This is a genomic window from Pseudomonas sp. KUIN-1, assembly GCF_009176725.1.
In the GTDB taxonomy this organism is placed as follows: domain Bacteria; phylum Pseudomonadota; class Gammaproteobacteria; order Pseudomonadales; family Pseudomonadaceae; genus Aquipseudomonas; species Aquipseudomonas fragariae.
In genome coordinates, this window is record NZ_AP020337.1 from 1,143,011 (window position 1) to 1,198,626 (window position 55,616).

General features: G+C 60.5%; 53 protein-coding genes and 1 pseudogene (2 of these 54 running past the window's edge). 18 read left to right on the plus strand and 36 right to left on the minus strand.

Going from position 1 to position 55,616, the window contains the following annotated elements; all coding sequences use genetic code 11:
• Positions 1-501 carry the 3' end of a LuxR C-terminal-related transcriptional regulator gene (locus tag KUIN1_RS05490; protein WP_162886019.1) on the plus strand. 2,229 nt of this gene lie to the left of the window's left edge, so the window shows 501 of its 2,730 coding nt (coding positions 2,230-2,730); its start codon lies off the left edge, out of view; the stop codon is at positions 499-501.
• 24 nt (positions 502-525) lie between these two features.
• Here KUIN1_RS05490 and KUIN1_RS05495 read toward each other — a convergent pair whose 3' ends face one another.
• The 6 genes from KUIN1_RS05495 to rutA all read right to left on the minus strand — a co-directional run bounded on the left by KUIN1_RS05495 (position 526) and on the right by rutA (position 5,561).
• Positions 526-1,707 carry an HD-GYP domain-containing protein gene (locus KUIN1_RS05495; protein WP_116886575.1) on the minus strand — a complete coding sequence of 394 codons (1,182 nt, stop codon included), beginning with the start codon at positions 1,705-1,707 and terminating at the stop codon, positions 526-528.
• A gap of 256 nt (positions 1,708-1,963) precedes the next feature.
• Entirely contained in the window at positions 1,964-2,500 is a 537-nt protein-coding gene (gene rutF, locus KUIN1_RS05500; RefSeq protein ID WP_024652678.1) for an NADH-dependent FMN reductase RutF, read from the minus strand.
• Between the two features lie 26 nt (positions 2,501-2,526).
• Positions 2,527-3,306, minus strand: coding sequence for a pyrimidine utilization protein D (gene rutD / locus KUIN1_RS05505; RefSeq protein WP_024660936.1), 780 nt, complete (start codon positions 3,304-3,306; stop codon positions 2,527-2,529).
• Positions 3,307-3,347: 41 nt separating this feature from the next.
• Entirely contained in the window at positions 3,348-3,731 is a 384-nt protein-coding gene (rutC, locus tag KUIN1_RS05510) for a pyrimidine utilization protein C (protein WP_116886574.1), read from the minus strand.
• Between the two features lie 10 nt (positions 3,732-3,741).
• Complete coding sequence (gene rutB, locus KUIN1_RS05515; protein ID WP_004406882.1) at positions 3,742-4,479, minus strand: pyrimidine utilization protein B; 738 nt, start codon at positions 4,477-4,479, stop codon at positions 3,742-3,744.
• Positions 4,479-5,561 carry a pyrimidine utilization protein A gene (gene rutA / locus KUIN1_RS05520; RefSeq protein WP_054092400.1) on the minus strand — a complete coding sequence of 361 codons (1,083 nt, stop codon included), beginning with the start codon at positions 5,559-5,561 and terminating at the stop codon, positions 4,479-4,481. The genes rutB and rutA overlap by 1 nt, the downstream gene beginning before the upstream one ends.
• 293 nt (positions 5,562-5,854) lie before the next feature.
• On the opposite strand from rutA, the gene rutR reads away from it, so the two are divergent.
• The 6 genes from rutR to KUIN1_RS05550 all read left to right on the plus strand — a co-directional run bounded on the left by rutR (position 5,855) and on the right by KUIN1_RS05550 (position 12,220).
• Entirely contained in the window at positions 5,855-6,583 is a 729-nt protein-coding gene (gene rutR / locus KUIN1_RS05525) for a pyrimidine utilization regulatory protein R (RefSeq protein WP_024640133.1), read from the plus strand.
• A gap of 213 nt (positions 6,584-6,796) precedes the next feature.
• Entirely contained in the window at positions 6,797-7,888 is a 1,092-nt protein-coding gene (locus tag KUIN1_RS05530) for a BMP family ABC transporter substrate-binding protein (RefSeq protein WP_004406878.1), read from the plus strand.
• The gene (locus KUIN1_RS05535; RefSeq protein ID WP_011266762.1) at positions 7,885-9,396 is read left to right on the plus strand and encodes an ABC transporter ATP-binding protein; all 1,512 of its coding nucleotides are present in this window, start codon (positions 7,885-7,887) and stop codon (positions 9,394-9,396) included. Before KUIN1_RS05530 ends, KUIN1_RS05535 begins: the two co-directional genes overlap by 4 nt.
• The gene (locus KUIN1_RS05540) at positions 9,389-10,498 is read left to right on the plus strand and encodes an ABC transporter permease (protein ID WP_024652674.1); all 1,110 of its coding nucleotides are present in this window, start codon (positions 9,389-9,391) and stop codon (positions 10,496-10,498) included. The genes KUIN1_RS05535 and KUIN1_RS05540 overlap by 8 nt, the downstream gene beginning before the upstream one ends.
• Positions 10,498-11,424, plus strand: coding sequence for an ABC transporter permease (locus tag KUIN1_RS05545; RefSeq protein ID WP_003316999.1), 927 nt, complete (start codon positions 10,498-10,500; stop codon positions 11,422-11,424). Before KUIN1_RS05540 ends, KUIN1_RS05545 begins: the two co-directional genes overlap by 1 nt.
• Before the next feature lie 106 nt (positions 11,425-11,530).
• Positions 11,531-12,220 (plus strand): OmpA family protein, encoded by a 690-nt coding sequence (locus tag KUIN1_RS05550; protein ID WP_003319364.1) that lies wholly within the window; start codon positions 11,531-11,533, stop codon positions 12,218-12,220.
• Between the two features lie 246 nt (positions 12,221-12,466).
• Here the strand turns inward: KUIN1_RS05550 and KUIN1_RS05560 are convergent, their stop codons facing one another.
• The 3 genes from KUIN1_RS05560 to KUIN1_RS28330 all read right to left on the minus strand — a co-directional run bounded on the left by KUIN1_RS05560 (position 12,467) and on the right by KUIN1_RS28330 (position 15,831).
• Positions 12,467-13,372, minus strand: coding sequence for an acyltransferase (locus tag KUIN1_RS05560; RefSeq protein WP_024640129.1), 906 nt, complete (start codon positions 13,370-13,372; stop codon positions 12,467-12,469).
• Positions 13,373-13,435: 63 nt separating this feature from the next.
• A complete protein-coding gene (pta, locus tag KUIN1_RS05565) occupies positions 13,436-15,526 on the minus strand; it encodes a phosphate acetyltransferase (RefSeq protein WP_003408730.1) in 2,091 nt (696 codons plus the stop codon).
• 77 nt (positions 15,527-15,603) lie between these two features.
• On the minus strand, positions 15,604-15,831 hold the full coding sequence (locus KUIN1_RS28330) for a DUF3565 domain-containing protein (protein WP_080397950.1): 228 nt from the start codon (positions 15,829-15,831) through the stop codon (positions 15,604-15,606).
• 92 nt (positions 15,832-15,923) lie between these two features.
• Here KUIN1_RS28330 and KUIN1_RS05575 point away from each other — a divergent pair, with 92 nt between their 5' ends.
• The 3 genes from KUIN1_RS05575 (at position 15,924) to KUIN1_RS05585 (ending at position 18,290) form a co-directional block, all read left to right on the plus strand.
• A complete protein-coding gene (locus KUIN1_RS05575) occupies positions 15,924-16,409 on the plus strand; it encodes an FKBP-type peptidyl-prolyl cis-trans isomerase (protein ID WP_004406868.1) in 486 nt (161 codons plus the stop codon).
• Positions 16,410-16,540: 131 nt separating this feature from the next.
• Complete coding sequence (locus tag KUIN1_RS05580; protein ID WP_024641116.1) at positions 16,541-17,029, plus strand: glutathione peroxidase; 489 nt, start codon at positions 16,541-16,543, stop codon at positions 17,027-17,029.
• A gap of 157 nt (positions 17,030-17,186) precedes the next feature.
• The gene (locus KUIN1_RS05585) at positions 17,187-18,290 is read left to right on the plus strand and encodes an NADH:flavin oxidoreductase (RefSeq protein ID WP_103754076.1); all 1,104 of its coding nucleotides are present in this window, start codon (positions 17,187-17,189) and stop codon (positions 18,288-18,290) included.
• On the opposite strand, the gene KUIN1_RS05590 is transcribed toward KUIN1_RS05585, so the two are convergent.
• The 4 genes and pseudogenes from KUIN1_RS05590 to cysZ all read right to left on the minus strand — a co-directional run bounded on the left by KUIN1_RS05590 (position 18,259) and on the right by cysZ (position 21,591).
• A complete protein-coding gene (locus tag KUIN1_RS05590) occupies positions 18,259-19,479 on the minus strand; it encodes a glycosyltransferase family 4 protein (RefSeq protein ID WP_024642125.1) in 1,221 nt (406 codons plus the stop codon). The two genes, KUIN1_RS05585 and KUIN1_RS05590, sit on opposite strands and share 32 nt — an antisense overlap.
• Before the next feature lie 181 nt (positions 19,480-19,660).
• A pseudogene (locus tag KUIN1_RS27935) lies at positions 19,661-19,949 on the minus strand (hypothetical protein).
• Positions 19,950-20,289: 340 nt separating this feature from the next.
• Positions 20,290-20,634, minus strand: a complete 345-nt coding sequence (locus KUIN1_RS05600; RefSeq protein WP_024640126.1) for a hypothetical protein — start codon at positions 20,632-20,634, stop codon at positions 20,290-20,292.
• Between the two features lie 195 nt (positions 20,635-20,829).
• A complete protein-coding gene (gene cysZ / locus KUIN1_RS05605; RefSeq protein ID WP_003408742.1) occupies positions 20,830-21,591 on the minus strand; it encodes a sulfate transporter CysZ in 762 nt (253 codons plus the stop codon).
• Between the two features lie 375 nt (positions 21,592-21,966).
• On the opposite strand from cysZ, the gene trxB reads away from it, so the two are divergent.
• Complete coding sequence (gene trxB / locus KUIN1_RS05610; RefSeq protein WP_003316986.1) at positions 21,967-22,929, plus strand: thioredoxin-disulfide reductase; 963 nt, start codon at positions 21,967-21,969, stop codon at positions 22,927-22,929.
• A gap of 113 nt (positions 22,930-23,042) precedes the next feature.
• Here trxB and KUIN1_RS05620 read toward each other — a convergent pair whose 3' ends face one another.
• From KUIN1_RS05620 to KUIN1_RS05650, 7 genes are all read right to left on the minus strand, one after another.
• Positions 23,043-23,384: a HopJ type III effector protein gene (locus KUIN1_RS05620; RefSeq protein WP_004406855.1), complete on the minus strand. Its 342-nt coding sequence runs from the start codon at positions 23,382-23,384 to the stop codon at positions 23,043-23,045.
• Positions 23,377-23,676 (minus strand): DUF1244 domain-containing protein, encoded by a 300-nt coding sequence (locus KUIN1_RS05625; RefSeq protein ID WP_003346198.1) that lies wholly within the window; start codon positions 23,674-23,676, stop codon positions 23,377-23,379. Before KUIN1_RS05625 ends, KUIN1_RS05620 begins: the two co-directional genes overlap by 8 nt.
• Positions 23,677-23,719: 43 nt before the next feature.
• On the minus strand, positions 23,720-24,091 hold the full coding sequence (gene folX, locus KUIN1_RS05630; protein WP_003316983.1) for a dihydroneopterin triphosphate 2'-epimerase: 372 nt from the start codon (positions 24,089-24,091) through the stop codon (positions 23,720-23,722).
• Entirely contained in the window at positions 24,091-24,654 is a 564-nt protein-coding gene (folE, locus tag KUIN1_RS05635; RefSeq protein ID WP_003346200.1) for a GTP cyclohydrolase I FolE, read from the minus strand. Before folE ends, folX begins: the two co-directional genes overlap by 1 nt.
• Positions 24,655-24,675: 21 nt before the next feature.
• On the minus strand, positions 24,676-25,386 hold the full coding sequence (gene folM, locus KUIN1_RS05640) for a dihydromonapterin reductase (protein ID WP_004406842.1): 711 nt from the start codon (positions 25,384-25,386) through the stop codon (positions 24,676-24,678).
• A 234-nt stretch (positions 25,387-25,620) separates the two neighbouring features.
• Positions 25,621-26,187 (minus strand): antibiotic biosynthesis monooxygenase, encoded by a 567-nt coding sequence (locus tag KUIN1_RS05645; protein ID WP_003346204.1) that lies wholly within the window; start codon positions 26,185-26,187, stop codon positions 25,621-25,623.
• 151 nt (positions 26,188-26,338) lie between these two features.
• Positions 26,339-26,944, minus strand: coding sequence for a hypothetical protein (locus tag KUIN1_RS05650; RefSeq protein WP_004406840.1), 606 nt, complete (start codon positions 26,942-26,944; stop codon positions 26,339-26,341).
• Between the two features lie 206 nt (positions 26,945-27,150).
• Between KUIN1_RS05650 and KUIN1_RS05655 the strand changes: the two genes are divergently transcribed.
• From KUIN1_RS05655 to KUIN1_RS05665, 3 genes are all read left to right on the plus strand, one after another.
• Entirely contained in the window at positions 27,151-27,603 is a 453-nt protein-coding gene (locus tag KUIN1_RS05655; RefSeq protein WP_024652336.1) for a flavodoxin, read from the plus strand.
• A 111-nt stretch (positions 27,604-27,714) separates the two neighbouring features.
• Positions 27,715-28,626 (plus strand): SDR family oxidoreductase, encoded by a 912-nt coding sequence (locus KUIN1_RS05660; RefSeq protein ID WP_103754074.1) that lies wholly within the window; start codon positions 27,715-27,717, stop codon positions 28,624-28,626.
• Between the two features lie 213 nt (positions 28,627-28,839).
• Entirely contained in the window at positions 28,840-29,397 is a 558-nt protein-coding gene (locus KUIN1_RS05665) for a hypothetical protein (protein WP_011266774.1), read from the plus strand.
• Positions 29,398-29,626: 229 nt separating this feature from the next.
• On the opposite strand, the gene KUIN1_RS05670 is transcribed toward KUIN1_RS05665, so the two are convergent.
• The 7 genes from KUIN1_RS05670 to KUIN1_RS05700 all read right to left on the minus strand — a co-directional run bounded on the left by KUIN1_RS05670 (position 29,627) and on the right by KUIN1_RS05700 (position 40,114).
• The gene (locus KUIN1_RS05670) at positions 29,627-30,430 is read right to left on the minus strand and encodes a SirB1 family protein (protein ID WP_011266775.1); all 804 of its coding nucleotides are present in this window, start codon (positions 30,428-30,430) and stop codon (positions 29,627-29,629) included.
• An 81-nt stretch (positions 30,431-30,511) separates the two neighbouring features.
• The gene (locus KUIN1_RS05675) at positions 30,512-31,384 is read right to left on the minus strand and encodes a hypothetical protein (protein ID WP_024660897.1); all 873 of its coding nucleotides are present in this window, start codon (positions 31,382-31,384) and stop codon (positions 30,512-30,514) included.
• 31 nt (positions 31,385-31,415) lie between these two features.
• Positions 31,416-33,380 carry an NfrA family protein gene (locus KUIN1_RS05680; RefSeq protein ID WP_116886573.1) on the minus strand — a complete coding sequence of 655 codons (1,965 nt, stop codon included), beginning with the start codon at positions 33,378-33,380 and terminating at the stop codon, positions 31,416-31,418.
• Positions 33,377-35,497, minus strand: coding sequence for a glycosyl transferase family protein (locus tag KUIN1_RS05685; protein ID WP_004406830.1), 2,121 nt, complete (start codon positions 35,495-35,497; stop codon positions 33,377-33,379). Before KUIN1_RS05685 ends, KUIN1_RS05680 begins: the two co-directional genes overlap by 4 nt.
• A 12-nt stretch (positions 35,498-35,509) precedes the next feature.
• The gene (locus tag KUIN1_RS05690; RefSeq protein WP_116886572.1) at positions 35,510-37,726 is read right to left on the minus strand and encodes a cellulose biosynthesis cyclic di-GMP-binding regulatory protein BcsB; all 2,217 of its coding nucleotides are present in this window, start codon (positions 37,724-37,726) and stop codon (positions 35,510-35,512) included.
• Between the two features lie 167 nt (positions 37,727-37,893).
• Positions 37,894-39,144, minus strand: coding sequence for a non-hydrolyzing UDP-N-acetylglucosamine 2-epimerase (wecB, locus tag KUIN1_RS05695; RefSeq protein WP_004406828.1), 1,251 nt, complete (start codon positions 39,142-39,144; stop codon positions 37,894-37,896).
• A gap of 703 nt (positions 39,145-39,847) precedes the next feature.
• Positions 39,848-40,114, minus strand: a complete 267-nt coding sequence (locus KUIN1_RS05700; protein WP_003365454.1) for a YebG family protein — start codon at positions 40,112-40,114, stop codon at positions 39,848-39,850.
• A gap of 411 nt (positions 40,115-40,525) precedes the next feature.
• Here KUIN1_RS05700 and KUIN1_RS05710 point away from each other — a divergent pair, with 411 nt between their 5' ends.
• Entirely contained in the window at positions 40,526-41,014 is a 489-nt protein-coding gene (locus KUIN1_RS05710; RefSeq protein WP_003316964.1) for a phosphate-starvation-inducible protein PsiE, read from the plus strand.
• Between the two features lie 61 nt (positions 41,015-41,075).
• Here the strand turns inward: KUIN1_RS05710 and KUIN1_RS05715 are convergent, their stop codons facing one another.
• From KUIN1_RS05715 to KUIN1_RS05760, 7 genes are all read right to left on the minus strand, one after another.
• Entirely contained in the window at positions 41,076-41,408 is a 333-nt protein-coding gene (locus KUIN1_RS05715) for a YXWGXW repeat-containing protein (protein ID WP_011266780.1), read from the minus strand.
• Positions 41,409-41,672: 264 nt separating this feature from the next.
• Positions 41,673-42,005 carry a DUF3509 domain-containing protein gene (locus KUIN1_RS05720; protein WP_011266781.1) on the minus strand — a complete coding sequence of 111 codons (333 nt, stop codon included), beginning with the start codon at positions 42,003-42,005 and terminating at the stop codon, positions 41,673-41,675.
• Positions 42,006-42,903: 898 nt separating this feature from the next.
• Positions 42,904-43,332, minus strand: a complete 429-nt coding sequence (locus KUIN1_RS05730; protein WP_003365451.1) for an HPF/RaiA family ribosome-associated protein — start codon at positions 43,330-43,332, stop codon at positions 42,904-42,906.
• A 273-nt stretch (positions 43,333-43,605) separates the two neighbouring features.
• The gene (fecA, locus tag KUIN1_RS05735) at positions 43,606-45,954 is read right to left on the minus strand and encodes a TonB-dependent Fe(3+) dicitrate receptor FecA (RefSeq protein WP_116886570.1); all 2,349 of its coding nucleotides are present in this window, start codon (positions 45,952-45,954) and stop codon (positions 43,606-43,608) included.
• Positions 45,955-46,595: 641 nt separating this feature from the next.
• The gene (locus tag KUIN1_RS05750; protein ID WP_116886569.1) at positions 46,596-47,573 is read right to left on the minus strand and encodes a FecR domain-containing protein; all 978 of its coding nucleotides are present in this window, start codon (positions 47,571-47,573) and stop codon (positions 46,596-46,598) included.
• Entirely contained in the window at positions 47,570-48,073 is a 504-nt protein-coding gene (locus tag KUIN1_RS05755) for a sigma-70 family RNA polymerase sigma factor (RefSeq protein ID WP_004406806.1), read from the minus strand. Before KUIN1_RS05755 ends, KUIN1_RS05750 begins: the two co-directional genes overlap by 4 nt.
• A 210-nt stretch (positions 48,074-48,283) precedes the next feature.
• Positions 48,284-49,159, minus strand: coding sequence for an AraC family transcriptional regulator (locus KUIN1_RS05760; protein ID WP_057457036.1), 876 nt, complete (start codon positions 49,157-49,159; stop codon positions 48,284-48,286).
• A gap of 136 nt (positions 49,160-49,295) precedes the next feature.
• On the opposite strand from KUIN1_RS05760, the gene KUIN1_RS05765 reads away from it, so the two are divergent.
• Positions 49,296-50,198, plus strand: coding sequence for a DMT family transporter (locus KUIN1_RS05765; protein WP_024661101.1), 903 nt, complete (start codon positions 49,296-49,298; stop codon positions 50,196-50,198).
• Positions 50,199-50,244: 46 nt separating this feature from the next.
• Here the strand turns inward: KUIN1_RS05765 and KUIN1_RS05770 are convergent, their stop codons facing one another.
• Complete coding sequence (locus KUIN1_RS05770; RefSeq protein ID WP_004406787.1) at positions 50,245-51,219, minus strand: 2-hydroxyacid dehydrogenase; 975 nt, start codon at positions 51,217-51,219, stop codon at positions 50,245-50,247.
• Positions 51,220-51,306: 87 nt separating this feature from the next.
• Entirely contained in the window at positions 51,307-52,254 is a 948-nt protein-coding gene (locus tag KUIN1_RS05775) for a LysR family transcriptional regulator (protein ID WP_004406777.1), read from the minus strand.
• A 183-nt stretch (positions 52,255-52,437) separates the two neighbouring features.
• Between KUIN1_RS05775 and KUIN1_RS05780 the strand changes: the two genes are divergently transcribed.
• Both KUIN1_RS05780 and KUIN1_RS05785 read left to right on the plus strand, forming a co-directional pair.
• A complete protein-coding gene (locus tag KUIN1_RS05780) occupies positions 52,438-53,922 on the plus strand; it encodes an efflux transporter outer membrane subunit (protein WP_116886568.1) in 1,485 nt (494 codons plus the stop codon).
• Positions 53,919-55,616, plus strand: partial view of an FUSC family protein gene (locus KUIN1_RS05785; RefSeq protein ID WP_103754067.1) — the 5' portion only. Its footprint extends 492 nt past the window's final position; only the first 1,698 of its 2,190 coding nucleotides appear in the window; its start codon is at positions 53,919-53,921; the stop codon falls past the right edge of the window. The genes KUIN1_RS05780 and KUIN1_RS05785 overlap by 4 nt, the downstream gene beginning before the upstream one ends.

A 55,616-nucleotide genomic window follows, 5' to 3' on the forward strand; every position in this document is an offset into this window, starting at 1 on the left:
CGCTTGCAGGCGCTCGAGCGGCGCGCTCAGGAGGTGGGGGCAAAACTGCTTGGGCTGATCGCCATGAGCCAGCAGATCGGCTTGCTGCTGAGTCAGGCGCGACGCGACGAGGCGCGGGCATTGTTGCTGCGCAGCCTGCCCGCAGCGTCCGGCGGTGCATTGATGCCGTTCAAGGCGCTGCTGGGCGAGCACCCCGAGTGGCTGCATGAGCAACTTGTGCAACTGCCACCCTGCCGGGTTCAAGCTGCATTGCTGGAAAAGCTTCCGGCCTGTTGCACGCCGTCGCCCGAGGCGGCACATGGCGGCGATTGCCTCAGCGTGCGCGAACTGGGTGTGCTGCAACTGATTGCACAGGGCTGTTCCAATCAGGAAATCAGCGAGCAGCTGTTCATCTCCCTGCACACCGTCAAGACTCACGCCAGTCACATCAACAGCAAACTGGGGGTCGAGCGTCGCACTCAAGCGGTGGCGCGGGCCAAGACACTGGGCTTGCTGGGTTGACGTCAACGGCGTTCACCGGGGCACTCAGGCCGGGCTGCCCGCCCACAGCGTATCGACTTCTTCCAGCCCCCAATCGGTGGTTTTTTCGATTCTGGCGATCCTGTCCGGGTCGGAAGGGCAGTCCAGGTCGATGACTTGTGCGGCGAACGTCTTGCCGGTGCGCGCTGACATGAAAACCTTCACTTTCGGTTTCAACAGCGACGCTTGACCTTGTTCGACCACCACGCCGAGGCGCCCGCTTTCCAGGCGTACCAGTGTGCCGATCGGGTAAATACCCACGGTCTTGACGAAGCTTTGAAACACCACGTCGTCAAAATGTCCCTTCCACGACGCCATCTCGCGAATCGAATGGGCAACGCCCCAGCCCTTTTTGTAGGGGCGGTCGGAGGTGATGGCGTCATACACGTCGCAGACCGCGCCCATGCGCGCGAAGATGCTGATCTGGTCGCCTTTCAGGCCGTGCGGGTAGCCCGAGCCGTCGACCTTTTCGTGGTGATGCAGGCAGACGTCAATCACCGACGCGGCCACGGGCTGCGTGTCCATGAGGATCTTCACGCCCAGTTCGGGGTGGGCCTTCATGATCTCGAATTCGTCGCGGGTCAGGCGGCCCGGTTTGTTGAGCACCGCCGGGGCAATCATCATTTTGCCGACATCGTGCATCAGCCCGGCCACGCCAGCCTCACGGACCTGATCGTCAGGCATGCCCATGCGTTTGGCCAGCGCGACCATCAACGCGCAGACCGCCACCGAGTGCATGTAGGTGTACTCGTCGGACGTTTTCAGGCGTGACAGGCTGATCAGCGCGTGCGGATGGCGCAGGATCGAGTTGGAGATTTCCTCCACTAGCAACTGCACATTGTCGACATCCATGGCCCGGCCCATGCGCGCTTCGGTAAACATGCACATGACCGCATCCCTGGCCCGTCCGCAGATCAGCCTGGCGCGCAGCATTTCCTTTTCGAGGCTGGCCGGCGTTGTATCGTCGCTGGCCGATGGCGCTGAGGGCCGGGGGGCCAGGACGCGGCTTTTGCCGGTTTCGATCCAGACTTCTTTGGTACCTGATTGCTGAATGCGCTCGAGCACTTCAACGTCATCGAGTATGACTTCGACCAGGCCTATCCAGAATGGGTCATTGCTCCAGCGGCGGCAGATCTTATGGATGTACATGCCCAGGGCAAGATCAGCCACCGGTATTTTCTTCAGCATGCTCAGCCACCTGCGTGCATAGGCATGCCAGGTGGCGGGTAAGCGCAACGAGCATACGATGGACTGCTGGCGGCTATCAGCAGAATGCAGGCGCTGTTGATCGACATGACTTCACCTCGTTGACTGCAAGGATTGTTCTGATCTCACAGTGCCAGTATACGGAGCTGTCGCAAAAAATCATGTCTATTTGGTACATTCCGGCGGGCTCATTCTGGCTGGTTCATTCTGCAAGTCCGCCAGTCAACCGGCAAAGCCCTCAGGCCGCTGGCGTTTCGCTCGGCAGGTGATGATAGCGACGGCCGAAGTAGACCAATGCATCTGCACCGCTCTGATGCCTGATATCCACCACCTCGCAGAACAGAATGTCATGCGTGCCGACGCTGACTGACTGGCTCACTTTGCAGTCGAGCGCCAGTTTTGCACTGTCCAGGACCGGTGCGCCGGTCACGCCGGCCTCCCACTGCCCGCAGGCAAAGCGCTCCTGCTGGGAGCTCTTGCCGCCGAACAGGTTGGACAAGTCCTGCTGACCGTTGCCCAGCGTATTCACGCACAACGTGCCGTTCTCGATGAAGGCGTCATACACCGACGCACTGCGGTTGATACAGACCAGCAGCGTCGGCGGTTGATCCGTCACGCTGCACACGGCGGTCGCGGTAAAGCCGGCGCGTCCGCCAGGGCCGTCGGTGGTGATGAGGTTGACGGCGGCGGCCAGGCCGGACATCGCATCGCGAAACGCCAGCTGGCTGACAGCGGCGATGGGCAGAATGGCGGGAGTTGCAGAGGAGGTAGGCATTGGAAGAGTCCTTTCAGGGTTGTGTGTCAGGGTTGTGTGCTGAGAAAAGCACGCAGGGCGCGTTGGAAGGGCAGTGGATCGGTAATGTTCGAGGCATGGCCGCCATATTCCAGCAGCACCAGCGTTGCATTCGGCAGGGCGTTGGCCAGGTGCCGGGATTGCTGCCAGGGCACCAGCATGTCGTCGCGGTTGGCAATCAGCAGGGTCGGGGTGTGAATGCGTGAAAGATCGGCCGCCACGTCGAAGGTTTCCAGCGCATGGATGCGCCGTAGCAGGTTGTCGGTGTCGGGGAAATGCGCCAGAGCGTGGGCTTCGTCGTCGGCCAGCCGCGGGCCGTTGGCGGCGATCCAGTCTGCCGGGTAGAGGAACAGCGCCTGAGCCTGTACGTAGGCCTCCGGTCCGCTGTTCAACAGCAGTTTTTTGCGCACTGAAAAGCAGCGCGCGCTGTGCGGGTTCGGACTGCTCCAGGCATTGATCAGTACCTGGCTTTGCAGCAGTTCCGGGCGCAGCAGGGCCAGTTCCAGACCCACCAGGCCGCCCAGTGCATGGCCCATGAAATGGCAGCGCTGGATATCGAGTGAGTCGAGCAGGGCCAGCAACTCGATAGCCATGTGCCGGATCGAATAATCCGTCGGCAGCACCGCAGGGCTGCGTCCGGTTCCGGCATGGTCATAGACCAGCACATGGTAATCGCGGGTCAGCAGCGCCAGGTCATCCGCCCAGTAGCGGCCAGACCCGCCCAGCCCGGAACTGAGCACCAGGGTCGGTGCATCGGCATGCTGGCAGGCATGAAACTCATGGAACATGGGTTTTCTCCGGGTGGGCGTCAACTGCCCACGGTCGCGATTCAGCCGATGTGGGCGATGCTGGCGATTTCGATCAGCGCCTCGGGTTTGACCAGACCGCACTGGATGCAGTAACGGGCTGGCTTCTCGCCCGCGAAATACTCGGCATACACCTCGTTGACCTTGGCGTAGTCGGCCCAGTCACGAATCATGATCATGTTGAAGGTGACATCGTCCAGCGTCCCGCCCGCGGTCTCGACCACACTTTTGATGGCTTCCAGCACGTGACGGGTCTGCGCAGTGGCGTCGCCGACGTGTACCACGTTGTTGTCCTTGTCGAACGGCAGCGTGCCCGCGACATAGAGCACGCCGTCGGCCATGGAGCCCGGTACGAACGGCGCGATGGGTTTGCTGGTGCCGGCAGGGATGATCGCTTTCTTGGTCATGCTGGTGTCCTCACGAAGGTTGCCCGACAGGGCTGAAAGTGGTGCAGAAGTCATCGACGCTGGAAACCCAGCCAAAGAAGGTTTCGATGTTGAACAGCGCGGCTTGCTGAGCGAATTCGGGGCCTGCCTGATGGGTCGCGTCAGCCAGCACCACGCCGAAATATTCCAGGTGAAAGCCGTCGCGCAGGGTCGACTCGACACAGACATTGGTGGCGATGCCGGTGAACACCAGGTTGCGAATGCCGCGGCTGCGCAGCACGCTGTCGAAGCTGGAATTGAAGAAGCCGCTGTAGCGGATTTTCGGCACCACGATGTCGCCAGGCTGTGGCGTCAGTTCGTCTACCAGCTGGTAATCCCAACCGCCCTTGGCCAGCAGTTGCCCTTCGAGCTCCGGGCGCTTGCGCATGGTTTTCAGGGCGTTGGACTTGTGCCAGTTCGGTGAGCCGGGGCCTCCGGCTTCGACATAGGCCGGGTCCCAGCCATTCTGGAAAAAGATCACCGGAATGCCTGCTGCACGCGCGGCGGTACAGGCCTTGTTGATATTGGCGATAACCGGCCCGGTGCTGCTGACATCGAACCCGGCCAGGTCCAGATACCCACCGAGCGAGGCGTAGGCGTTCTGCATGTCGACCACCACCAGCGCGGTTTCGCCGGGTTTCATGCGCAGCGGCTCGGGACGGGCGGGCAGCTCGCGGGCGGGCTGCAGGTCCGGCAGGTCAACGCCTGCGACGGTTGTCGGGGTTGTCATCAGACCACCTCCCTGAGCTGCGCGATGTGCTTGCGGCTGGTCATCAGTGGCTGGATCTTCTCGCCGAAATCCTCGACCCCTTTGACGAAATCATCGAACGTCAGCATTACGCCCTGAGTCCCCGGCACACTGGCCACCTCGTCGAGCATTCTCGCCACCGTGGCCCACGAGCCCACCAGCGTGCCCATGTTGATGTTGACCGCCGAGGTCGGGTCGGCCATCTGTCGCAGGTTGGAGCCGGCACTTTTATCCGCCGAGCCTTTTTCGCTCAGCCAGGCAATGGCTTCTTCGTCGGCACCGTCCTTGATGTGCTCCCAGCGAGCGCGTGCGGCTTCGTCGGTATCGTCGGCGATGATCATGAACAGCACGCAGGAGGTGACATTGCGGCCGGTCTTTTCATTGGCTTCGAGCAGTTTCTGTGCGGTTGGCGCGAAGGCCGTGGGCGTGTTGACGCCTTTGCCGAAGCAGAAGTTGTAGTCGGCGTATTGCGCCGAGAACGCCATGCCCGCTTCACTTTGACCGGCGCAGATCAGCTTCATGTCGGCCTGTGGGCGAGGGCTGACGCGGCAGTCCTGCATGCTGAAATGTTCGCCCTTGAAGTCGCTGCTGCCGGTGGCCCACAGGTCGCGCAGAACCTGAGCGTACTCGGCCAGGTATTCATAGCGGGTGTGGAAGAACTCGTCGCCCGGCCACAGCCCCATCTGCTCGTATTCCGGCTTCTGCCAGCCGGTGACGAGGTTGATCCCGAAGCGGCCATTGGAGATCGAGTCGATGGTCGAGGCCATGCGCGCGGCAATGGCGGGCGGGATGGTCAGGGTGGCAACGGTGGCGAACAGCTGGATCCGGCTGGTGACTGCGGCCAGGCCGGCCATCAGCGTGAACGACTCCAGGTTGTGTTCCCAGAACTGCGTCTTGCCGCCGAAGCCACGCAGTTTGATCATCGACAGCGCAAAGTCGAAGCCATAGCCCTCGGCCTTCTGCACGATCTGTTTGTTCAGCTCGAAGGTCGGCATGTACTGCGGAGCATTGCTGGAAATCAGCCAGCCGTTATTGCCGATGGGGATGAAGATTCCAATGTCCATATGAGGCCTCTCTGCGTGGGTCGATGCGTGCCAAAGCGCGACTGGCGGCACTTGAATCGCCTTTCAATCGTCTCTCAATAAGCTTTTGCATTAAGCGGGCCATAAATTTTTATTGTTTTTATTCAATAGCTTGTGAATTTTTACTGTTTGTTTCAGACCATTTGGTCCGAATCAGAGCACTTGGTTTGTGCGCGGCGCACGCAGATGGGGCAGGGCGGACGGCGCAGGCAATCCGTATCGACAAAACAGCTGCGCCCGTTAAGATGCCCGCTCATTTCGGCATCACTGGATGGATGTGCGTGAACAAGAAACCTCCCCTGGCTGACCCGGCGAACAAACGCGTACGCAAGGCCAAGCCAGAGACTGTGGTCAAGACGACCCGCGAACCCAGTGCGACGTCCCTGAAGCGGCGCATGCGCCTGATGGAAGGCAAGCGCACGCTGATTCTCGATGCGGCGCTGGAGATATTTTCCCGCTACGGCGTGCATGGCAGCAGCCTGGATCAGGTCGCGAGCCTGGCGGATGTCTCCAAGACCAACCTGCTGTATTACTTCAGCAGCAAGGACGACCTGTACCTGAACGTGCTGCGCCAGCTGCTCGAGGTATGGCTGAGCCCGCTGGTGCACTTCACCGCCGACAAGGAGCCGGTGCAGGCGATCAGCGCCTACATCAAGGCCAAGCTGGAGATGTCCCGCGATCACCCGGCCGAATCCCGGCTGTTCTGCATGGAAGTGATGCAAGGCGCACCGCTGATTCAGGGCGAGTTGCAGCACCCGTTGCGTGACACGGTGCAGGCCAAGGTGGCGGTGATTCAGCACTGGATCGACAGCGGTCAGCTGGCGCCCATCAATCCGCACCACCTGATTTTTACGCTATGGGCGACCACCCAGCATTACGCCGACTTCCGTACTCAGGTCGAGGCCGTGACCGGCAAGACCCTGGATGATCCGGCGTTTTTCGACGAGGTGCTGACGAGCCTGCGCAGCATGGTTCTGGACGGGATCCTGCCGCGCAAGGCGTGAATGGACCTCGCCGGACCTGACCCGCGCACCCCGCTCGCGCAGTGCGCGGGCGTCCTGCACAAACCAAGTGCTCCGATTCAGACCATTTGATCTGCTTTATTCATCTCGATGGCGTCAGGTCGTTGTTCCATAGCGCTTTTCCTGTACTGGCATGGATGCTGCTAATGCCTGCCTGTGCGGTCCTCATCGGCCATTACCCTCAGGAAAACGTCTATGTACAAGAAACTGTTGCCCGGGACATTGTGTGCGGCCGTAGCGTTGGGAGCGGTCAGCCTTGCTCAGGCTGAAGGGTTGACCCTCGAAGGGAAGCCGAAAATCGCCATGGTGTATATCAGCCCGCGCAATGATGGCGGCTGGACTCAGGCCTTCGACGAAGCGCGCGTGAAGCTGGAGAAGGATCTGGACACAAAAATCCAGTACGTCGAGAGCGTGCCCGAGAACGCTGCGGCGATTACGCCGGTGGTCGACCGACTCATCGCACGCGGTGCCAACATCATCGTCGGCACTGCATTCGGTTACTCCGACACCTTTCTTGCACTGGCCAGGAAATACCCGAAAGTCGCGTTCCTGAATGGCTCGGGCACCACCAATGCACCCAACCTCGAATCGTTTTACGGGCGTACCTACGAGAGCCAGTACCTGTGCGGTATGGCCGCAGGCGCGGCCTCGAAGACCGGCAAGCTGGGGTTTGTCGCCGCCAACCCGTTCGGCCAGGTCAACTGGACTATCAACGCCTATGAACTGGGCGCCCGGCAGATCAATCCGAAGGCCACCGTCACCGTGGTCTATACCGGTGCCTGGAACGACCCGGTCAAGGAACGCGCAGCAACCATGGCGCTGATCGACAATGGTGCCGACGTGGTCGGTCAGCACGTCGACAGCCCGACACCGCAGATCGTCGCTCAGGAGCGCGGCATTCATGGCACCGGCCACCATCGCGACCTGAGCGAGTTCGCCCCCAAGGCGACGGTCTGTTCTTCGCTGTGGGTCTGGGATCGCTTCCTCGGGCCTGAGCTGAAGAACATCATTGCCGGCAACTGGACGCCGCCCGCCAACGGCGCGCTGCTGTCGATGCAGCAGGGCGGTACCGATATCAAGCTGACTGCGGACACGATCATTTCCGATGAGGACCGCAAGAAGATCGAGGCCGAGCGCGCCGAGCTGCTGGCCGGCCGGAAAATCATCTACAGCGGCCCGCTGGCCGATCGTGACGGCAAGGAGCGGGTGGCGGCCGGTCAGCAGTTGTCTGACCCGGATCTGTGGAAAATGGACTGGTTCGTCGAAGGCGTGAAGACTCAGCAATGAGTCAGGTCAATGCGCTGCAACTCACCGGCATCAGCAAATCGTTCGATGGCTTCAAGGCGCTGATCGACGCCGACTTCACCGCCTGTTGGGGGGAAGTGCACGCGCTGCTGGGCGAGAACGGTGCAGGCAAGTCCTCGCTGATGAACATCGCCGCCGGGCTGTATGCACCGGAAACCGGCACCCTGCTGCTGGACGACAATCCGGTTCAGCTTCAGGGCCCGAGGGACGCCAGCCGCTACCGGATCGGCATGGTTCACCAGCACTTCAAGCTGGTGAAACCGTTCACGGTGGCGCAGAACATTCTCCTGGCACTGCCCGAGCAACCCGGTGAAGGCAGCTATCGCAAGCGGCTGCGTGCGCTGGAACAGGAAATTGTCGGCAAGGCCGAGACGCTGGGTTTTGCGATTGACCCGGCGCGCACCGTCGACAGCCTGTCGGTCGCCGAGCAGCAGCGCGTCGAGATTCTCAAGGTGCTGCTGGCCGGTGCGCGGATTCTGATCCTCGACGAGCCGACGGCAGTGCTGACCGATCAGGAAGCCGAGCGTCTGCTGCTGACCGTTCAGGCATTCGCCCGGCAGGGTGCGGCGGTGGTTCTGGTTACGCACAAGATGGCTGACGTCAAACGCTATGCCGACCGGGTAACGGTCATGCGCGGCGGGCGCACGATACAGACCCTTGATCCGCAGCGTGTCAGCGTCGAGCAACTGGTGCAGTTGACTGTGGGCGAATCGGTGCCGGTTGCCGAGCATCAACCGGCGACACCCGGTGAGGTGCGTTTGCAGGTCAAAGAGTTGCGCAGCGTCGGCAGCAGTACGCTCAACGGCGTCAACCTGACCCTGCACGCCGGGCAGATTTACGGCATCGCAGGCGTGGGTGGCAATGGTCAGGCCGAGCTGGCCAACGCGCTGATGGGGCTGGCGCAAGCGACCGAGGGTGAAATCCACATGGCCGGGTTTGGCGATTTGCGCGACGCGTCGGCCGATCAGCGTCGGCAGTTGCGCATCGCCTCGATCCCGGCCGACCGCTACGGCGCGGCGCTGGCCGGGTCGCTGTCGGTGGCCGAGAACTTTGCTATCGGCAATATCCACAGCGGGCAGTACGGCTCTTTCTGGCGTCTGGGCTACAAGCGCCTGAAACAGGATGCACAGCGCGCCGTGGCGGACTTCGACGTACAAGGCGTGCGCTCTCTCGATCAGAAAGCTGCGCTGTTGTCGGGAGGCAACGCACAGAAACTGGTGATCGCCCGCGAATTCAGCCGCGACCCGCAATTGGTGCTGGTGCACAGCCCGAGCCGCGGCCTGGATGTGCGTGCCACCCAAGCGGTGCACGCCCGTTTGCGAGCAGCACGGGACGCGGGTGCTGCGGTGCTGGTGATCAGCGAGGATCTGGACGAGGTATTGGCCCTGGCTGACCGTGTCGGCGTGATGAACGGCGGGCGCATCGTCGCCGAGTTCGCGCACCCTGCCGACCGGCAAGCCATCGGCAAAGCGATGGTGAGCCATGACTGAATCAGTACAACCGATGACATCCGCACGGCAACCCTTGCTGGCGCGGCGCTACACCCTGGAGCTTCGTCAGCAGACCGGCTGGCTATTGCAGGCGCTGATCATTGCTCTGGCGTTGCTGATCGGACTGACGATCTGCACCGTGATTCTGATTCTTGCCGGCGTGCCTGCTGACGAGCTGCTCAACGAGTTCGTCGTGCAGACGGTGTTCGATGCGCAAAACTTCAAGGCAGTGCTGTTTCAGGCATCGCCGATGATCATGGTCGGGCTCGCCGGGTGCATGGCGTTTCGGGCGCGTTTCTGGAACCTGGGGCTGGAAGGCCAGATGATCTGGGGCGCGATTGGCGCCACGGCGATTTCGCTGTTTCAGGTGGGCCCGGAGGCTTTGCGTCTGCCGCTGATGATGGCGGCAGCCGTGATCTGCGGATTGTTGTGGAGCCTGGGGCCGGTGCTGCTGAAGCTCAAGTGGCAGGTCAACGAGATCATCTCGACGCTGATGCTCAATTACATCGCCGCCAATTTCCTCCTGCACCTGGTGTACGGCAGTTGGAAGGACCCGCGCGACAACTTTCCCTATTCCCCCGCGTTCCAGAGCTTCGAGCGGCTGCCCGACCTGTTTGCCGGGTATAACGCGGCGATCCCTCTGGCGCTGCTGGTCACTGGTCTGACCCTGTGGTTCGTCGGTGTTTCGCGGGCCGGGCTGTACCTGCGCTTTGTCGATGCCAACCCGAAAGTTGCCGGAGCGGTGGGCGTACCGGTGCGCAAGATGATCATCGGCACCGTGCTGCTGTCGGGCGCGCTGGCCGGGCTTGCAGGTTTTGTCGTGACCTCGGGGCAGGAAGGGCGCCTTACTCAATCGTTCTATCAGGGCTACGGTTTTTCCGGGATTCTCATCGCCTTTCTGGCCCGCAACAACCCGGTGGCCGCCACCGTGGTCGCGTTGCTGATCGCCATGCTGTTCGTGGCCGGGCGCAACCTGCAGGTGTTCTATCAGATTCCGTTTTCGATGGTGCAACTGATCCAGGCGATTCTGGTGATCTGCGTCGCGTCGTCGGACTTTTTCATCCGCCATCGCCTGCGACGCATTCAGGCAGGAGAACGTTGATGGAGCTTATTTCCCACTGGCTGGGCAGCGCACCGGATTTTGCCGTGCCGTTCGCCCTGGCAGCGCTGGGCCTGATCCTCATCGAGCGCAGCGGTGTACTGGCGCTGGGCGTCGAAGGGCTGATGCTGGTCGGCGCACTGGCGGGCATCGGTATGCAGTTGAGCCTCGGCTCGCCGGGCCTTTCGCTGCTGGCGTCGATGGCGGCGGCAGGTCTGGTGTCGTTGCTGTTTGCGCTGATGGTGCTGGTGTTGCGGATCAACCAGGTGATCGCCGGGCTGGCGCTGGTGTTCTTTTGTCAGGGCTTGACCGGGCTGCTGGGCACGCTGCTGGGCTGGACCAACCGTCCGGTCAGCGGCCTTCAGGCGGTCGAGCTGTGGCCGTTGTCCGAGCTGCCCGTGGTGGGCCGGGTATTTGTGCAGAACCCGCTGGTGTACCTGACCGTGGTGATTTTCATCGCGGTGGTCTGGCTGCTCGATCGCACGCGCACCGGGCTGCGTTTGCGCGCGGTGGGCGAGAACCCGCAGGCCGCCGATGCCGCAGGTATTTCCGTGCTCGGTTACCGCCTGGCGGCGATTGTCGCCGGCTCCGCGTTGATGGGGCTGGCCGGCGGTTTCATTGCCGTGCTCAGCACCAAGATGTGGATCGCCGACATGACCGGCGGACGCGGCTGGATCGCGGTTTCACTGGTGATCTTCGCGCGCTGGTCGCCGTGGCGTGCGCTGGCCGGTGCCTTGCTGTTCGGCGGTATCGAGGCGCTGATTCCGCAGTTGGCGGCAACCGGCGTGCGCCTGCCTCAGTATTTCGTCTTGATGACGCCCTATGCGGTCACCCTGTTGGTCATGGTCTGGGTGGCGAGCGGCAAGCGTCAATCGAGCAGCCAGCCCGGTGCGCTGGGCGAACCCTACATTCGCGAGGAGCGCCGCTGAGCGCAGAAGCCCGCAAGACGGGCGGTTCAGCACGGGTTAAGGAATTTTTGATAGCGGGTATGCTCTAATCCGGTTACCAGCGTTCGTCAAAACCAGGAGCACCTGAATGTTTACCTCGCGTCGTTTGATCATTGTTGCCACCGCCGTAGCCATGCTTTCCGGCTGTGCAACATCCAATCCCTATGACAATCAAGGCCAGGCGCAAAGCTCCGGTGGTATGAGCAAAACGGCCAAGTACGGCGGACTCGGCGCATTGGCCGGTGCGGTAGCCGGCGCGGCCATCGATCACAATCATCGCGGCAAGGGTGCCCTGATTGGCGCAGCAGTGGCAGGTGCCGCATCGGCGGGTTATGGCTACTACGCAGACAAGCAGGAAGCTGCGCTGCGCGAGAGCATGGCCAACACCGGTGTCGAGGTACAGCGTCAGGGTGACCAGATCAAACTGATCATGCCGGGTAACATCACGTTCGCGACGGACTCTTCGGCCATTGCCAGCAGCTTCTATTCGCCGCTCAACAATCTGGCCAGCTCGCTCAAGCAGTTCAACCAGAACAACATTGAAATCGTCGGTTACACCGACAGCACCGGCAGCCGCCAGCACAACATGGACCTGTCGCAACAGCGCGCCCAGAGCGTCGCGACTTACCTGACCTCGCAGGGCGTCGATCAAGCGCACCTGTCAGTGCGCGGTGCAGGGCCTGATCAACCGATTGCCAGCAACGCCGACGTCAACGGCCGCGCCCAGAACCGTCGCGTAGAGGTCAACCTCAAGCCGATTCCGGGTCAGCAGTACTGATCGACACCGCTGCGTCCACCTGACAGCGGACGCAGAGTATCAGCACGATAGTTGAGATCATCGTTCCTCACGCTCCAGCGTGGCAATGCAGTTCGCGACGCTCTGCGTCGCAAAGAGGACGCAGAGCGTCCAGAACGGCATGCCAACGCGGAGCATTGGCACGATGGATGGCTGAAACGTCAGGCTTGCGGCGGCCTTGATGGCCTCTTCGCGAGCAAGCTCGCTTCCACTTCCCACAAGTCAATATCAATGCGGCGCCGGATACTGCTCATGCAGGCTGTCCAGCAGTCGGTCTTTCTCTTCCCATAGCGTATTGATCCACTGCTGGAATTCCAGGCGGTATTCGCCGTCCTGGTCGTAATTTTTGCCTAGAAACTGCTGCGGGATTTTGATCTCTTCGAAGTGGGCGACCACTTCCTTCACGTTGCCGCACAGCAGGTCCCAGTAGCCGGGTTGTCCGCCAGGGTAGTGGATGGTCACGTTGATGATCGATTCCAGCTGTTCGCCCATCGCATCGAGCACGAAGGCAATGCCGCCGGCCTTGGGTTTGAGCAGGTGGCGGAAGGGTGAGTTCTGTTGCGCGTGTTTGCCGGCCGTGAAGCGCGTGCCTTCTGCGAAGTTGAAAATCCCCACCGGGTTATGGCGAAACTTCGCGCAGGTGCGGCGAGTGGTTTCCAGGTCCTTGCCTTTCTTTTCTGGGTGTTTGGCAAGGTACGCCTTGGAGTAGCGCTTCATGAACGGAAAGCCCAGCGCCCACCACGCCAGACCGATCACTGGAACCCAGATCAACTCCTGCTTGAGGAAAAACTTCAAGGGGCGAATACGTCGGTTGAGCACGTACTGCAAGACCATGATGTCGACCCAGCTCTGGTGATTGCTGGTGACCAGATACGAGTGCTGGTAATCCAGCCCTTCCAGACCGCTCAGGTGCCAGCGGGTGTGGCACAGCAGTCTGATCCAGGCATTGTTGTTGCCGATCCAGGTTTCATGGATGTGGCTCATCAGCCAGTCGGTGAAGCGCTGTGCCGCAGAGAAGGGCAGGCAGATCTTGAGGATCGTGACCGCGAACAGCACCGTGCAGCAGACGATGGTGTTCAGCGCCAGCAACAGCGAGGCAATGACGCCGCGTAACGGGGCAGGCAGGAAATCCATTAGGAAGATGGCTCCGCAAGTTATCGGAAGCCGCAGACTGCTCTGCGGCACTCGGGTCAGGTATCAGGACAGCGTGTCGGCCTGTATGGCTGTCAGCGCGATGGTGTAGACAATGTCGTCGACCTGCGCGCCGCGCGGCAGATCGTTTACCGGTTTGCGCAGGCCCTGCAGCATCGGGCCGAGGCTCACACAGTCGGCACTGCGTTGCACCGCCTTGTACGTGGTATTGCCGGTGTTCAGGTCGGGGAACACGAACACGTTGGCGCGTCCTGCGACCGCGCTGTCTGGAGCCAGCTGCCGGGCGACCTGTTCGTTTGCGGCCGCATCATACTGCAGCGGCCCGTCGATCAATAGATCGCGGCGGGTTTCGCGTGCCAGTTGCGTCGCTTCGCGGACCTTTTCGACTTCTTCGCCGCTGGCCGAGTTGCCGCTGGAATAGCTGATCATCGCCACACGCGGCGAGATGCCGAACGCAGTGGCCGAATCGGCGCTCTGCAAGGCAATCTCGGACAGCTCGCTGGCACTCGGATGCGGGTTCATGATGCAGTCGCCGTACATCAGCACCTGCTCGGGAAAGAGCATGAAGAACACTGAAGACACCAGCGTGCAGCCTGGCGCGGTCTTGATCAGTTGCAGGGCCGGGCGGATGGTGTTGGCGGTGGAGTGAATGACGCCGGACACCAGCCCGTCGACCTCATCCAGCGCGAGCATCACCGTACCGATCACCACCGGGTCTTCGAGCTGTTGCTCAGCCATGGGCGCGTTCAGGCTTTTGCTTTTGCGCAGTTCCACCATCGGCGCAACGTAGCGTTCACGAATCAGGTCCGGGTCAAGAATTTCCAGCCCCTGCGGCAGCTCGATGCCGTGCGCCTGCGCAACGGCATGCACTTCCTCGGGCCTGGCCAGCAACACGCAACGCGCGATACCGCGCGCCTGGCAGATGGCGGCAGCCTGAATGGTCAGCGGTTCGTTGCCTTCAGGCAGCACGATGCGCTTGTTGGCCGCCTGCGCGCGCTGGATCAACTGATAGCGAAACACCGCAGGCGACAGGCGCAGCTCGCGGGGTGTACCGCAGCGCTGGTGCAGCCAGTTGGCGTCCAGATGACTGGCAACGAAATCGGTGATGTTTTCCGCGCGCTCGCGGTCATCGATGGGGATTTCCTTGTTCAACTGATTCAGGCGATTGGCCGTGTCATACGAACCGCTGCTGACCGACAGCACCGGCAGCCCCGCCTGCAGTGCGCCGCGGCACAGCTCCATGATGCGTGGGTCGGGCACGGTATCGCTGGTCAGCAGCAGACCGGCCAGCGGTACGCCGTTTATGGCTGCAAGGCTCACCGCCAGGATGATGTCGTCGCGGTCGCCCGGCGTCACCACCAGCACCCCCGGCTTGAGCAGTGGAACCGTATTGAGCACGGTCCGCGCACAAATGATGATTCTGGTCATGCGGCGCTGATCGTAGTCGCCTGCGTTCAGCACCTGCGCGCCGAGCAGCTCGGCCACATCGCGGGTACGCGGTGCGTTGAGTTCGGCGCGATACGGAATGCAGCCCAGCAGGCGAAAGTCGCCGCTGCGCAGCAAGGGGGAGTGCTCTTTCAGGCGCGAGGCGAAGACTTCCATGCTTTCTTCGGTGCGCACCTTGTTGAGTATCACGCCCAGCACCTTGGGATCCTTGGGGCCGCCAAACAGCTGGGCCTGCAATTCGACCCTGCCCGACAGATCGGCGAGCACTTCGTTTTCCGGAGCAGAGACCAGAATGACTTCGGCATCCAGGCTCTTGGCCAAATGCAGATTGACCCGTGCGGCATAGCTCGCGCTGCGGGTCGGGACCATGCCTTCGACGACCAGCACGTCCTTGCCGACAGCTGCCTGCTGATAAAGATTGATGATCTCTTCGAGCAGTTCATCCAGTTGACCATCACCGAGCATGCGCTCGACATGCGCAAGTCCCAGAGGCTTGGGCGGCTTGAGGCCATGGGTGCGAGCCATCAGTTCGGTCGAGCGCTCGGGGCCCAGATCGCCGGGATGTGGCTGGGCGATCGGTTTGAAAAAGCCTACTTTCAAACCAGCGCGCTCCAGCGTGCGCACCAGTCCCAGGCTGATGGAGGTCAACCCCACGCCAAAGTCAGTGGGGGCGATAAAAAAAGTCTGCATACTGGCTTCTCGATTGAGCAGTGCAAGGGTCGCAGCACATAGGGAACCGCTGCCGACCGAAAAAGTCCGGAAACCGTCTAACGCGATTTCTCTGCCGCAAGACTATCGTTATCCGCAGCGTTCGCACACCAGCCGCAAAGAAAGGCTTTACCGGTCATCTGTTGACGCTGTGCAGGATCCAGTACCCAGGCGCGTGACTGCCAGGGAGGCTGATGACGCAGGTGCTGAGTGTGGCCGCAGGACAGTAGCGCAATCCAGTGCCCTTCTTCATCCTGGCTGAAACCGATAACGGTTGAACTTTCCAATCAGGGCCGTCCGTCAGAGTTGCGTTCGCTTTCGGGCGATTGCTTGGTTAAACTTGCCCGTTCTTCAATCTTAAGCAAAAGGTCTTGTCCCCATGCCGATCGCCGCCAATAAGGCTGTCTCCATTGACTATACCCTGACCAACGACGCTGGTGAGGTCATCGACAGTTCTGCCGGTGGTGCGCCGCTGGTTTACCTGCAAGGTGCAGGCAACATCATCCCGGGCCTGGAAAAGGCACTGGAAGGCAAGGAAGTAGGCGAGCAGGTGAAAGTCGCCGTCGAGCCCGAAGACGCCTACGGCGAGTACTCGGCCGAACTGGTCAGCACCCTGAGCAGCAGCATGTTCGAAGGCGTCGACAAGCTTGAAGTCGGCATGCAGTTTCACGCTTCCGGCCCGGATGGCGGCATGCAGATCGTGACCATCCGTGATCTGGATGGCGACGACGTCACTGTTGACGGCAACCATCCGCTCGCGGGTCAGCGCCTGAACTTCGACGTGAAGGTTGTGGCCATCCGTGATGCCAGTGAAGAAGAAATGGCTCACGGCCATGTTCACGGCGAAGGCGGTCATCAACACTGATTTGTGCTGCTAAGCTCAGGCACTGAAAAGGCGCCCTGGCTGTTCTGCGATGACGACTTTCGTTACGCGTGCGGTCACGGTGCCTTTTTTCGGGTTGTAGCCTGGGGCGACTTGTTTCAAAAGGGGTTCTCATGAGTGCTTTTCACGACATCAAATTGAAAGCGCTGGGTGGCCAGGAACTGCCGCTGGCGAATTTCAGAAAAAAAGTGGTTCTGGTAGTCAACGTCGCGTCCAAATGCGGGCTGACACCGCAGTACGCGGCACTTGAAAACCTCTATCAGCAGTACAAGGACCAGGGCCTGGAGATACTGGGTCTGCCGTGCAACCAGTTTGCCGGGCAGGAACCGGGTACCGAGCAAGACATCGCCGAGTTTTGCCAACTCAACTATGGCGTGACGTTTACGCTGGGTGAAAAACTCGACGTCAACGGCCCCAACCGGCACTCGCTTTACCGTTTGCTGGCGGGCGAGGGTGCCGAGTTTCCCGGGGATATCACCTGGAACTTCGAAAAGTTTCTGGTTGGCAAGAACGGCGGTGTAAGCGCACGTTTTTCTCCGCGTACCACTCCGGATGATCCTGCGGTGATCCAGGCCATCGAAAAGGCCCTGGCGCAAAGCTGATCGTAGAGCCGGGGTAGCATTTAGCATTCGCCCGGCTTTCTTGCGCGCTCGTCGCTTCTGAACTCAAATCAGCCAGATCAATAGTACTGGGCCACTGCTGACGCCCGGCGATATTCTGCGCGCCTGATGGCAATCGACCATTTCACAGGAGTTGCGCATGTCGGCAGAAGCCTTGTTCACGCCTTTCCGTCTGGGCAGCCTGGAGCTGTCCTCGCGTGTGGTCATGGCGCCCATGACCCGCTCGTTCTCGCCAGGGCACGTGCCTAACTCGAAGGTCGTCGAGTACTACCGGCGGCGCGCTGCTGCAGGCGTCGGGCTGATTATCACCGAAGGTACGACGGTCAATCACAAGGCCTCCAACGGCTATCCGAATGTCCCGCAGTTTTTCGGCGAAGCGCCGCTTGCCGGCTGGCGCAAGGTGGTCGAGGCGGTGCATGCGGAGGGCGGCAAGATCGTCCCGCAACTCTGGCACGTCGGCGCAGTTCGCCGTCCTGGCACCGAGCCGGACGGCAGCGTGCCTGCCTACGGGCCGATGGAGAAGGTCAAGGACGGTCAGGTGCTGGTGCATGGCATGAGCAAGCAGGACATCGACGAGGTCGTAGCGGCCTTTGCCCAGGCTGCCGCCGATGCCAGGGCGATTGGCATGGACGGTGTCGAAATTCATGGGGCTCATGGTTACCTGATCGATCAGTTCTTTTGGGAGGGCAGCAATCAGCGCAGCGACGAGTACGGCGGCAGCCTCGCCAACCGCTCACGGTTTGCCCTCGAACTGATCAAGGCCGTGCGCGGCGCAGTAGGCCCGGACTACCCGATCATTTTCCGTTTCTCACAATGGAAACAGCAGGATTACACCGCGCGCCTGGTGCAAACGCCCGAGGCGCTGGGCGAGTTCCTGCAGCCTCTGGCCGATGCAGGTGTGGATATATTTCATTGCTCTACCCGGCGTTTCTGGGAGCCTGAGTTTGAAGGCTCCGACCTGAACCTGGCGGGCTGGACGCGCAAGCTGACCGGCAAACCGACCATCACAGTCGGCAGCGTCGGACTGGACGGCGAGTTCCTGCAATTCATGGTCAACACCGACAAGGTCGCTCAACCGGCCAGCCTGGAAAATCTGCTGAAGCGACTGGGCAACGACGAGTTCGATCTGGTGGCGGTGGGGCGCGCGCTGCTGGTCGATCCTGATTGGGCACTGAAAGTGCGCGAGGGGCGCGAGCAGGACATCCTGCCCTTCAGTCGAGACGCACTGACGACACTGGTCTGATTTTCTTGCTGGCTACCGACCTGATCTCTTTGACGCTTGCAGCGTTCTGGCTCGGGCAGGCCTCGCGCAATTGACGCTCGAACTGATCGATGACCGCTGTCCAGCCCTGGCGGCTGGCATGCTGCCGGGCGTTGAGACGCACGCGGCGCAGCGTCTCACTATCCTCCAGCAACCAGCGTGCCGCGTCGATGAACGCCGCCTCGTCACCCGGCATGGCCAACGCACCGTTGTGGCCATGGCGGATATGCTGCCCGGCTGCGGCTTCATCGTAGGCGACCACCCCCAGGCCTGAGGCCAGTGCTTCGAGAACCACATTGCCGAAGGTTTCGGTGAGGCTGGGAAACAGAAACATATCGGCCGAGGCATAGTGCGTCGCCAGCACCTCGCCGCGCTGCGTCCCGCAGAAAATCGCCTCCGGAATTTGCTGCTCCAGCTGCGCGCGTTGAGGCCCGTCGCCAACGACCACCAATTTCAGATTACGCTGCGGGTAACTGTCCTTGAGCGCCTCGAAACAGGCTTTGAGCAGGCTCAGGTTTTTTTCGGGGGCAAGGCGGCCGACATGCAGGACCGCGACATCATCGGGTTGCAGACCCCAATTCTCTCGCAAAGGCTGCGAGCGTCTGGACGGGCTGAACAATTGACTGTCGACGCCACGTGACAACAGCTCGATCCTCTCAAAGCCACGCCGCTCCAGCTCGACCTTCTGACTGATGCTCGGCACCAGCGTCATGCGCGAGCGATTGTGGAACCAGCGCAGGTAGTGCGTCAGCAAGCGGGTGATGAACCCCATGCCGTACTGCTGCGTGTACTGCGGGAAGTTGGTATGGAAGCCACTGATCACCGCAATCCCCAGGCGCCGCGCTGCGCGCAGTGCCGAGAGCCCCAGCGGCCCTTCCGTGGCGATGTACAGCACATCCGGCCGACGCCGCTGCCAGCGCCGCAGCAGCTTGTGCATCGAAGACTGACCCCACTGCAACCCCGGGTAACCCGGTATCGGCCAGCCCCGGCAGAGCAGCAGATCCTCTGCAGTGCCCGCGCCGATCTCGTCGTTCTGACGTGGCCGGACCAGCTCGACCCGATGCCCACGCAACCGCAACCCTTCACACAGCCGCCCCAGGGTATTGGCGACGCCGTTGATCTCGGGAGTAAAGGTTTCAGTGATCAGGGTGACATTAAGAATTTGGCTCATGAGAGCAGTGTCGACTGATTACATTTCGGTTATGTGGCGGTTGTGTGATGGATTGGTGATAGGGCGTCGGTAAGGTGAGCAAGTTGGCGTGAGACTGCGCGGAATAGTTAATAGGTAAACGCATAGGCTGTACAACCCAATGGGGTTACATTAGGAAATGGCGAAACATTGTCGGTATGGGTCATTTGAAAATCCCTCGCGCACGTTCCATTGCCGCAGGCATAGGCACGAAGTCTTTATCCTCCACACTGGATCTGCGTTGTTCGATAGTCATGCTATCCATGAAGCGAGTCGAGCGGGGCATTGCCGAGTGTTGCGGGTGCTGCGGCTGGGGGTTTTTTCTCTGTCTGTGTGATGGCATCGTTCAACAGGTTTGCAAACCGACCTGAACGGTTTTCCGGTAGTCTTTCGAGGGATGCCGGTCGGTAGGAGGAGAGTTGTTCTGCGACAGATTCTGTTTTTATTTCCATAGCGATTACTCCTGTTTTTTTCAATCAGGAGAGCAAGGATAATGCCATATTTAATGTATTGGTTGTTCCTACACCGTTGCGATCTTGTATTCGAGTTCGGGAAGATATGTCCTACGCAATATTCCTACGTGTAATGTTTTTTCATATCTCGGCAAATAGTGTCTGCTTGCGGCAAGCTGTTGCCGTTACACGGAATGGAGTTATATAAGCTGGTTGTGGGAATACTGATATATAGCTGTAAGAAGCCTCCCTTTTAACGCCGAAGTGCCGAACAGATAACTCGTTATCTGTTCGGCACGCTCTCAGGCGTAGTCGTCACTCAGCCGGTCAAGCGGGGCACTCAGCCCAGATCACGAACCAGTTGGCCGATCACTTCGCCCACTTTGGCCAGATCCGGTGCCGCCAGACGATGTTCATCGGCATACGAATACGCCACGGTGAACAGGCCGGCGGTGCGGGTGGAGTAGGCAGGGGCGTCTTTCTCGAAAACACGGTTTTCAGCTTCGGCAGTCAGCGAAGTGGAGCTGATGACGATGCGCTCTTCGGGGTCGTTCACACCGTTGATGTACACGTTGTCCGGGTTGATCGACCATTCGGCCAGTTCACTGACCAGAAAGGCGCGGATCTTTTCCTGAACGGTAGCGTTGTCAGCGGCCAGTGCAGCAGGATTTACTTGAGCATTCATGATTTAACTTCCTTGTTAAGTTCATGTGTCGCCTGGTTTCATGGAAGGTGGCTTCACATGAACGGGTTGGTTGAGGCCCCATTTAGCCCCAACTGGCAGGTTGAGTTGCGGTGCATATTTATATGTGTGTGATTTTTTTCTTCGGGTGTGCCGAACCGCATGGCGCGGTCCGGCATGTCGCCATTCAGCCGCGTGTCAGCCGCGTGCGTGAGTCACCGGCAACGCATCCGCGCCGCGCTCGCGCACCCAGAACAGCGTTGCACCGGCCACTGCAGCAGGCATCATCAGCAGGTTGACCACCGGGATCAGCAAGGCAACGTAGACGATGCCGCCGAAGCTCAGGCTCTGCCAGCGTTTGCTCTTCAGCCAGCCGAGCATTTCGTTCCAGCCCAGTTTGTGGTTGTCGGCGGGGTAGTCGATGTACTGGATCGCCATCATCCACACCCCGAACAATAGCCATAGCGGGGCGGCGATGATGTTGGCGACCGGGATGAACGACAGGATGAACAGGCCGAGCATGCGCGGCAACATGTAGCCCAGCTTGCGTGCTTCGCGGGCCAGGGTGCGGGGCACCATGGCGACCAGTTCGGCCCAGCTGAAATCGGGCGATTCGTCTACGCCACGAACCACGGCTTCGACCTTTTCGGACAGAAACCCGTTGAATGGCGCGGCGATGATGTTGGCGACTACGGTGAAGGTGAAAAACACCATCAGCAGCACCAGCGCCACGAACAGTGGCCAGAGGATGTAACTGAGAAAGCTCAGCCAATGAGGCAGGGTCGGCATGAAGGTGTCGACCCACAGCTCGAACTGATGCACCGCCAGATAGATCAGGCCGCAGAACAACACCACATTGATGCTCAATGGCAGTAGAACGAACAAGCGCAAGCCTGGGCTGAGGACCAGTTTCAGGCCCTCTCTCAGGTATTGCGGGCCGGTAAGGGCGGGAGCGGGCATGGGAGTCTCCGAGTGCTTGAAAGGCGTGACCTTACCGGCTTTGTGATGGCCATGAAAGAGCTGAGCGCCGACGGTTTTTGAGCATGCCAGACTTGTGGCGTATCCTTGGCGAAGGAAGATTATCCGAATGGCTCGTCACCCATGCGCTGCTTTCAGGCGCCCACGCTATAGAAGTGACCTATAGGGTGGATTGTGAAACGATATTTCCTTAACCTCTGCGGCCCCGATAGGCTGTTCGGCAATCCAGGACCTGTCCTTCAGGTCAGAATTTTCAGGACCCGCCGAAGCAAATGACGCTTCCCCAAGCGTTTCGGTGGTCCTTTTTATCCAGCCGTCCCGACCGCGGCGTAAACGGTCGGTCGATAGGAGTGTGTCATGTCAGACGTACGTCATTCCCGAGTGATCATTCTCGGTTCCGGCCCTGCCGGTTACAGCGCTGCGGTCTACGCCGCTCGCGCCAACCTCAAGCCCCTGCTGATCACCGGCATGCAGGCTGGCGGCCAATTGACCACGACTACAGAAGTTGATAACTGGCCAGGCGACCCGCACGGCCTGACCGGTCCTGCCCTGATGGAACGCATGCGTGAGCATGCCGAGCGTTTCGAGACTGAAATCGTCTTCGACCACATCAATTCGGTTGATCTGGCCGGCAAGCCGTTCAGCCTGCAGGGCGATAGCGCGACCTACACCTGCGACGCCCTGATCATTGCCACCGGCGCCAGCGCCCGCTACCTGGGCCTGCCTTCAGAAGAAGCGTTCATGGGCAAGGGTGTTTCTGCCTGCGCCACCTGCGACGGTTTCTTCTATCGCAACCGTGAAGTCGCGGTGGTCGGTGGGGGTAACACCGCGGTGGAAGAGGCGCTGTATCTGGCCAACATCGCCAGCAAGGTGACCCTGGTTCACCGTCGCGAAACCTTCCGTGCCGAGAAGATCCTGATCGACAAGCTGCACGCGCGTGTCGCCGAGGGCAAGATCGAACTCAAGCTCAACGCCACGCTGGACGAGGTCCTGGGTGACAACATGGGCGTGACCGGTGCGCGCCTGAAGAACAACGACGGCAGCAGCAGCGAGCTGAAAGTCGACGGCGTGTTCATCGCGATCGGCCACACGCCTAACACCTCGTTGTTCGACGGCCAGCTGGCCTTGAAGGACGGTTACATGGTTGTGCAGGGTGGCCGTGAAGGCAACGCCACAGCGACCAGCGTCGAAGGCGTATTCGCGGCCGGCGACGTGGCCGACCACGTGTATCGCCAGGCCATTACCTCGGCCGGTGCCGGCTGCATGGCGGCACTCGATGTCGAGCGCTACCTGGACGGGCTGGCTGACGTATCGTTCTGATCGTTGCCGTCTGATTCACTTCGTGCCAATGCTTTGCATTGGCACGAAGTTCGCTGCGCTCTGCTGGATATATCTGCGCCGCGCGACAAGGAGCAGCGGTGCTCAAGCTCTGATCAAGCCTTGCGCTTGAGCGGCTCGCCTGCAAACTTCACACCCGCCAGACCATTCGCCATCAGCGCACGGATATTGCCGTGGTCGCTGCCTTCAGGTGTGGCTTGCACCGAGCGGTAATGCTCGCCGAATGCCAGCAGTGCCTCTTCGTCAGTCAAGCCTTCCAGCAATGCCAGGCCCAGGGTCTTGCACGACCCTTCGTTTTGCCCGGCAGCATTGTCGACGTCGCCGTTTCTGAAGGCCTGAGGCTGGTAGTCATAGCCGTCGGCGATGAATGCCAGGGTGTCGGCAAACGCATGCTCGCCGCTGCTCAGGCTGGTGCGCAGGGAATTCAGGTCAGTCATGTTGTTTGGTTTCCTTGACGAACGCCGCCTGTTGTTCGGCGTTCGCTTCTTTCTGGTAGCGGGCTTTCCACTCGCTGTACGGCATGCCATAAACCACTTCACGCGCATCATCGAGGCTGAGGTCGATCTGCTTTTCGTCAGCAGCGGCCTTGTACCACTTGGACAGGCAATTGCGGCAGAAGCCGGACAGGTTCATCAGGTCGATGTTCTGGACATCCTTGCGGCTGTCCAGATGCGCGACCAGTCGGCGGAAGGCTGCGGCTTCGAGTTCGAGGCGTTCTTGCTCGGTCATGACGGGCTCTTTTCAGTTGACGGTTGAGGTCATGATAAGAGTTTCAGCGTTGACCGGCGAGCGTGATCGATACCGATTCGGCAAAGCGCAGGGCGTGCGGCTTGTCGACTTCCACTTCAGCGTAGGTTACCGCCTCGTGGCTCATCACCAGGTCCAGCACTTCCTGGGTCAGTCGTTCCAGCAGGGCAAAGCGATTACCCTCGACATGCTGGATGATGGCCTTGGTGATGGTGCGATAGTTGAGGGCATGCTCGATGTCGTTATCCCGCACGGCTTCCTGAGCGGCATACAGAATCGTCAGGTTGATCAGCACGTCCTGTTTGTTGAGGATTTCGTCCTCGTTGATGCCGATGAACGTGCGCAGGCGCAGGTCCTTGACGCGGATGCGTGCGGTGCCAGGTTCGAGTCTTGCCATTATTGTCTGCTCCGTCCGATCAATTGCAGAAACTCCATGCGCGTGGTGCTCGAGTCACGGAAGGCGCCGAGCATCACTGACGTATTCATGGTCGAATTCTGCTTTTCGACGCCGCGCATCATCATGCACATGTGCTGGGCTTCGATGACCACCGCTACACCGGCGGCTCCGGTGACTTTCTGAATCGCATCGGCAATCTGTTTGGTCAGATTTTCCTGAATCTGCAGACGGCGGGCAAACATGTCGACGATGCGTGCGATCTTCGACAGACCCAGCACCTTGCCGGTCGGAATGTAGGCGACATGCGCCTTGCCTATGAACGGCAGCAGGTGGTGCTCGCAAAGCGAGTACAACTCGATGTTCTGGACGATGACCATCTCATCGTTATCGGAGGCGAACAGCGCGCCATTGACGATTTCTTCGACGCTCTGGGTGTAGCCATGACACAGGTACTGCATGGCTTTGGAAGCGCGTTTCGGCGTGTCCAGCAGACCTTCGCGGTCTGGATCTTCACCAAGGCCGAGCAGAATGTCTCGATAGTGCTGGGGCAGGGACGAACTCATCAGAATGATCCTCGGGGCGGCTTACTTGACGTGCCGTCCGCCGTTTACGGTCAGTGTTGTGCCGGTGACATAGGTGCTGTCCAGAAGATAACGCAGGCTCTGGTAAATCACCTCTGCACCAGGCTCTATGCCCAGGGCCGATTTGGCCAGGGCGTTGGCGCGGTAGGCCGCATCATCCTTGGGTTGAAACATCAACAGCGCCGGTGCTATGCCGTTGACTTTGACAAGCGGGGCGAACCTGGCAGCGAAGGACAGCGTCAGGCTTTCCAGGCCGGCCTTGGTTGCGCAGTAGGCGATGTGCTTGCTGCTGCCCTTGCGGGTCACGTCATCGCTGATATGCACGATGTCAGCGACCTCACTGGCGGTCAGCAACGACTCGCAATGCAGGTTGATCAGGTAGGGCGCCAGCATGTGCACGTTGAACATGCGGGTGAAGTTGTCGGCTTCATCGCCCGGTGTTTCTGCCAGCCACTCGGAAGCATTGTGGACAATGGCCCGCAGGCTTGAGGTCTGGGTTTTCAACAGCTCGATAAAGGCCATGATCCCGGCCTCGCAGGAAAAATCCCCGTGGATGGCCACCGCTCCAGCCTGGCGCAATTCCGTCACACTTTCATGCTCGGTGCGGTAACTGATGATCACCCGTTGCCCGTGTTCGAGCAGACGCAAGGCGCAATGCAGACCTACGCGCTGGCTGGCGCCGGTGATCAGGACAGGTGCAGAAGAGATTGCCATCGACAGCTCACGTATCGGTTATCGGGAGTGGACGGGGATTGTACGGTCGATTGTTTCTTCCAGATTACAGGCAAAGTTATACCAGAGAATTTTTTTGTACAACCCTGGGTATCATGAAACTCGTCAAGCCAGCGCGCGCAGCCGCTGGGCACGGGATGGCCGGGGAAATGAGAGGGAGCGAGGAGCGACCAAGACCTGTACCGAAGGGTAGGGGGTGTACAGGTCTTTATGAGCTTAGCGAGGGGAAGGTGATTGCGTCGGGCGTGCCGGTGCAGGCGTGCTCTGTAGCCAGGGTGCCAGCAGGCGCGTGGACAGCGGGATGAACAGGTAGACCATCAGCGGGGTGAGCACCGCGGTGCTGATCATGATGCGCGGCAACAGGTCCAGATGATTGAGCAACGGGCCCAGCAGAAAGTTGAAGATCAGCGACACGGGGAAGAACGCCAGCCAGATCGCGACGGCCTGTTTCCAGCGTGGCGGGCGCTGATCGATTGCGCCGAACCAGCCGTCGATACCGCTGACCCGATGCTCCGAGGGTTGTGCGAAAAGACCGCTGCCGCGCACCAGCCAGGAGCGCCGAGAGGCGGAATGCTCCCAGGCGTGCATGGTGTGCTCATCGGTGAAGCGGAAAATGATCTGAAATTCGTCATCGCCGGGCGGGGGAGCCAGTACCCCTGAACCCAGATACCCCGGAAAGTCCGTGGCCAACTGTTCGCCTTCGTGCAGCCAGGCCATCATTTCATGGTAACGACCCTGCGCCACGCGGCGGGCAACCATCAAGGTGACGGGTGAGGTAGACATTGTATATCTCCGGTAGAGGCGTGAAATTCCCGGGTAGGGAGGTCACATGCCGCGATCCGGGATGGTGGATAGCGACAGCTTCACGTGAACAGCAAGCAAGGATTATTCCTGAAACGCTGAGAGACCGGTAGAGCGTTGCCGGGCAGGCGGGTTACTTGTGCAGGGACGGATGTTTGCGACGATGCTCTTGCAGGATGTACTGACGCAGGCGCTCGGCATCGTCCTTGCCATGCTTGCTGAAGTGATAGGCACCGACGTTTTGCCCGATCATTCGCTCCAGCTTGCCGCGCATTGGAATAGGCGCTTGACCCGGCGGGTTGAACCAGGCTGAAAAGTTTCTCGGCAGCTTGCCTTCCTTGCGGTACTCGAGCAGTACGCCCTTGAACGACAACTCGTGGACCCACAGCGCTCTCAGTGCGCCCTTTTCGGTTTCGAGAGGGATCGGCTCTTCCAGCACGAGTCGCCATGGGCGGATCTTCGGACCTTCTTCGAAGATACTCGGCGCGCCGAGCTCCAGATGCAGTGCGTGGAATTCGTCCTCGACCAGATGCAGAGGGAAATTCATCTGCTGATTCTCGAACTGCGCATGAATCGTGACCTGCTCATGAGCGGCCAGCTTTGTCAGCAGATCCTGAATCTGGATGCCGCCATTGACCAGCAGACTGCGCGTACTGTCACGTACGTTCAACTGGGGGTTGCGCTGCATGCTCTGGATAAAATCCAGCTCAGCCTGGGTGAGAAGTGAATCAGGTTGCATGGGCGGAGGCTCGGTCTAACCGGTTATTGAGAACACAGACCATTGATTCCGCAAAGTGTTCTGGCCATCCGTCATATTTTTTCATTCAAGTGTTTCAGCTCTGCTGTGCTTCTTCGGGCAGACCGAAGGCAGAATGGTCCGTAGAAAATTCAGACGGCATTCTAAGGCATAATGTTTCACTTTTTTAAGCTGCTGCTGGAATAACCATGAAAGTCGCCATCGTGTGTGGAACGGTCTACGGATCGGCCGAGGAAGTTGCCAGACACGCCGCCGCGCTGTTGCGTGCCGCCGGCCATGAGACCCTCGTCAATCCGCGCCTTATGCTGCCGGATCTGCTCGCCTTCGAGCCTCAGGCGCTCCTTGCTGTGACGTCGACCACCGGGATGGGCGAGTTGCCCGACAACCTCATGCCTCTTTATGCAGCGCTGCGCGACGGTCTGCCAGGCGAGCTGCGTGGATTGCCTGGTGGGGTGATCGCACTGGGCGATGCCAGTTACGGCGACACCTTCTGCGCAGGCGGTGAGCAGATGCGCGAACTGTTCGCTGAGTTGGGCGTTAGCGAAGTGCAGGACATGTTGCGTCTGGACGGAAGCGAGAGCGTCACCCCGGAAACCGACGCCGAGCCGTGGCTGGAAGCGTTCATCAAGCATCTGGGCTGAAAATATCGCGCTCCTTTATGGGGAATGATTCAGCACAGCAGATGTTGATTGTGGCTGTGCAGGGCGTGGACGACACTCATCGCAACGTCTTTCTGAGGCATGGAGCCAGCGATGAGCGAGTCAGTGCGTTTTGACGATAAAGTCGTGATTGTGACCGGCGCAGGGGGTGGGCTGGGTCGGGCTCATGCGCTGCTGTTTGCGAAACACGGTGCGCGAGTGGTGGTCAACGATCTGGGCGGTTCTGCGCATGGCGAAGGGGCCAGCGCGTCTGCCGCCGATTGCGTCGTGGCCGAGATTCGCGCGGCAGGCGGCACTGCAATAGCCAACCATGATTCGGTGACCGAGGGCGGCCGCATTGTGCAGCATGCGCTGGACGCATTCGGGCGCATCGATGTGCTGGTCAACAACGCTGGCATCCTGCGTGACAAGACCTTCGCCAACATGGAGGACGCCGACTGGGACCTGGTCTATCGCGTCCATGTCGAGGGGGCCTATAAGGTCACCCATGCCGCCTGGCCTTATCTGCGCGAGCAGAATGACGGACGGGTGATCTTCACGTCATCGACGTCCGGTATCTACGGCAACTTCGGGCAAGCCAATTATGCGACGGCCAAGCTGGGGCTTTACGGGCTGACCCGCACCCTCGCGCTGGAAGGTCGCAAGCACCGCATCTTCGTCAACGCCATAGCGCCGACGGGCGGTACACGCATGACCGAGGGGCTGATTCCCGCCAATGTCTTCGAGCTGCTCAAGCCCGAGCTGGTCAGCCCGCTGGTGGTGTACCTGTGCAGCGCACAATGCCAGAGCAGTGGCGAGCTGTTCGAAGTGGGCGGTGGCTGGATCGGCAAGGTCCGCTGGCAGCGCAGTCAGGGAGCCTGTTTCGACCCGCAGGCAGGCTTCAGCCCGGAAGACGTCGCGGCGCAGTGGCAGGCGATGGGTGATTTCGCCAACGCAGCGCACCCTGCCGACACTGGCGAGGCGCTGAAGGAAATGATGGCCAACCTGCAGAAGTACGTTAAATAAACAGCCTCTGGCAGTTGCTGCAAGACCGCGGTTATCGGTTGCGCGTGCGCGCTTATTCACGCTGACGGCTTGATTATGTGTGAGAAGTTTCACCGAGTTATGTAAGTGCTGTCTTGTGGCACTGTAGGGCAGGTATGGATTTTTGCACGCCTATCAATCATGCCGTGCTGGCCCCGATATGAAGTTCGAACACATTCATATCTGGAGTGACACATGGCCAAATCAATATGGGGCGACTTTCCGCCGGTAAACGTCGCGGCGCCTCCTGAACGCGTCAAGGTCAAGAAAGCTGCGGCACAGGTGACCCAGGTGCTTCAGGAGGTGGGCGAAAATTCGATTGCGCTCAATTCCCTGGCGATGGAAAAACGCAAGATGAAACCGCTGTTCAAGGGCTTCAATCCTGAACAGATAAGCCCCAAGGATCTCAACAGAGCGGGGATGATCCTGTACAAGTTCGGCATGATCGATAATCACACCGCTGAGTTGATGAGTCGCGCAGGCGACGAGTTCGACAAGAAAGGCAAACTGGTCGACCCCAGCAAGGAAATCAATGCGCTGGAGTTTTTTGCCAGTCGGATCATCGACATGAAAGAGAAAGCGCTGAGCGGCGATCCATACGCCAACGCGCTCTTGCCTGATTACATCAAGACCATCCATATCCTGCAGAATCTTCAGGTGTTTGCCGAGTCGGGTGACAGTTACGAGATGCGCAAGATCAAGGACATGGAAAGCAAGGGGCTGATCAAAAAAACGCCGAATGCCAAGGGCTGAGGCACGCAGCACGCATGAAGGCTGAAGGCGTTAAACCTGCAGGCAATAAAAAAGGCCGCTGCGCAGAGACCTGCACGGCGGCCAAACAAAACGCAGGATCAAGGGAGCTTGCAAATCCACGTCGATTTAACGCGCGCAGGTTAACCGCCATCACGCGTCTGAAAAATCCCCGCGCAGGATATGCAGCATTACCCGGCAGGTAACAATTCGCCTCGAATGAGCAGGATGCTCAATGAACGCGGTGGTTTACCGATAAATGGCTCAGGCGCTCGGCAAGCTGGAGTCTTTGCAGTGGGTCTTCACTGAGCAACAGCGCGCGCTCCAGATCGAAACGTTCGGCCTGCGGGCATTCAAGAAACTGATACAGACTGGCGCGAGCCAGGTGATCGCTGCTGGTGGCCTGGCCCAGTTCGACGATGCGGTCGGCATCCTTGAGCGCCGCGAGGACATTATCGTTGATCTGGTGCAGGTGCCGCAGGTTGCGCGACAACCGTTGCAGCATGCTGGTCGGGGTGGCGCGTGTCATATGTTCGGCGCGCAGCTGCATGGTCGGGCCGAACTGCCGGATCAACAGCTCGCGGCAATCGGCGGGATAGAGCCTGCGCCCGCTGCAGGGGTCGAGCAGGTGATCGGCACCCGGCACGCGCAGCAGGAAGTGACCCGGGAAGTTAACGCCTTCCAGTGCGATATCCAGGCGTCGTGCGATCTCCAGCGCGATCATTGCCAGCCCCAGTGGCTGGCCTCGACGCTGCCGCACGATCTTGTGCAAAAGGGCCGAGTCGGGTTTGGGAGGGTTCCAGTCATCCTGCTGAAAACCCAGGGCGTTGAGATGCCGCAACAGCGGCTGGGCAAGTTCAGGCGCAGGCAGGACAGGCAGCGCTGAATTTATCTGGCGCTGCAACTGGTCCATTTCGCTCATCACCTCATGCCAGGCGAAGTGCGCGTCATGTTCGGTCGACACCCATAACGCAGCTTCAAACACCGCGGGCGGTGTCTGTTGCAGGCAGGCCAGGCAATGCTGACGTGGCGTCATTGACCACTCCGTGCGGCTCGAAATCCAGTACGAAGACTCTTTGTAGCCCTGTGCGCGAATTTCGTCCAGCGCCACTTGTTTCTACTTGTTCAGAGCTTCTATCAGGTCGGGTGTCACATAGTGCGGACCGTCGAACAGATACAGCGGATAGCCATCGAATGCGGCGATCTGCGGTTTCAGTTCGGCCGCCGTTGCCGGGCGGAAGCCGCCGCCTACCTGCGGACGAAAGGCTTCGACGATGATCCTTACGCGATTGTTGCCCAGCCTGTTGCGCAAGGCATCGGCATAGGTTCGGGCAACCGGGGCGGTGCGGGCATAAACACCCACACCATCCTGAAAGAACACGCCGATATCGTCCGGCAGCCAGGTTTTCAGCCAGTCTGCCGTGGCGGCGGGCCCGATATTGCCGCCATCGTAGACGCTGATCCATAACGGTCTGGGCAGTTTCGCCAACAGTGCGGGTAACTCCTTGGCCCGACTCCAGCTGGGATCGACCTCGGCGGGGAAGTACCAGCCGGTGACATTGAGCGGCGTTTTCACCTTGGCCAATTGCGCCGAAAGCACCGCCAGTTGCTCGATATTGTCCCGTGAGCGGGTTTCGCTGAAGTACCCGGCCAGCCCGAGGATCACCTCCTGCGCCCACGGCTCCTTGCCGATGCGTGTCCAGTCCGGCAACACGGGCACACTGGCCATCGGCGTGCCCGGTATGAACGCCTGATCATCGACCGCCGTCCACTGCACAAGCAATTGCCGTGCGCCGAGCCTGTCCCAGTTGCCGCTTATGCCTACGGTTGCGTTATCCGGTTGCCAGACGATGCCGACCACGCCCGGGCCCTTGGGCTGGATCAGTTGATACAGCTCGCTGGTGCCGAAGGCGATCGCCCCCACCAGCAGGGCGGCCACCGAGGTCTTGATCAATGTTGCCTGTCGCAGCAGTGCGGCCAGAGCCTTCAAACATTACTCCCTGATGGGTGACGGGCGCGGGTCACCACGAGAACGTCATGCGTGCGAAAACGCCTTCTGCGCGGTCATCGCCAAACACTTTCTCGCGATACTGCACGGAGAAGTCGACATACGACTGCGGCGCCTTGTACTTATCCTCGCGGAACCAGTAACGCACGCCCGTACCGACACCAAGCCCGCCAGCATTACCCGATGATGTGCTGCTACGGCCGAGACTGTCGACCTCACTGCGCATCTTCGAATCGTAGTCCACTGCGGCGACCACATGGGGAAACACCACCAGCCGCGGGCTGATGCTGTCCAGACGGAAGCTGCGTCCGACCTGCCACTCGCTGTTGAAGTAGTTGCGCTTGTCCTGCAGATAGCGCCCGCCTTCAGCGTACAGCTGCGACGTCCACCAGCTCGGTACATCGACGCGCAGGTCGGTGCCGATGCTCGAGCCGTAGCCCAGGCGCACCAGCCAGTCGCCATCGGCGTTCGAGTTGCCCAGCGGAAAGGTGCGTTCGAAGGCACCGATCACGTTGACTGCGCTGAACGGCTTGACCCGGATACCAAGCGCGCCCTGCAAAGCATCCGCGCCTGTGTCGGAGTCGCCTTCCTTGCTCCACAGCGTGTCGGTGACGCGTCCGTAAAGCTCGACGAAGCGCGCATTGCGGTAACCGAAGGGGCGCCAGAACACTTCGGTGCTGTTCTGCACGCTGTCATTGCTGCCGCCGGGTGCGCCGCTCAGGCCGCTGCTGGTGCTGGCACCCCGATAAGTCGTGGTGTTGGTCAATCCCCATTCACGGGACAGATCAGAGACGGCGCGTCGGGTGTCGAACACCTGTTGCGCGGGCATCTGCAAATCGCCGGTCTGCTGATAATCGAGCACGCGTTTGAAGTAGGCGATGGCCTGCGCATCGTTCGACGTGCGCATCGCGCTGTAGGCGGCATCCTGCACTTCGCGTGGCTTGAGGCCGGACTGACGGTCAACACGCTTGAACGTATCCAGCGCACCTTGATCATCGCCCGCCTGGCTGAGGAAATAGGCTATCTGCACTTCATCGCCGGGTTGCAGTTCGCCCGCGTCGCGTGCTTTCTGCAAGCGTTGCAATGCCTCACTCGGCTGGCCCATGGCGGCGTACAACGAGGCCTGTTCACGCAGCGGCAGGTTGCCTACCGCCATGGCCTGGGCGAAGTCCTGACGCGCACCGTCCTGATCGCCCAGGCGCTGACGCATTTGTCCGCGCTGGACGAGCAGGGTGGCGTCGTTGCCATTCAGCGCCAGCGCTTCGGTGGCCGCAGAGCGCGCTTCGGCATACTGCCCTTGGGCAATCAGGGCGCTGACCAGTAATTTCCGGTAGGCCATCTGCTTTGGAAAACTGCGGACAGCCTCCCGCGCCTCGCTGACTGCGGTGTCGTTATCTCCGCGAGCCAGTGCCTTGTAGCCGGTGGCCGCCTTGTCGACCGCCACCTGCTCCTGAATCGCCTGCCGACGACGCGTCAGCACCTGTTGCGGCCCCAGTGCCTGCTCGGCATCGTTGATCGCTGCCTGTGCTTCATCCAGATGCTGCTGACGTTGCAGCGCCTCGATCAGCATCATGCGGTAATCGAGGTTCTTTGGTGCCTGGGCAATGGCCTTGCGCGCATGACTGGCCGAGCCGTCATAGTCGTGCCTGGCGTAGGCGCGCAGCGCCTGATTGCCTTCCAGATAGCCAGGTTGCGGACGCGTCTTGTAAGCGCGTTGCGGGTGATCGCGGCGGTACTTGTCGCGTTCGGCCAACGTAATGAGGTCACGCAACTGCTGAGCGTCACCGCGCTGACGCAACGCTTCGTTCGCTTTGGCGATGGCCAGGTCGTAATCCTTGCGGTTGTAGGCCATGTAGGCTTCGTTGGCGATGGCATACGCCGGGCCGGTCAACGGCAAAGGCAGGGTTTCTGCCTGGCTGAACGGCGAAGAAAGACTCAGGCCGGTCACCAGCAGCGACAGGATGAAGGGGCGCTTCATAGTGGCTGCTCCGTTTGATCGTCAGATCGGTAATGGTTGTGCTGACGTGCCACAGCCTGTTCGATGGTTTCTCTGGGCAGCACGCCAATGTCGACCAGGTAGTCGCCGATCCGGCCATGCACATGCGGGCGGTAGCCGAGCATGGCTTTCTGGAACACTTCGCGGTCCAGCAGGCCTTGCTCGATCAGCAGATCGCCCAGCAGTGGCGCTCTGGCTGGAAGCGGCTGACCCTCGACCACCTGAAGCTGACGCAACTGCGCGACGATGTCGCTTTCACGGGCAATCAACTGCACCGGCTCGGCACCCAGCTGTTCGCTAATCTGCTGCAGACCGTCAGGCGGCAGCGGGCTGGCCACTGCGATTTCCTGGCGGCCCAGCGCATTCATTTGCAACGGCACGACACGCCAGCGCAGGCAGAACTCATCCGCCAGCACACTGTTGTCGGCACGCTTGCTGGCGATGTCGAACACCCGCGGCAGGTCATTCTGGAAGGCGATGGCCTCAGCCAGGGTTTCATCGTCGAGCCAGCCGTGGCTAAGCAAAATCCTGCCCAGGGGCACCTGACGGGTTTGCTGTTCAGTCAGTGCGGTCTGCAGTTTTTCGTCGTTGATGGCTTGCCAGGACAACAGCACGCTGCCCAGACGGCGGGGCGCGACGGCAATCAGGTCGGAAGACGGGAAGTCGTGCATGGTCTTGTCCCAGACCAGCTTGCGGTTGAGCACCTTGCCCACCAGAAACATCCGCCAGGCCCGCGCCGCAGCCATGAAGTTGACGAAGTTGCCGACCACCATGCGCGGTATCGACAGCAAACCGTGCTGCCAGCCGTAAAGCACGGTGGTGAAGTAGCAGCGATGCAGGATCCGCCACAGCAGTGCGATGCCGTTGGCCACCAGCAGATACTGAATCAGGCCGGTGGTTTCAAAGGGGGTCGGAAAGCTGGTGTTCCACACTCCGCTGGAGCGCAGCACAATCAGCGCCAGAAGTTGAATGAGGATTACGTAAGCGAGGATGCTGATGAACGATGTGACCACGCCCTTGCGGTCGCGAAACAGCAGGTATCGATTGGCCAGTGAACCGGTCCAGCCCATTTGCTCCCAGCCTTGCAAGCCGATACCCAGCGTCCAGCGCGCTTTCTGGCGAAAGGCAGTACGGAAGGTGTCCGGGAAGAATTCGCGCACGCACAGCGGCATTTCCAGCGTCGATTCGTAAGGCTTGCGGAACCACGATTTGCGCAGCACCCGAAATTGCACCGGGAAGCGTACGAAGATCGCCTGCATGCCGTACTTCGCCAGTCGCGCGCCGACGTCGTAGTCCTCGGTCAGGCTTTCGGTATTGAACGGCTGGTTCTGGTTTTCATCCGCCAGCACCATCAGCGCACGTCGCGAGAAGCAAGTGCCGACACCGGCCGAAGGCACGGTGTCAGTCATGCTTTCGCGTACCACCAGGTCCTTGCCGTGCCATTCGGCGAACTCGTCCATGTAGGTGCCGGCTACCCATTCGTACCAGTTGCGTTCCAGCGACACGACCGGCAACTGGATCATGTCCTTGCGCGGCAACAGGTAATTGAACAGGCGCAGTTCAAGCGGGTGCAGCACGTCTTCGCTGTCGTGCAGGATAGTCCCGGCGAACTGTACGGCGTGGGTCTTCTCGTACAGGAAAATCGCCTGGATCACCCAGTTCAGGCAGTCGGCCTTGCAGGTCGGGCCGGCGTGCGGCACCTCCACACGGTGCAACTGCTTGTAGCGGCGACGCATGCGCTCCACTTCATCGATGGTGCGCTGGTCGTTGATGTAAGTGCCGACGAACACCACGTAGTTCTGATAGTCGAGCGTCGACACCATGTTTTCGATCATCGGCGCGATGACGTCGTATTCCAGCCAGGCCGGGACCATGATTGCCAGCGGCTGCTCGTCACGGGCAGTCAACTGCTCGGCAGTCAGTGGCCGGTAGCGACGTTCGGCGGTGAACTTGCGGTACAGCCGGCGCGACCAGTACCAGATATCGATGAACAGGTCATCGATACTCGATACCAGGATGATCAGCCCGACAACGATCGTCGCGACTTCCAGCACGCTGTAGTAATGGGCCAGCCAGTAAGGCCAATAGAGCGACGTCATTGCGGCGGCCTGTTACGAGCGATTGCGACGGGCGCTATGGCCAGCCAGCAACAGAATGAGAAAAAGTACGATGCCGGCCGGGATCAGCCACAGCAGTGATGGTTTGCGCCAGGCCTCGATGCCGGTGCTTTCCTCCTCCTCGATCATCTGGCTGCCGGTCGGGTCCTTGGCGTCGAAGGTGGCGATCGGGCCGCTGTCAGCCAGCAGCGCGGCGTTGCCACGTTCCAGCAGTAGCGGACGTTCGAACACAGGAGCCTGACCGCCCAGCGAGCGATAGACCATGCCGTGCTGGCCGCCGGCTTCGATCACTTGCAGCGAAGCCAGGTGGTTGAGCGACTTGAGGTCGAGCAGCGTCTGCTCTTTGTGGTTGATCAGCAGGTGTCCGTCGTTGCTGGCCTTGACCGACTCGGCGCCGTCCTTGACGGGCAGTTCGAAGGCCAGGAAAGACTTGGCCGGTGTCACGGCGACGCTGGCGTCGTCGCTGACGCTGAGCTGTGCGCGCAAAGGCGAGACGCCGGAGGCGCTGGCGATACGGATGACTTGCGGCAGGCTGCTGGTCGGGTGCTCAAGGTAGCCCTTGGGCACCATGATCTGCGTATCGGTGGCGAAGCGTGCCGCCATGCCCGAGAAGTTTTCGTCAGGCGTGACCTTGTCCAGCACGATGTGGCTGGTTGGCAATACCGAGATCGGGAACGCCTGCGGCGTCTCCAGGCACTGGTTGCTGACCGGCTGACGCTGGAAAGACACGCGCAGGACGTTCTGCGCCGCTAGTGCGTATTGCGGAATGCGGGCTTCGATGCGCTCTTTCTTGCCATCGGGAGTCAGTTGCATTGCACCGATCAGGTAATCGTTGAGGAACAACGTGGCAACCGGCGGGGTACCCGATGCACCGGGGGCGGCAGCGATATCGATCATCGCAGTCACCGGTACGCGACCGTCATAGGCAACGCTGCCCAGCGGGAACGAGGCGCTCCAGTCGGTTTTTGCCAGCACGTCCACCGTGCCGGGCTTGCCGCCCAGACGGGTCAGTGCGACACGACCGTCTTCGCTCAGAGGCATGGCGGCTTCTTCGCCAATGGTCAGCTGGCGATTGCGCGCCAGTTTATTCCACGCCGAGCTGAGCAGGCCGATGGCCTTGTTGGCCGACTCCGGCTTGATCATCAGCAGCGCGCGATTGCCCAGCATGGCCAGACTCACGTCATCCCCGGCGCTGTTGGCAAGCGGCTTCTTGATGTGACGCTCGCGCCACTGGGCCAGTGCACTGGCCGCCGAAGCATCCAGACCCTGCACCTGCGCCTGGAGAGCGTCCATGGCGTCGTCGATAGCCTTGAGCAACTGCGGATCGCTGATCGCCAGGTCGGCCTGCAATGCAGGTGTCTGGCCGAGCATCAGCAATGCACCGATTTCCGCCGGGTCGCGCAGGGTGTACTGGCCCTTGCCTTCGAGCCCTGCAAACGCCGGAATCTGCTTGAGTTCCGCCGGAATAGTCAGGCCGCTCAGGTCTACGCTGTCCTGCACCGCAGGGAACGGCAGGATGCGTGCCTGCTTGCCGATGCGCTCCAGCGCTACGCCCAGACGCCAGGCGGCATCGTAGCTGGCGTTCGACAATGTGCCGGGTGCGACCAGCAGGCCGGGTTTGCCGGGCAGTGCGTTCCATACCGCGCCGACGTCCTGCAACTGGCTGGCGTCATAGCTGTAAGTGAGGCGTGTGTGCGGATCGATGCGCAACACGTTGCCGATCGCGCGTTCATCCTCGCAGAGCGCTTTCGAGATCACCGACGACCAGGCAATCCCCAGCCGTACCGAACCGCTTTCCCGCGCTGCCTTGTCGACGCCCAGCGTCGCACTGGCGTTGCCCTGTTCTTCATTGAGGCCCAGCGCACGTACCGGATAACCGTCCAGCGACAGCAGCAGCGTGTTGCGGCCGGCCTCGCCGTTCAGGTAGCTGGCATCGAAATTCAGCGTGGCCTCGGTCAACGGCACATTGGCAGGCACCGGCAGATACAGCTCGCGGCGGGCATCGGAGGCATTGAGGATGATCGGGCGATCGATACCCAGCTCCCTCAACTCGATCACGCGCTCCTGGCGATTGTCGGCAGTGATTCGGTTGATCGCCTGGGTCAGCGGGCTTTCGGCAGCCAGGGCGAATGCAGGCATCAGCGCCAGCAGGCTCATCCCGCAGGCAAGTACGCCAAACGCGCCCATGTTTACGGCAACGGAAGATTTCATCGTGCAGATCTCGGTAAAGGCTCAAGGCCATTGGGTCTTGATACAGGCTGCCGGTCTGCTACAACGTTTTTCGGGCACTCGGTCTGAACCGGGTGCCCGTATCGTTTGCGGACTGCTTCCTGCGGATTTTTTTGGGGTTCGTTTGCGCTACCTGCGCGTCCTTTTGGCTAACTGGCCATCGAGCGCAACTCTGCATGTTCATGCTGGGGCTTGATTCGTGTATCCAGGTGTCTGTCCACCGGGTCCTGGCGCTGACGCGGCAGCTCGGCGACAAACTCATCCACCGGACGGCCCATCAGGGCATCGACGATCCGTGAACTGGCTTTGCCGTCGCCATAGGGGTTGGCTGCACGGGAGGCGTTCTGCCACAGCGCATCATCGTCAAACAGGGCGTTCACACCGCGAATGATGGCGTCCGTCTCGGTGCCCACCAGGCGCACAGTGCCCGCCGCGACCGCTTCCGGGCGCTCGGTGACATCGCGCATGACCAATACCGGTTTGCCCAGCGACGGCGCTTCTTCCTGCACGCCACCGGAATCGGTGAGGATGACGTGAGCGCGTTGCATCAGGCGCACGAACGACAGGTAGTCCAGCGGCTTGATCAGGTGCACGTTGGGCAGATCGCCCAGGTGCTCGGTCACCGGCCCAAGTACATTGGGATTCAGGTGCACCGGGTAAACGATCTGTATGTCATCGCGTCTGGCCAGTTCGCCCAGCGCCTTGCAGATGTTCAGGAAGCCGTCGCCGAAGTTCTCGCGACGATGCCCGGTCACCACCAACACCCGGCGCTCGGGCACCAGGAACGAAAACTGGCGATCAAGTGCATGGCGCAGCTGACGGTTGCTGTCGATTCGTTGCGCGGTCAGGTGCAGGGCGTCGATCACGGTATTGCCGGTCACGAACGAAATGCCCTGCAAACGCTCGCCCAGCACGTTGCGGCGCGACTCGGCGGTGGGAGCGAACAGGTGATCGGAAATCAGATCGATGCAACGACGGTTCATCTCCTCAGGCCATGGCTGACGGATGTCACCGGTGCGCAGACCTGCTTCGACGTGGCCGATGGGGATCCGGCGATGAAAGGCCGACATGGCCGCCACCATGGCTGATGTGGTGTCGCCGTGAACCAGCACCCTGTCCGGTTTCATCTCGTCCAGAATCGGGTCGATCGCCGCGTAAAGCGCAGCGGTCAGCGAGTTCAGCGTCTGATCCGGGCGCATCACATCAAGGCTGTAGTCGGCTTTGAGCTCGAACATGTCCAGCACCTGTTGCAGCATGCTTTGATGCTGCCCGGTAATGCAGATTCTTGAGTCGATACCTGGCTCTGCAGCCAGTGCTCTGACCAGGGGAGCCATTTTGATGGCCTCCGGACGAGTACCGAAAATGGAAAGGACCTTCATTCTGGGGTGCAGACCAGCCATTATTTCCTCCCGCGCCCTTAGCGCGTCGCACAGCAGCAAAAACCAGACTGAGAACAGCTTGGTCAGCTTGCGAGTTGATGAGTTTCTCGGGCGGAAAGATCGGAGTTTGTGGCTCGATGTTCACTTCAGTGTGAATGTAGCAATATGCCTTGTTACCCGGATTTGTCGGAATTATTAACAGAACAGGATAATAAAGCAAAACGTTTTATTAAGTATTTTTCAAAGTAACAATGAGTAGGAACTTTAGAATTTCACCACGGTCAGTACAGGGTTAAATTTTTTGAGAGCTGCCGTTTGGGTCAATGAATACGGGGTTTTCAAGGGCTTCTGAAACGCTTTTTCAGCTGTTTTGAATGCCGGCTCGCCACGCGTAGTTATGAGTGATGGCAAAAAGTTCCAACAAAACTAGCAGCGCTGAGGTGTGCGTCACTACAGCAGAATCCTGACGCCTGTTTAATGACAGGAAGAGAGAAGGGGTTCACAAAAATGACGCTGATATAATGACGGTTGGGAACTTTGATCATGTATCGAGTTTGACACGCTGACGGGAAGACGGGATGTTAGGAAAGGGCTTAGATGCTGTTCAAGTTGTGCGGCATATACAGTATTGAGTTGTAGCAGCAATACGGGTGATTGCCCAGCCATTAAATGAGAATGATTGGCGACCCCCTCGCAATGAGGGGAGTCGCAGCCCACAACGGAATCAGTCTTTCGCCTCGGCCGGTTCCGACAGCTCGCTGAGCGCGGTCGCGTTGTTCTTGAACGCCGCTGCGAACACGGCGCGATTCTTCGCCATGTAAATGCTCGCGTCCTCTGCATGCTTCTCCGAGATCCCCGGCACGTTCTTGATCAGGACGTCGGTGAGAAGCTCGGCCAGCTCGAGCATTTGGTCGTGCGCATCGGCGAGTTTACGGTCCACGAAAGTAGTCTCCAGATCGCGGGTACTGCGGTAAAGGGTTTCAACAGCCATTTTGGCCTCGTCGTCTTATCCAGTGTTGAAAGGGCTAGACCCGGACGTTCAGCGCTTTGTGCTCTGACCAGCGGGTATGCAAAGCATTGATCGTGCATGACCAGCGCGCCGGTCAGGTATAGCGGGGCACTGCGTGAAGGCCTTTAGGGAAGCTGGCCTGCGACGCAACAGCGAAAGCGATTTCTCGATTACTGTGTTTTTATACAGTAAAAGCCATGTGCCAATCAAGCCCCGCCTGAATAGTGGCGTTTACGCATCTTTTTTGCGCTGCAAATGTGCCTTGCGACAACCCGCCGCGCTCTCAACCATAGCCTATGGCCCTGTTCCTGCTTTAAAAAGCAGGCCACAACAGTGTCACGCGTACCCGGCATCATCCGGTCGGCATAAACGAAGGTTCAGAGGTAGCGCTTCATGGGAAACAAATGGGCAGTAAAGATAAGACACCGCGTGCATGCGCAGGCCGAGTCGCTGGGCAACCTGTGTGTGGAGAGCTTCCACTTTCTCGCCCTGTTCGCGATCGGCGCGATCACTGCATGGGCGTCAGTGGTTGCATTCCTGGGGATGGTCGAGAAAGGCAACGTCACGGTCGATGACATCCTGCTGCTGTTCATCTATCTCGAGCTGGGGGCGATGACCGGGATTTATTTCAAGACCAACCACATGCCCGTGCGCTTCCTCATCTATGTGGCGATCACTGCACTGACGCGGCTGCTGATTTCCGACGTGTCCCACCACAACCCACCGGATATCGGCATCATCTACCTGTGTGGCGGCATTCTGTTGCTGGCGTTTGCGATTCTGGTGGTGCGCTATGCGTCTTACAAATACCCTTCAGCGAAGATTCCCGACTCGTCCAGCACCGTCAAAGGCGCGGTGACGGAAGAGAAGGGCGAAATCTGATCTAGGCAATGGCGGCATCTGTGCAAGATGCCGCCAGCACGCTGCTTATAGAAGAAGGCAATCAGTTCAGCCAGACCCCGGCACGCCAGTGCCAGCCATCACCAGCGCTTTCCCAGTGCGGATGCACATAGTGATAGCCGGGTCGCTCGGCTTCCCAGTGGCCATGCACCGGCACGAAACGCTGGCCGTTCCAGTGCCAGTAACCGCGTGCCCATACATAGCCTGGGCGAGGGGCCGGTTCCACCTCGACGACGCGTTCGGGTGGCGGTTGCGGCGCGATCACTTCTTCGACGTATTCATGATGGACGTGCGGTCGTTCATGGACTACACGCTCCTCGACACAGCCTGACGCGATCGCAAGTGATGCGATCAATACCCCATAACGTAAATACATGTTGCCTCCTCGGAATAACCCGCAGGTGCAGTGGCGCTGAACTCAGTGCCCAGTCGCTCGAATGTTTCTGCGCAAGGATTGTTGTAGCAGGATGTATCTGTACTTTTGCTGAAGAGGAGGGAGGGGGGAATGATAGCTAAAGGCCGGTTTTACGAGGGGAGGAGGTCATTCAAGCCGTCTGGAGACGATGGCGTGGCATCAACATATTCTGGCTCTGTGCAGCGCCATTAACGGCGCTGCACAGAGGGGAAGGGCAGGTGTCCATCAAGCTCCGGCATTCACCGTTGCCTGACTCTGCGGCCATGGACCATTGGCCGGGGCAGGTGTCTTTTTCAGGGTCGCGCCGTCGGTCAACGCCGCAAGGATCTTGATCGCGCTGTCGCCACGTTCGATGGCGATGCCAAATTGCACGCTTTCTATCAGCTTGCGCAGGCGTTGTGGGTCATTGCGTTGGGCGGCGCTGATCAAGCGCTTGGCAACGACGCCGCATTCGTTGGACAAGGTCAGCATGATGCTGCCGTCCAGCCCTTGAATGCTCAGATTCACCCGATAGTCGGGGTGAAACGTGTCCGTGATCATTTGAAAAGGATTGTCCATATCATTCACCTGCTCAATGGTCTGCATAAGTTGACCGGGTCGTAGTCCTTTTGGTTCTCGACGACTGATCAGCGGTTGCGTTACTCCTGCGCCTGCTGCTGACCGTTTTGCTGTCGTCTTTCGCGTTGATGACAGGTTCGTTTAAGACGCTTTAACGCACTCTCGACGTGAGTCAGCGCCAGGAAGTGGCCGTCCTGATGGCCTGCCTCGTGGTGCGTACTACAGGGCTTTGCATGGTTCGGGCCATATTGCCGGGGCGATACGCTAAAAGCTGCCGAGCGGGAGTGCTGCGCAGCCGCTTTCTGGCTTGCTTTGCGGCAAGACAAGCCAGTCAGTCCGGTTGAAAAAAGCGCTCTCCAAAACGTGCCGGGGGTGCGTCCCGGACATGATCTGGTTGTCTCGCGAATGACGTTTTGCAGGGTTTTTTCGAGTGATTGTCTGACACTCGGACAACCGATTCTTGACGCCAGAGATTCGTAACGACGGGGTCGAAACCGTCCTCGCGTGCTGTTCAGGTTCCGGTGTTGAGCGCGGTGCTGCGGAACGGCGAGATGCATATTGAGCGCTTGTGGGCATGCATGGCTGACCAGCACACTCACAGAGGTGAGCGGCGTGCTTTTTTTGCTCGCCGATGGCTTTGCGGTGCCGCTCGACGGGCGCCTGGTGCGGCGTGTTAAATTCGATGGACGGCAACCGGCGATCGAAACGGCTGCAAGGCGAGCGGTGGATCAGGGTGGCCAAAGCTGTGCAGCGACCTTTTGTGGTGCGCACCGATTGGGGCATACAGACGTGTGTCGGCCACGCTGTCGGTGTGCACTGCGCTTGCCGGCCTATGGCGAACAAAAAGGGCGAACCGTTGCCGGTTCGCCCTTTTTTTGCAAAACGTGTCAGTGGAACATCAGGTCAGACGAGCGGCTTCTTTCTCCTGCTCTTTTTCCAGAAATTCTTCTTCGAGCAGCGCGTCCGGGCTGACCGGATCTTCATCCTGTTCGGCGATGGTCGGTGCGGCGCCTCGTTTGCCGCGCAGTTTGCCAAACAGATGCTCGAGGGCGTGATCGAGTTTTACAGCAGCGCCATCCACAGCCTGATCTACCGTATCGGCCTTGTGGGAAACAGAAATGGGTTGGTGTCCTTTGGGGCGAGCTTCCATCTGGCACTTGATGTCGTGTGGGCCAGGCTTGTCGCCGTTTTCATCGCGGATGTGGACTTCCACGCGGGTCAGGTTTTCATCGTAGTGTTCGAGCGTGCTTTCAACGGTGGTACGAACCCACTCCTCCAGTCGGATACTGCTTTCGATGTGATTATCGCTATTGACCTGGATTTGCATAGTTAATCCTTATTAGGGCTTGCTCGTGCGAGGCTGGACTGCATGATTCCTGTCGGAATCGTTTTCGTTTGCGCTCATTCACAGTGTTGGCGGCAATCGCCTGACAATTCAACCCCAATGTGTAAGAAATATTTCGCAGCAAAAAATTGCTTCCCTGGCGCGAGGTTACGAATCAGCAGCGGACGCAGAGCGTCCAGAACGGCATTCCCACGCGGATAGTGAGGAACGAGAGGTGTCCGGAAGAACACTGCTCTCGCGCTCTGGCGTCCGAAACTAGAACGCGACCGACGTCTGTACGTACACCGTGCGTGGTTCGCCGACGTATTTGCCGCGGTTGTTGTCGTCGAACGAGCGGGTGTAGTACTGGCGGTTGAAGATGTTCTTCATCCCGACCGCAACGTTGAGGTCAGACAATTGCGGGCCGAAGTCGTAGTTGGCGCGGGTGCTGAACAGCATGTACCCAGGGATCTTGCCGGTGCTGCCGTCGGCGCTTTCAGCCGAGGTATTGGCGTTGTCGGCAAACTGGTCGCTCTGGAAGGCGCTGTCGAAATTGAGCTTCCACGGCCCTTCGGTGTAGCTGACGCCCATGGTTCCCTTGTGCTTTGACGAGAACGGCACGCGATTGCCCTTGTTCGGGCCGTCTTCGCGAATCGTGGCGTCGACGAAGGCGTAGGTCGCGTAGACATCGTAGCCGGCCAGCACCGGGCTCAGGCCCTCCAGCGCATAGTTGACGCTGGTCTCGATGCCCTGATGACGCGTCTCGCCGCGTGCGATAACCGTGTCATTGGTCTGGTTGCTGTCGTACTGGTTGTCGAAATTGATCAAGAACGCGCCGATCTCGGCCCGCAGGTTGCCGTTGTCGTAGCGTGTGCCCAGTTCCCAGGTGCGGGCTTTTTCCGGTTTGACTTCATCGCCGGTGACGCGGTTGGGCATCTGGCTGTACTGCACACTGCCGAACGAGCCTTCGGTGTTGGCGTACAGGTTCCAGGTGTCGGTCAGGTGGTAAAGCACGTTCAACGCGGGCAGTGCGGTGCTGTAGTCGCCCTGGTAGCGGGCGTTGGTCAGGTTGTTGTTCTGCGCGGTGTCGATCATCTCGTAGCGAATGCCCGGCGTGATGGTCCACTTGCCGATATCGATGCGGTCGTCGATGTAGAACGCATGCGCTTCGGTCGCGCCGCGTGTGTCGCGGTCGTTGCGACTGGCGGTGGTTGGCAGCTCGCCCGTCACCGGTTCGCGATAGCGCAACTCATGACCGGCCTCGTTGACGTAGCGGTAGCCAACGCCGACTTCATGCCAGGTCTCGCCCAGCGCAAAGCCTTGCGAGAAGCGTGTTTCCAGGCCGCGCACCCAGTATTCGCGGGGCGACAGGGAAACGAAGCTGCCCTGATCCAGATAGCCGCTGCGCAAGGTCTTGGTGAAGAACGTGTTGGCGGTGAAGACGCGCGCGTCCTGCTCATAGCGATAGCCGAAGTTGAACAGGGTGCGACGGCCCCAGAACTTGTCCTTCAGGCGTGTCGACTGGTACGGGTCGGCATCGTAGTCCGCGACGCTGAGGCCTCCAGGCATCTGTGCTTCGCCATCGTAGTACTGCGCCATGGCGTTGAGGCTGTTGGCGTCGTCGATCTGGTATTTGCCCTTGAGAATCAGGTCGTCGATTTCGGTGTCGCTGTGCTCGCGCCAGTCGCCGCCGCGCACGCCGGAATACAGAATCGCGCCGCCCAGGCCGTTGTCCGCGGTACCGCCTGCCAGCAGGTTGCCGGTGGTCTTGAAGCCGTCGTGGCTGGACGACGGGCTGGTCTCGGTTTGTATGCCGCCCTTGAGAGTGGGGGCGTCGGGGATCGCGCGGGTCACGAAGTTGACGATGCCACCCACGTTCTGCGGACCGTAACGCACTGCGCCACCGCCACGCACCACATCGACTGCGTCCATGTTGCCCATGCTGATCGGCGCAAACGACAGTTGCGGCTGGCCATAGGGCGCGAACGGCACCGGGATACCGTCCATCAGCACGGTGGAGCGCGACGCCAGGCGTGGATTGAGGCCGCGAATGCCGAAGTTCAGCGCCATGTCATGGCTGCCGGTGCCGTTGTTGTCCGGCGCATTGACGCCCGGAATGCGATTGAGCACTTCACGCGCCGATGTCGCACCGACCCGCTCGAATTCCTCACGACGAATCACGTCACGCGCGCCCGGATGCTCGAAAACGTTGGTTTGCTGCGCAGCGCCCAGCCAGTCACCGACCACCGTAGAGACACCCAGTTCGATCGGCGCGCCAGCGGTATTGGCCGGTTGCAGGGTAAAGCCGTTATTGCCATCGGCCATGGCCTGCAGGCCGGTGCCTTCGAGCAAGGCATTCAGGCCCTGCTCGGGCGTGTACTGACCTTCCAGGCCACGGCTTTTCAGGCCGCTGGTGATCTGCGAACCATAGGAAATCAGCACGCCAGACTCACGACCGAACTGGTTCAACGCCGCTTCAAGCTCGCTCGGCGCAATGTGATACACCTTGGGTGCGACCTCGGCGGCCTGCGCCATCGACAGGCTGCCGACCGAGAGGCTGGCGCCGAAAATGACATGGCGCAATGTACGCACCAGCGGCGAAAGTTTGGTAGGGCGGGCTGACATGCAGGAGTCCTTTGACCGGAAGGTTGAGAGAGGCTTTCCCTGTCTGTCACGCGAGGATCAAAAAACGGCTCACGCTTTTTGAAAAATTTTAGCCGGCCAGTGCAAATCTACCTGACATCCCCAAACCGCTGTGTGACGCAGAGCGTCACGAACGGCATTCCCACGCTGGAGCGTGGGGACGATAGTCAAAATCGCGTTCACTACCATCGAAATGCTTTTCGACCACGATGGCACTGACGACGCAGAGTGCGACGTAAGTGACGGCTGAGTCCTGGCGCTGATCCGGGGGTAGCCTGGCAGGACGCCAGGCTAGCCGCACCGTGCCATGGATGGCGCGTTGCGGCGACCCCCGGATCAGTGACAGGGCGAAGGAACCCGACGAAGTCGGGCCGGAAACAGGAGCGAAAGGATTTGGTTACTTTGGCCTCATCAAAGTAACTCGCCGAGGGGCGAAAAAGTGACCTGAGCCGAACTCCAATCTACCTGACATCGCATAACTGCTGTGTGACGCAGAGCGTCACGAACGGCATTCCCACGCGGAGCATGGGGACGATAGTCAGCGGAATTTCAGTCCCGTATTCCGGGCTCTTCAGGACGCGTATGTCACCATGAGCACCGGGCGTGGAAACGAGCAATCACGATCAAACCCGCGCCTGCACGTTCACCCAATACCGCGTGAAGCGCTGCACGCGTACCGGGAGGGCGAGTTCGAGCATGTCGAGGATGCGCTCGCTGTCGGCCAGCGGGTAGCTGCCGGAAATCAGCAGCCCTGCAACCCTCGCATCGCAATTCAGACGACCGCGGCGGTAGCGACTCAACTCTGCAAGAAAATCCGCCAGCCTCATGCGCGACGCCACCAGCATCCCGTCCGCCCAGGCGCCACTGCCTGCGTCCAGCGGACGAACCTTGTCCCAGGCATCACGGCTGAACGTCACCTGCTGGCTGGCGCGCAGCATCAAGCCCGCTCCGCTCTTGCCGGCAGGGGCTATTTCAAGGGCTCCGGCAAACACGGCCAATTGCGTACGCCCATCCAGCTGACGCAGGTTGAAACGACTGGCGCCTGTCGACGCCCTGACCGTGCCTTGCGCGCTCAACAGGTTCAGCGGGCGCGTGTCCGCCGAGGCCGTCATGAGGATTTCGCCCTGCAGCAGTTCGATCAGGCGCTGCTGCGCATCAAAACGTACATCCACCGCGCTGGCAGTATTCAACTGCACCTGACTGCCGTCGCTCAACGCCACCTTGCGCTGTTCGCCCACACCACTGTCGTAGTCGGCCAGCAAAGGTTGCAGGGCAATCTGTTCGCGCAGGCTCCAGCCCGCTGCCGAGCCTGCGCCGAGCAGCAATAACAGTTTGAGCGCATGCCGACGGCTGGCGGACTTCGGCGCATTGAGTGCCGCATGCGCCAGCGGCGAGGACAGTCCACTCAGGCGCTGGTTGACCCGCTGCATGTGCGCCCATGCCCGTTGATGCTCGGCGTTGCCATTGAGCCACAGCTGCCAGGCGTGCTGACGGCGGGCATCCAGCGTGCCTTCCTGCATTTCCAGCAGCCAGCCAACGGCCTGCTGTGCCACGGCAGGCGAGATGTCGGATTTGTTCAAAGACTCGTTGTTCGGATTCATAGGGCGAAATAGCAGCGCAGGGCGGCCTTGTGCAGATGACGCTTGACCGTGGCGATGGAAATACCCAGTTCGGCAGCGATCCGGCCATGGCTCAAGCCGTCGACCTGCGACAGCAGAAACGCCCGCTTGACCAGTGCTGGCAGGCCGTCCAGCAGTTGATCGAGTTCGACCAGGGTTTCGAGAATGATCGCCCGCTCTTCTTCCGAAGGCGCCACGCGCTCCGGCAGTTCGGCCAGTGCCTGATAGTAGGCATGCTCCAGGTCCTGACGCCGGTAGTGATTGCACAGCACACGCTTGGCAATCGTCGTCAGAAAGGCTCGCGGCTCGACGATTTGCGCTGTATCGCGTGCGCCCAGCACCTTGATAAAGGTGTCCTGCGCCAGGTCCGCCGCGCTGTGCGGGCAGCCGAGCCTGCGCCGCAACCAGGTCGTCAGCCAGGCGTTGTGAGCCCTGTACAGGCCTTCGACAGTGTGATTGAGAGCGGAGTGGGCGACGGGCATCACGGGGAAACAATCCACGGGGACTCATTGGTGGCGTGGATTCTGGCAGACTCTTTTGCGTATGAGAATATTTATCATTAATATTGCGGTTCATTTTTCCCGCCCGGGATCGAAAAAACGCACGGCAAAAGCCAGAACCAGTGTCGTAATGCGTGGTGAGAGCAACTGCGGCTGGGTGGCGGTTGATGAGCATGGGCAGCGGTGAGTCAGCTATTGGCCTAAAGCCGTTCTGTACTCACCTGGTGTCGCCCCAGTGGCCTGACGAAAACGGTTGCTGAAATGGCTGGCGCTGGCGAACCCGCAAGCCAGCGCGATTTCGCCCAGTGGCTTGCCGGTACTGCGCAGCAATTGGCGCGCCTGCTCGATGCGCCGCGCCAGCAGGTACTGGTGCGGCGGCAACCCGAAGCTTTCGCGAAACATGCGTGCGAAGTGGTATTCCGACAGCGCGCACAGGCCGGCCAGTTGGCCAACGCTCAGCGGGTCGGCGAGATGCATTTCGATGAAGTCCACCAGATGTCGGCGCAGATGCGGCGCCAGGCCGCCTTTCAAGCGCAGCCCGTCGCGCAGGCCTGCCTGATTGAGCAGCGCATGGCTGACCATCTCGTGCGCCAGGCTGCTGGTCAGCAGGCGCTCGCCGGGTTCTGCCCAGTTCAGGCGAATCAGCTGCCGGAAGCGTGCCGCCTGTATGGGGTCTTCCAGAAAGGTGTTTTCCCGCAGCTGCATCTCGCGCGGCTCGCGATCCAGCAGGGTGACGCAGCCCAGCGCAAACTGTTCCGGGCTGAAATACAGATGCGCCAGACGGATCTCGCCGTTCACCACCCAGGCGGACTCATGACCGGCAGGCAAGATGCACAGCTTGCCCGGCGCGCCTTTCTGGTCGGGTCTTCCGCGGCGAAAGGTCCCGGTACCGTCCTCGATATAGCACGACAGGGTATGGTGGGTCGGTGCGTGATATTCCTGCGAGTCGTGCCGATTGTTCCACAACGCCGCCACCAGCCCGTCGCCCAGCGGCGCGCTCTGCTCCAGATTGGCATTGGGTGAACTGTTCAGGGCCTGAAAGACCTGGATGGATTCAATGGCGGACATGACGATTCCTCTAGGATTTGTATCCTACTCGCTGGTGACGCCGCTGCCAGTAGCGCTTGAATCAAATGCGCAAGATTGTGCAAGCGATGGCAGGCCGGCACGCCGCAGACTGATGGCTCATCAAGGAGCCTGCACCATGAACCTCTCGCTTTATCTGCTGACCGTGCTGATCTGGGGCACCACCTGGATCGCCCTGAAACTTCAACTCGGCGATGTCGCGATTCCGGTATCGATCGTCTATCGCTTCGCATTGGCGGCCTTGGTGCTGTTCGCGTTTTTACTGCTGAGCAAGCGGCTGCAACCAGTCAATCGTCGTGGCCAGTTGATCTGTCTGGCGCAGGGCGTGTGCCTGTTCTGCGTCAACTTCATGTGCTTCTACACGGCCAGCCAGTGGATACCCAGCGGCCTGATCGCGGTGGTGTTCTCGACCTCGACGCTGTGGAATGCGCTGAACGCACGGGTGTTCTTTCGCCAGAAAATCGCTGGCAACGTCATGGCCGGTGGCGCGATGGGCCTGCTTGGGTTGGCGTGTCTGTTCTGGCCCGAACTGTCCGGGCACAGCGCCAGCCGCGAGACCCTGATCGGGCTGGGCTTGGCCCTGCTGGGCACGCTGTGCTTCTCGGCGGGCAACATGCTGTCGAGCCTGCAGCAGAAAGCCGGTCTGCGTCCGCTGACCACCAATGCGTGGGGCATGCTCTACGGTGCGACGATACTGGGCATGTATTGCCTGCTGAGTGGCACGCCGTTCAGCTTTGAATGGAACACGCGCTACGTAGGCTCACTGCTGTTCCTGGTGATCCCCGGCTCGGTGATTGCATTCACTGCCTACCTGACCCTGGTAGGACGCATGGGCCCGGAACGCGCGGCTTACTGCACCGTGTTGTTCCCGATTGTGGCGCTGAACATCTCGACGTGGGTCGAAGGCTACCAGTGGACGCTGGCGGCCCTGCTGGGGCTGGGGCTGGTGATGGTCGGCAACGTGCTGGTGTTCAGGAAGGTCAGACCGGTTGCCGTCGTGGTCGGCGGCAAACTGGCCTGAGTCGGTGGTGATCGTGCATTGCCTGCAGATCGGCAGAGGCGTGGCCTCAGCCTTTCCACACCTGCGGGTTGACCAGATCCTGCGGTCGTTCACCGAGCAGCGCACTGCGCAGGTTGCCGTAGGCGCGGTCGGCCATGGCCTGGCGGGTTTCGGTGGTGGCTGAGCCGACGTGCGGCAGGGTCACCGCGTTCTTGAGCTGGAACAGCGGCGATTCGCTCAGCGGCTCTTTTTCGTAGACGTCCAGACCGGCACCGCGAATGGTGCCGTTCTGCAGCGCTTCGATCAGGGCGGGTTCATCGACGATCGGGCCGCGGGCGATGTTGACCAGGATGGCACCGGGCTTCATCAGGCTCAGCTCGCGGCGGCCGATCAAGTGCTTGGTCTTTTCGCTCAGCGGTACCACCAGGCAGACGAAATCCGCTTCGGCCAGCAACTGGTCCAGGCTGCGAAATTGTGCGCCCAGTTCCTCTTCGAGTTGGGTCTTGCGGCTGTTGCCGCTGTACAGAATCGGCATGTTGAAGCCCAGACGCCCGCGGCGGGCAATGGCCGCGCCGATGTTGCCCATGCCGACGATACCCAGCGTCTTGCCATGCACATCGGTGCCGAAGTGCGGCGGTTCGATGCTGCGCGTCCACTGTCCGGCCTTGGTATAGGCGTCCAGTTCGGCGACTCGGCGGGCGCTGCTCATGATCAGCGAGAAGCCCAGGTCGGCGGTGCTTTCGGTCAGTACATCCGGCGTGTTGGTCAGCAGAATGCCGCGCTCGCTCAGGTAGTCGACGTCGTAGTTGTCGTAGCCGACCGAGATGCTGGACACCACCTCCAGCCTGGTGGCGCTCTGCAGTTGTTCGCGACCCAGCTTGCGGCCTGCGCCTATAAGTCCGTGGGATTCAGGCAAGGCTTCTGCAAACTGCGCGTTGATATCACCCTGCTTGGGGTTGGGCACGATCACGTTGAAGTCTTGCGCCAGGCGCTCGGCCATTTCAGGAGAAACACGGCTGAAGGCGAGTACGGTTTTTTTCATTGGGCAGTCACTCTCGAGCGGTTGAATGAGTAGCACGCTAACATTCCTCCCCGCTCTTTGGCAGCCGCTTTTTGCAGTTGTACGATGTCAGTACGAGGACTTGAGCGCCTGCACATGCAGATCGGCTTCGTCGGCTGCGAGAATTTCCGGCAACGAACCGCGCAGGTATTCAACCCAGGTTCTGATCTTTGCATCCAGATACTGGCGGGACGGGTAGATGGCGTACAGGTTCAGCTCTTGCGAGCGGTAATCGGACAACACGCGCACCAGGGTGCCGTTGCGCAGCCCCTCGATCGCCGAGTAGATCGGCAGGATGCCGACCCCCATGCCGCTGGAAATCGCGGTCTTCATCGCATCCGCAGAGTTGACCAGCAGCGGCGAGCTGTTGATGGTGACCATCTCCTGACCTTCCGGGCCATCGAACAGCCATTTGTCCAGCGGGAACACCGGGCTCACCAGACGCAGGCATGCATGATTCAGCAGGTCGGCAGGCTTGTGGGCCATGCCGAAGGTTTTCACGTACTCGGGGGACGCGCACACGATGCTGTAGGTAATGCCCAGGCGCTGAGACACAAAGCCCGAGTCGGCCAGTTCGCTGGCGAGCACGATCGACACGTCATAGCCTTCTTCCAGCAAGTCCGGCACGCGGTGGGTCATGGTCAGGTCGAATGCCACGTCCGGGTGGTTGCGCCGGTAACGGGCAATGGCGTCGATCACATAATGCTGGCCGACGCCGGGCATCGAATGCATCTTGAGCTGCCCGGCCGGCCGGGCATGAGCGTCGCTGGCTTCGGCCTCGGCCTCTTCCACCGAGGCGAGAATCTGCTCGCAGCGCAACAGATAACGCTTGCCTGCTTCGGTGAGGGCAATGCGCCGGGTGGTGCGATTGAGCAGGCGCGTCTGTAAATGCGCTTCAAGGTTGGAGACCGCACGCGAGACGTTGGCGGTGGTGGTATCCAGCACGGCGGCGGCAGCAGTGAAGCTGCCCGCTTGCGCCACGCAGCTGAAGGCACGCATGTTTTGCAGGGTGTCCATGGGTACTTCTCTGAGTAGATGGCAAATTGTGACATGAAGTAACGGATGCATGTATCCAGACCAAAGGATTATCGCCGTTTCAGTAACAAAGATTCACAAATCTCCCTGCTTATCGCCGCATCGAGCGCCGCCTAGAATCGCCGCCATTCAAGGTGTGTCACCTTCGTTCGGGAACTTGCAGCTGTGCCGCGTCGCATCATCAGAGGGCTCTGGCCCGTCGGTATTCTGGCTTTTACGCTGGTCATCAGCGGCTGTATCGGAACACATGGAATCAAATCGCAGGGCAGTCTCCTGCACGCTGACAGCCTGGTCACCGATCAGGCGATTCAGAGCGCTGCCCTCGACGCCCATTGGCCCGCAGCGCAATGGTGGCGTGCCTACGGCGACGCGCAACTGGACCGCTGGGTCGAGATCGCGACGCTGGGCAGCCCGAGTCTGGCACTTGCCGCGGCTCGGGTGCGCCAGGCAAGGGCGATGGCGCAGGTCGCCGAGTCCGCCGAGTCCGTGCAACTGCAGGGCAACGCCAGCCTGATGCGTCACGACTGGCCCGAGGATCAGTTTTATGGTCCCGGAGCGCTGGCCGATACTCGCACCTGGGACAACAATGCGTCGCTGGGCTTGAGCTACGCGCTGGACCTGTGGGGACGTGAACGCAACGCCAGCGAGCAGGCCGTTGATCTGGCGCATGTGAGTGCTGCCGAGCAGCGTCAGGCGCAGCTCGAATTGCAGGAAAACGTGGTCCGCGCCTATATCCAGCTGTCCCTCGACTACGCCCGACTGGATATCGCCGAAGCGGCCCTGGCCCAGCAGCAACAGATACTCGACCTGGCGCAGCGCCGCCTCAAGGGCGGGATCGGTACGCACTTCGACGTCAGTCAGGCCGAAACCCCGCTGCCTGAGGCGCATCGGCAGATCGACGCGCTGCAAGAGGCCATTGCCCTGAGTCGCAACCAGTTGGCCGCGCTTGCAGGCAAGGGGCCGGGGCAGGGCGCGGCCTTGCAGCGGCCTGCGCTGTCGTTGCACACCGCACTGACATTGCCCTCGGCACTGCCTGCCGAACTGCTGGGTCAGCGACCTGACGTGGTGGCTGCGCGCTGGCAGGTGGCGGCGCAGGCACGCGGTATCGACGTTGCACATGCCGGCTTTTATCCCAATGTCGATCTGGTCGGCAGCCTGAGTTACATGGCCACGGGCGGCGGCGCGCTGGAGTTTCTGACCGGCAGCAAGCTGGGCTACAAGGTCGGGCCGGCCATCAGCCTGCCGATCTTCGACGCTGGACGCTTGCGGGCGGAGCTGGGGCGGGCGTCGGCTGCTTATGATCAGGCCGTGGCGCATTACAACCAGACGCTGGTGATGGCGCTGAAAAGTGTCTCCGACCAGTTGATTCGGCGTGCCTCGATGGACAAGCAGCAGGCGCTCGCCGCTGAATCGGTGGCGTCGGCACAAAAGACCTATGACATTGCCCTGATCGCCTGGCAGCGCGGCCTGACCGATTACCTGAACGTGCTCAATGCGCGCACGCAACTGTTCCGCCAGCAACAGGTTCAGCAACAGGTCGAGGCTGCGCGACTGGAAGCCTACGCCGGGCTGGTGGTGGCGCTGGGCGGTGACGGGGATGGCAATGGTCATTCCGCACACACCGCCGCCGAGTCCGGGGGCGGGCAATGATCGCCGCTCTGCAACGCATCACCGACCTGGCGTGGCGTCGCGAGTTGCACAGTTGGGCGCGCAGTGACGGGGTGACCTGGGTTTACATCTTCAAGGTGCTGCTCGCCGCGTTTCTCACCTACTGGCTGGCACTGCGCCTGGAACTGCCGCAACCGCACACGGCGATGATCACTGTGTTCATCGTCATGCAGCCGCAGAGCGGACAAGTGTTCGCCAAGAGTTTTTATCGCCTGTTGGGGACGCTGGCCGGATCGGCGATGATGGTGCTGTTGATGGCCCTGTTTGCGCAGAATCCGCTGCCGTTTCTCGGCAGTCTCGCGCTCTGGGTCGGCCTGTGTTCGGCCGGCGCGGCGCGCTATCGCAACTTTCGCGCTTATGGCTTTGTGCTGGCCGGGTACACGGCAGCCATGGTCGGGCTGCCTGCGCTGGCGCATCCGGAAGGTTCGTTCATGTCGGCGGTGTGGCGGGTACTGGAAATCACCCTGGGGATCCTGTGTTCCACGGCCATCAGCGCCGCGGTGCTGCCGCAGAGTTCCAGCGCTGCGATGCGCAATGCGCTGTATCTGCGCTTCGGCGGGTTCGCGCGCTTCGTGGTCAACGGCCTGCGCGGCGACATTTCACGCGCTGAATTCGAAACTGGCAACGTACGCTTTGTGGCCGAAGCCATCGGCCTGGAAGGGCTGCGCAGCGTCACGGTATTCGAAGACCCGCACATGCGTCGCCGCAACGGTCGACTCAACCGCTTGAACAGCGAATTCATGACCGTCACCACGCGCTTCAATGCTCTGCACCAATTGCTCGAGCGTCTGCGTCTCGAACAGGCCGATCAGGTGTTGACGCATATCGATCCCGGTCTTGAACACCTTGCAGAGCTGCTCGACGGATTCGCCGACCGCGCGTTGACCAACGATGACGCGGCGCTGCTGGTCACGCGTCTGGAGTCGTACAGGGCGCAGTTTCCCGAGCAGGTCAGAAGCCTGCGCGCCGAGCTGGAGCGCACCCTGCCCAGCGACGCCGAACGACTGGATTTTCACACCTCGTTCGAGCTGCTGTACCGGCTGCTCAGCGAGTTGCTCGACTACGCACGAACCCACGCATCGCTGGCCGACCACAGCCATGAGCGTGAACAGTGGAAGGGCTCGTTCGTACCGCGTACCCACTGGATGACCGCGCTGGCAGCCGGCGCCCGGGCGACCTGCGTGGTCGGGCTGATGAGTGTGTATTGGGTGCTGACGGCGTGGCCCAGCGGCGCGAGCATGGTCCTGGCCTCGGCGGCCACCGTTGCGCTGTCGTCGACCACTCACAACCCCAGGCGCATGTCGTTGCAAATGGCCGGCGGTACATTGCTCGGCGCGCTGTCGGGCTTTCTCGAAACGTTTTTTCTGTTCCCGCACATCGACGGTTTTCCGCTGCTGTGCCTGCTGTTGGCACCGGTGTTTGTGCTCGGCGCGTACCTGGGCTCACGTCCACAGTGGACGGGATACGGCCTGGGGTTGCTGATTTTTTTCAGCCTGGGCTCGGTGCCGGACAACCTGACGGTCTACGACCCCTACACCTTCATCAACAATTACATCGCGATGGTCATCGGCATGCTGATCTGTGCCGCTGCCGGGGCAATTATCCTGCCGCCCAACAGCCGCTGGATGTGGCGGCGCCTGGAGCAGGCCTTGCGCAATCAGGTGGTGTTTGCGATC

Excerpts from the sequence above, each read along its gene's own strand:
- KUIN1_RS05495 (WP_116886575.1), bottom strand. The coding sequence starts at position 1,707 with ATGCTGAAGAAAATACCGGTGGCTGATCTTGCCCTGGGCATGTACATC.
- rutF (WP_024652678.1), bottom strand. The coding sequence starts at position 2,500 with ATGCCTACCTCCTCTGCAACTCCCGCCATTCTGCCCATCGCCGCTGTC.
- rutD (WP_024660936.1), bottom strand. The coding sequence starts at position 3,306 with ATGTTCCATGAGTTTCATGCCTGCCAGCATGCCGATGCACCGACCCTG.
- rutC (WP_116886574.1), bottom strand. The coding sequence starts at position 3,731 with ATGACCAAGAAAGCGATCATCCCTGCCGGCACCAGCAAACCCATCGCG.
- rutB (WP_004406882.1), bottom strand. The coding sequence starts at position 4,479 with ATGACAACCCCGACAACCGTCGCAGGCGTTGACCTGCCGGACCTGCAG.
- rutA (WP_054092400.1), bottom strand. The coding sequence starts at position 5,561 with ATGGACATTGGAATCTTCATCCCCATCGGCAATAACGGCTGGCTGATT.
- rutR (WP_024640133.1), top strand. The coding sequence starts at position 5,855 with ATGTGCGTGAACAAGAAACCTCCCCTGGCTGACCCGGCGAACAAACGC.
- KUIN1_RS05530 (WP_004406878.1), top strand. The coding sequence starts at position 6,797 with ATGTACAAGAAACTGTTGCCCGGGACATTGTGTGCGGCCGTAGCGTTG.
- KUIN1_RS05535 (WP_011266762.1), top strand. The coding sequence starts at position 7,885 with ATGAGTCAGGTCAATGCGCTGCAACTCACCGGCATCAGCAAATCGTTC.
- KUIN1_RS05540 (WP_024652674.1), top strand. The coding sequence starts at position 9,389 with ATGACTGAATCAGTACAACCGATGACATCCGCACGGCAACCCTTGCTG.
- KUIN1_RS05545 (WP_003316999.1), top strand. The coding sequence starts at position 10,498 with ATGGAGCTTATTTCCCACTGGCTGGGCAGCGCACCGGATTTTGCCGTG.
- KUIN1_RS05550 (WP_003319364.1), top strand. The coding sequence starts at position 11,531 with ATGTTTACCTCGCGTCGTTTGATCATTGTTGCCACCGCCGTAGCCATG.
- KUIN1_RS05560 (WP_024640129.1), bottom strand. The coding sequence starts at position 13,372 with ATGGATTTCCTGCCTGCCCCGTTACGCGGCGTCATTGCCTCGCTGTTG.
- pta (WP_003408730.1), bottom strand. The coding sequence starts at position 15,526 with ATGCAGACTTTTTTTATCGCCCCCACTGACTTTGGCGTGGGGTTGACC.
- KUIN1_RS05575 (WP_004406868.1), top strand. The coding sequence starts at position 15,924 with ATGCCGATCGCCGCCAATAAGGCTGTCTCCATTGACTATACCCTGACC.
- KUIN1_RS05580 (WP_024641116.1), top strand. The coding sequence starts at position 16,541 with ATGAGTGCTTTTCACGACATCAAATTGAAAGCGCTGGGTGGCCAGGAA.
- KUIN1_RS05585 (WP_103754076.1), top strand. The coding sequence starts at position 17,187 with ATGTCGGCAGAAGCCTTGTTCACGCCTTTCCGTCTGGGCAGCCTGGAG.
- KUIN1_RS05590 (WP_024642125.1), bottom strand. The coding sequence starts at position 19,479 with ATGAGCCAAATTCTTAATGTCACCCTGATCACTGAAACCTTTACTCCC.
- KUIN1_RS05600 (WP_024640126.1), bottom strand. The coding sequence starts at position 20,634 with ATGAATGCTCAAGTAAATCCTGCTGCACTGGCCGCTGACAACGCTACC.
- cysZ (WP_003408742.1), bottom strand. The coding sequence starts at position 21,591 with ATGCCCGCTCCCGCCCTTACCGGCCCGCAATACCTGAGAGAGGGCCTG.
- trxB (WP_003316986.1), top strand. The coding sequence starts at position 21,967 with ATGTCAGACGTACGTCATTCCCGAGTGATCATTCTCGGTTCCGGCCCT.
- KUIN1_RS05620 (WP_004406855.1), bottom strand. The coding sequence starts at position 23,384 with ATGACTGACCTGAATTCCCTGCGCACCAGCCTGAGCAGCGGCGAGCAT.
- KUIN1_RS05625 (WP_003346198.1), bottom strand. The coding sequence starts at position 23,676 with ATGACCGAGCAAGAACGCCTCGAACTCGAAGCCGCAGCCTTCCGCCGA.
- folX (WP_003316983.1), bottom strand. The coding sequence starts at position 24,091 with ATGGCAAGACTCGAACCTGGCACCGCACGCATCCGCGTCAAGGACCTG.
- folE (WP_003346200.1), bottom strand. The coding sequence starts at position 24,654 with ATGAGTTCGTCCCTGCCCCAGCACTATCGAGACATTCTGCTCGGCCTT.
- folM (WP_004406842.1), bottom strand. The coding sequence starts at position 25,386 with ATGGCAATCTCTTCTGCACCTGTCCTGATCACCGGCGCCAGCCAGCGC.
- KUIN1_RS05645 (WP_003346204.1), bottom strand. The coding sequence starts at position 26,187 with ATGTCTACCTCACCCGTCACCTTGATGGTTGCCCGCCGCGTGGCGCAG.
- KUIN1_RS05650 (WP_004406840.1), bottom strand. The coding sequence starts at position 26,944 with ATGCAACCTGATTCACTTCTCACCCAGGCTGAGCTGGATTTTATCCAG.
- KUIN1_RS05655 (WP_024652336.1), top strand. The coding sequence starts at position 27,151 with ATGAAAGTCGCCATCGTGTGTGGAACGGTCTACGGATCGGCCGAGGAA.
- KUIN1_RS05660 (WP_103754074.1), top strand. The coding sequence starts at position 27,715 with ATGAGCGAGTCAGTGCGTTTTGACGATAAAGTCGTGATTGTGACCGGC.
- KUIN1_RS05665 (WP_011266774.1), top strand. The coding sequence starts at position 28,840 with ATGGCCAAATCAATATGGGGCGACTTTCCGCCGGTAAACGTCGCGGCG.
- KUIN1_RS05670 (WP_011266775.1), bottom strand. The coding sequence starts at position 30,430 with ATGACGCCACGTCAGCATTGCCTGGCCTGCCTGCAACAGACACCGCCC.
- KUIN1_RS05680 (WP_116886573.1), bottom strand. The coding sequence starts at position 33,380 with ATGAAGCGCCCCTTCATCCTGTCGCTGCTGGTGACCGGCCTGAGTCTT.
- KUIN1_RS05685 (WP_004406830.1), bottom strand. The coding sequence starts at position 35,497 with ATGACGTCGCTCTATTGGCCTTACTGGCTGGCCCATTACTACAGCGTG.
- KUIN1_RS05690 (WP_116886572.1), bottom strand. The coding sequence starts at position 37,726 with ATGAAATCTTCCGTTGCCGTAAACATGGGCGCGTTTGGCGTACTTGCC.
- wecB (WP_004406828.1), bottom strand. The coding sequence starts at position 39,144 with ATGGCTGGTCTGCACCCCAGAATGAAGGTCCTTTCCATTTTCGGTACT.
- KUIN1_RS05700 (WP_003365454.1), bottom strand. The coding sequence starts at position 40,114 with ATGGCTGTTGAAACCCTTTACCGCAGTACCCGCGATCTGGAGACTACT.
- KUIN1_RS05710 (WP_003316964.1), top strand. The coding sequence starts at position 40,526 with ATGGGAAACAAATGGGCAGTAAAGATAAGACACCGCGTGCATGCGCAG.
- KUIN1_RS05715 (WP_011266780.1), bottom strand. The coding sequence starts at position 41,408 with ATGTATTTACGTTATGGGGTATTGATCGCATCACTTGCGATCGCGTCA.
- KUIN1_RS05720 (WP_011266781.1), bottom strand. The coding sequence starts at position 42,005 with ATGGACAATCCTTTTCAAATGATCACGGACACGTTTCACCCCGACTAT.
- KUIN1_RS05730 (WP_003365451.1), bottom strand. The coding sequence starts at position 43,332 with ATGCAAATCCAGGTCAATAGCGATAATCACATCGAAAGCAGTATCCGA.
- fecA (WP_116886570.1), bottom strand. The coding sequence starts at position 45,954 with ATGTCAGCCCGCCCTACCAAACTTTCGCCGCTGGTGCGTACATTGCGC.
- KUIN1_RS05750 (WP_116886569.1), bottom strand. The coding sequence starts at position 47,573 with ATGAATCCGAACAACGAGTCTTTGAACAAATCCGACATCTCGCCTGCC.
- KUIN1_RS05755 (WP_004406806.1), bottom strand. The coding sequence starts at position 48,073 with ATGCCCGTCGCCCACTCCGCTCTCAATCACACTGTCGAAGGCCTGTAC.
- KUIN1_RS05760 (WP_057457036.1), bottom strand. The coding sequence starts at position 49,159 with ATGTCCGCCATTGAATCCATCCAGGTCTTTCAGGCCCTGAACAGTTCA.
- KUIN1_RS05765 (WP_024661101.1), top strand. The coding sequence starts at position 49,296 with ATGAACCTCTCGCTTTATCTGCTGACCGTGCTGATCTGGGGCACCACC.
- KUIN1_RS05770 (WP_004406787.1), bottom strand. The coding sequence starts at position 51,219 with ATGAAAAAAACCGTACTCGCCTTCAGCCGTGTTTCTCCTGAAATGGCC.
- KUIN1_RS05775 (WP_004406777.1), bottom strand. The coding sequence starts at position 52,254 with ATGGACACCCTGCAAAACATGCGTGCCTTCAGCTGCGTGGCGCAAGCG.